Annotated in this window: 36 protein-coding genes, 3 pseudogenes and 1 CRISPR repeat array (1 of these 40 cut by a window edge); of the genes and pseudogenes, 31 read left to right on the forward strand and 8 right to left on the reverse strand. The window is 65.5% G+C overall.

Going from position 1 to position 42,776, the window contains the following annotated elements:
* Positions 1–255 carry the 5' portion of a PHP domain-containing protein gene (locus IPN92_19450; GenBank protein MBK8640351.1) on the reverse strand. It extends 579 nt beyond the left edge of the window, so only the first 255 of its 834 coding nucleotides appear in the window; its start codon is at positions 253–255; its stop codon lies beyond the left edge, outside the window.
* A 289-nt stretch (positions 256–544) separates the two neighbouring features.
* Here IPN92_19450 and IPN92_19455 point away from each other — a divergent pair.
* The 3 genes and pseudogenes from IPN92_19455 to IPN92_19465 all read left to right on the forward strand — a co-directional run bounded on the left by IPN92_19455 (position 545) and on the right by IPN92_19465 (position 2,492).
* Positions 545–1,220: pseudogene (locus IPN92_19455) on the forward strand (septation protein A).
* 4 nt (positions 1,221–1,224) lie between these two features.
* Positions 1,225–1,527 carry a YciI family protein gene (locus IPN92_19460; protein ID MBK8640352.1) on the forward strand — a complete coding sequence of 101 codons (303 nt, stop codon included), beginning with the start codon at positions 1,225–1,227 and terminating at the stop codon, positions 1,525–1,527.
* 50 nt (positions 1,528–1,577) lie between these two features.
* The gene (locus IPN92_19465) at positions 1,578–2,492 is read left to right on the forward strand and encodes a peptidylprolyl isomerase (protein MBK8640353.1); all 915 of its coding nucleotides are present in this window, start codon (positions 1,578–1,580) and stop codon (positions 2,490–2,492) included.
* Between the two features lie 72 nt (positions 2,493–2,564).
* Here the strand turns inward: IPN92_19465 and IPN92_19470 are convergent, their stop codons facing one another.
* A complete protein-coding gene (locus IPN92_19470; GenBank protein ID MBK8640354.1) occupies positions 2,565–3,242 on the reverse strand; it encodes a DUF599 domain-containing protein in 678 nt (225 codons plus the stop codon).
* A gap of 126 nt (positions 3,243–3,368) precedes the next feature.
* On the opposite strand from IPN92_19470, the gene dusA reads away from it, so the two are divergent.
* From dusA to IPN92_19595, 25 genes and pseudogenes are all read left to right on the forward strand, one after another.
* Positions 3,369–4,400 carry a tRNA dihydrouridine(20/20a) synthase DusA gene (gene dusA / locus IPN92_19475; GenBank protein MBK8640355.1) on the forward strand — a complete coding sequence of 344 codons (1,032 nt, stop codon included), beginning with the start codon at positions 3,369–3,371 and terminating at the stop codon, positions 4,398–4,400.
* 132 nt (positions 4,401–4,532) lie between these two features.
* Positions 4,533–5,204: a nucleotidyltransferase family protein gene (locus tag IPN92_19480; GenBank protein MBK8640356.1), complete on the forward strand. Its 672-nt coding sequence runs from the start codon at positions 4,533–4,535 to the stop codon at positions 5,202–5,204.
* The gene (locus tag IPN92_19485; protein ID MBK8640357.1) at positions 5,201–6,619 is read left to right on the forward strand and encodes a glutamate--cysteine ligase; all 1,419 of its coding nucleotides are present in this window, start codon (positions 5,201–5,203) and stop codon (positions 6,617–6,619) included. The genes IPN92_19480 and IPN92_19485 overlap by 4 nt, the downstream gene beginning before the upstream one ends.
* 32 nt (positions 6,620–6,651) lie before the next feature.
* Entirely contained in the window at positions 6,652–7,701 is a 1,050-nt protein-coding gene (locus IPN92_19490) for a succinylglutamate desuccinylase/aspartoacylase family protein (protein ID MBK8640358.1), read from the forward strand.
* Positions 7,698–9,518 carry an AMP-binding protein gene (locus tag IPN92_19495; GenBank protein MBK8640359.1) on the forward strand — a complete coding sequence of 607 codons (1,821 nt, stop codon included), beginning with the start codon at positions 7,698–7,700 and terminating at the stop codon, positions 9,516–9,518. The genes IPN92_19490 and IPN92_19495 overlap by 4 nt, the downstream gene beginning before the upstream one ends.
* Before the next feature lie 215 nt (positions 9,519–9,733).
* Positions 9,734–10,438: pseudogene (locus IPN92_19500) on the forward strand (c-type cytochrome).
* Positions 10,439–10,540: 102 nt separating this feature from the next.
* Positions 10,541–10,846 (forward strand): hypothetical protein, encoded by a 306-nt coding sequence (locus tag IPN92_19505; GenBank protein ID MBK8640360.1) that lies wholly within the window; start codon positions 10,541–10,543, stop codon positions 10,844–10,846.
* A 121-nt stretch (positions 10,847–10,967) separates the two neighbouring features.
* On the forward strand, positions 10,968–11,927 hold the full coding sequence (gene cas6, locus IPN92_19510) for a CRISPR system precrRNA processing endoribonuclease RAMP protein Cas6 (GenBank protein ID MBK8640361.1): 960 nt from the start codon (positions 10,968–10,970) through the stop codon (positions 11,925–11,927).
* Between the two features lie 627 nt (positions 11,928–12,554).
* Positions 12,555–12,986 (forward strand): TIGR02584 family CRISPR-associated protein, encoded by a 432-nt coding sequence (locus IPN92_19515; GenBank protein ID MBK8640362.1) that lies wholly within the window; start codon positions 12,555–12,557, stop codon positions 12,984–12,986.
* Positions 12,890–13,738 (forward strand): TIGR02584 family CRISPR-associated protein, encoded by an 849-nt coding sequence (locus tag IPN92_19520; protein ID MBK8640363.1) that lies wholly within the window; start codon positions 12,890–12,892, stop codon positions 13,736–13,738. Before IPN92_19515 ends, IPN92_19520 begins: the two co-directional genes overlap by 97 nt.
* Positions 13,739–13,916: 178 nt before the next feature.
* Entirely contained in the window at positions 13,917–15,272 is a 1,356-nt protein-coding gene (locus IPN92_19525; protein MBK8640364.1) for a DUF1887 family protein, read from the forward strand.
* A 12-nt stretch (positions 15,273–15,284) separates the two neighbouring features.
* The gene (locus IPN92_19530; GenBank protein MBK8640365.1) at positions 15,285–16,976 is read left to right on the forward strand and encodes a hypothetical protein; all 1,692 of its coding nucleotides are present in this window, start codon (positions 15,285–15,287) and stop codon (positions 16,974–16,976) included.
* Between the two features lie 12 nt (positions 16,977–16,988).
* Positions 16,989–17,663: a hypothetical protein gene (locus IPN92_19535; protein MBK8640366.1), complete on the forward strand. Its 675-nt coding sequence runs from the start codon at positions 16,989–16,991 to the stop codon at positions 17,661–17,663.
* The gene (locus IPN92_19540; GenBank protein ID MBK8640367.1) at positions 17,660–19,309 is read left to right on the forward strand and encodes a hypothetical protein; all 1,650 of its coding nucleotides are present in this window, start codon (positions 17,660–17,662) and stop codon (positions 19,307–19,309) included. Before IPN92_19535 ends, IPN92_19540 begins: the two co-directional genes overlap by 4 nt.
* On the forward strand, positions 19,306–20,817 hold the full coding sequence (locus tag IPN92_19545) for a hypothetical protein (protein ID MBK8640368.1): 1,512 nt from the start codon (positions 19,306–19,308) through the stop codon (positions 20,815–20,817). Before IPN92_19540 ends, IPN92_19545 begins: the two co-directional genes overlap by 4 nt.
* Entirely contained in the window at positions 20,814–21,461 is a 648-nt protein-coding gene (locus tag IPN92_19550; GenBank protein ID MBK8640369.1) for a TIGR03984 family CRISPR-associated protein, read from the forward strand. Before IPN92_19545 ends, IPN92_19550 begins: the two co-directional genes overlap by 4 nt.
* Entirely contained in the window at positions 21,458–24,004 is a 2,547-nt protein-coding gene (locus IPN92_19555; protein ID MBK8640370.1) for a TIGR03986 family CRISPR-associated RAMP protein, read from the forward strand. Before IPN92_19550 ends, IPN92_19555 begins: the two co-directional genes overlap by 4 nt.
* 157 nt (positions 24,005–24,161) lie before the next feature.
* The gene (locus IPN92_19560) at positions 24,162–25,046 is read left to right on the forward strand and encodes a hypothetical protein (protein ID MBK8640371.1); all 885 of its coding nucleotides are present in this window, start codon (positions 24,162–24,164) and stop codon (positions 25,044–25,046) included.
* A gap of 97 nt (positions 25,047–25,143) precedes the next feature.
* A complete protein-coding gene (gene csx16, locus IPN92_19565) occupies positions 25,144–25,464 on the forward strand; it encodes a CRISPR-associated protein Csx16 (protein MBK8640372.1) in 321 nt (106 codons plus the stop codon).
* A gap of 89 nt (positions 25,465–25,553) precedes the next feature.
* The gene (locus IPN92_19570) at positions 25,554–26,687 is read left to right on the forward strand and encodes a hypothetical protein (GenBank protein MBK8640373.1); all 1,134 of its coding nucleotides are present in this window, start codon (positions 25,554–25,556) and stop codon (positions 26,685–26,687) included.
* Between the two features lie 92 nt (positions 26,688–26,779).
* Entirely contained in the window at positions 26,780–27,367 is a 588-nt protein-coding gene (locus IPN92_19575) for a hypothetical protein (GenBank protein MBK8640374.1), read from the forward strand.
* 83 nt (positions 27,368–27,450) lie between these two features.
* Positions 27,451–27,735, forward strand: a complete 285-nt coding sequence (gene cas2, locus IPN92_19580) for a CRISPR-associated endonuclease Cas2 (protein MBK8640375.1) — start codon at positions 27,451–27,453, stop codon at positions 27,733–27,735.
* Between the two features lie 12 nt (positions 27,736–27,747).
* The gene (cas2, locus tag IPN92_19585; protein ID MBK8640376.1) at positions 27,748–28,101 is read left to right on the forward strand and encodes a CRISPR-associated endonuclease Cas2; all 354 of its coding nucleotides are present in this window, start codon (positions 27,748–27,750) and stop codon (positions 28,099–28,101) included.
* Positions 28,098–29,111: a CRISPR-associated endonuclease Cas1 gene (gene cas1 / locus IPN92_19590; protein MBK8640377.1), complete on the forward strand. Its 1,014-nt coding sequence runs from the start codon at positions 28,098–28,100 to the stop codon at positions 29,109–29,111. Before cas2 (IPN92_19585) ends, cas1 begins: the two co-directional genes overlap by 4 nt.
* Positions 29,108–29,947 (forward strand): Retron-type reverse transcriptase, encoded by an 840-nt coding sequence (locus IPN92_19595; protein ID MBK8640378.1) that lies wholly within the window; start codon positions 29,108–29,110, stop codon positions 29,945–29,947. Before cas1 ends, IPN92_19595 begins: the two co-directional genes overlap by 4 nt.
* A 105-nt stretch (positions 29,948–30,052) precedes the next feature.
* A CRISPR array of direct repeats spans positions 30,053–32,969; the repeat unit is 37 nt; unit sequence GGGGCGCCCCCCTACCTGATGAATAAGGTATTGAGAC.
* Between the two features lie 219 nt (positions 32,970–33,188).
* Here IPN92_19595 and IPN92_19600 read toward each other — a convergent pair.
* The 3 genes from IPN92_19600 to recJ form a co-directional block, all read right to left on the reverse strand.
* Positions 33,189–33,794 carry a transposase gene (locus IPN92_19600; protein ID MBK8640379.1) on the reverse strand — a complete coding sequence of 202 codons (606 nt, stop codon included), beginning with the start codon at positions 33,792–33,794 and terminating at the stop codon, positions 33,189–33,191.
* A gap of 169 nt (positions 33,795–33,963) precedes the next feature.
* Complete coding sequence (locus tag IPN92_19605; protein MBK8640380.1) at positions 33,964–34,503, reverse strand: DUF615 domain-containing protein; 540 nt, start codon at positions 34,501–34,503, stop codon at positions 33,964–33,966.
* A complete protein-coding gene (gene recJ, locus IPN92_19610) occupies positions 34,491–36,194 on the reverse strand; it encodes a single-stranded-DNA-specific exonuclease RecJ (GenBank protein ID MBK8640381.1) in 1,704 nt (567 codons plus the stop codon). The genes IPN92_19605 and recJ overlap by 13 nt, the downstream gene beginning before the upstream one ends.
* Positions 36,195–36,465: 271 nt before the next feature.
* On the opposite strand from recJ, the gene IPN92_19615 reads away from it, so the two are divergent.
* The 3 genes from IPN92_19615 to IPN92_19625 all read left to right on the forward strand — a co-directional run bounded on the left by IPN92_19615 (position 36,466) and on the right by IPN92_19625 (position 39,384).
* Positions 36,466–37,608, forward strand: a complete 1,143-nt coding sequence (locus IPN92_19615; GenBank protein ID MBK8640382.1) for an aminotransferase class V-fold PLP-dependent enzyme — start codon at positions 36,466–36,468, stop codon at positions 37,606–37,608.
* Positions 37,609–37,675: 67 nt separating this feature from the next.
* Positions 37,676–38,677, forward strand: coding sequence for an arsenosugar biosynthesis radical SAM protein ArsS (gene arsS, locus IPN92_19620; GenBank protein MBK8640383.1), 1,002 nt, complete (start codon positions 37,676–37,678; stop codon positions 38,675–38,677).
* The gene (locus IPN92_19625) at positions 38,674–39,384 is read left to right on the forward strand and encodes a TIGR04283 family arsenosugar biosynthesis glycosyltransferase (protein MBK8640384.1); all 711 of its coding nucleotides are present in this window, start codon (positions 38,674–38,676) and stop codon (positions 39,382–39,384) included. The genes arsS and IPN92_19625 overlap by 4 nt, the downstream gene beginning before the upstream one ends.
* 345 nt (positions 39,385–39,729) lie before the next feature.
* Here the strand turns inward: IPN92_19625 and bioA are convergent.
* From bioA to IPN92_19640, 3 genes and pseudogenes are all read right to left on the reverse strand, one after another.
* Positions 39,730–41,027: pseudogene (gene bioA / locus IPN92_19630) on the reverse strand (adenosylmethionine--8-amino-7-oxononanoate transaminase).
* 99 nt (positions 41,028–41,126) lie between these two features.
* Complete coding sequence (locus IPN92_19635) at positions 41,127–41,405, reverse strand: segregation and condensation protein A (protein ID MBK8640385.1); 279 nt, start codon at positions 41,403–41,405, stop codon at positions 41,127–41,129.
* A 215-nt stretch (positions 41,406–41,620) separates the two neighbouring features.
* Positions 41,621–42,526: a hypothetical protein gene (locus tag IPN92_19640; protein ID MBK8640386.1), complete on the reverse strand. Its 906-nt coding sequence runs from the start codon at positions 42,524–42,526 to the stop codon at positions 41,621–41,623.
* Between the last annotated feature and the right edge of the window lie 250 nt (positions 42,527–42,776).

Here is a 42,776-nt window from a genome sequence, read left to right on the forward strand (position 1 = left end):
CGAGGGGTCCAGCCCCAGTCCCAGTATATGGATCGTGCGCCCGCTCCAGGTAACCGAGATCTCGACGCCGGGGATCAGGTTCAAACCCCGTTTGGCGGCGGCGGCCTGGGCCTCGGCGATACCATTGAGTGTATCGTGATCGGTCAGTGCCAGCACCTGGATGCCTACCTGGGCCGCACGGGCCACCAACTCCGTTGGCGTCAGGGTGCCATCGGAGGCGGTGGAGTGGGTGTGGAGGTCATAAGGGCTGCCCATGTCCGAATGTTACTCTAATTTTCAGCTACTCCGCGATGCGCTTGGACGCCCCCCGAATGCCATGCCTGAAGACTCAAGCCCCTACGGCTGGTAAACTATTCGCGAGATCATCACCTCAAGGAAGATTCCGAGCAGGGATATCGGGGATTTTTTCGTTAGACCCAGGAACCAAGGGATATCCTCTCCTATCGAAGAAGAGCTTGATAGATCCGACTCGCCCCAGGGACTGCCACCAGGACGGCCGCCGTCGCGAACCCACCCCCACGGGTACCCAAACAATAGCCAAAACATGAAATTACTGATCGACTTCTTCCCTATCCTACTTTTCTTCATCGCCTACAAGCTGGCGGGCATCTATGTCGCCACGGGCGTGGCCATCGCCGCCGCCGCCCTCCAGGTTGGCTGGGCCTGGTGGCGACACCGCAAGGTCGAAAAGATGCATCTTGCGACCCTGGCCCTACTGGTAGTCTTTGGCGGCATGACCCTGGCCTTGCACGACCCCATCTTCGTCATGTGGAAACCGACCCTAGTCAACTGGCTGTTCGCTGCGGTCTTCCTTGGCAGCCACTTCATCGGGGGCAAGACGGTGATCGAGCGCATGATGTCTCACGCCATTGAGCTGTCGGCGGCGATCTGGCCCCGCCTGAACCTGCTCTGGGTGATCTTCTTCTTCCTCTCCGGCGCGGCTAACCTCTATGTGGTCTATGACTACAGCGGGTTTTACGTCGCCCAGCAGGCCCTGATGGCCGCCGCCGGCTTGACGGACATCAACCTGGCCACCTGCGGACCAGTTCCAGTTCCAGGGCAGCCTGCTGGCCCAGTGTCAGGACGCCCAGGCGCGGGAAGACACCTGGGTTAACTTCAAACTCTTTGGCATGTTGGGCATGACAGTCGCCTTTGTCATTGCCCAGGGCTTCTACCTGGCACGCCATATCCGTCAACCAGCGGAAGTCCCCGAGGCCTGATCCCATGCTCTACGCCATTATCGCCACCGATAAGCCCGGCAGCCTGCCGGCCCGCCTGACCGCTCGCCCGGCCCACCTGGAGCGGCTGCATGCCCTCCAGGACCAGGGCCGCCTGATCCTGGCCGGGCCCCACCCCGCCATCGACTGCGCAGACCCCGGCGAGGCCGGCTTCAGCGGGTCTCTGATCGTTGCTGAATTTTCCGACCTTGAAACTGCCCAAGCCTGGGCGGCGGACGACCCCTATGCCCTGGCGGGCATTTATGGGGCGGTCCAGGTCAAACCCTTCCGTAAGGTATTCCCGACCTGAATCGGATTTAGTCACCCTTCATCATCACCTCCAGGAGTTAGAAAAATCGCATGAACAAGCGCCTGCTGCACATTGCCTGCCTGTCCGCCCTGCTGACCACCCAAGTCTTTGCCGCCGAAGAGGTCAAGGTGCCCGCTGCCCCCGCCCAAGAGGCCGCCGCGGCCCAGGCCGAGCCGCCCAGTGACACCACCATCGCCACCGTCAACGGCCAGCAATTCTCCCTCGGCCTCTTCCGCCTCTTCTATGCCGAGCGCCTGCGCGCGTCCAAGGCCGAAAACACCCCCGAGTTCCAGAACCTGGCCTTCAACGAATTCGTGAATATCATCGTCACGGCCCAGGATGCCAAGACCCGGGGCCTGGAGAACAATCCCGAGTTGGGCTATGCCCTGGAACTGCAAAAGATGCAGCTCCTGTCCCGCCTGGTCCTCGAACAGACCGCCTCGACCATTCACCCCTCCGATACGGACATCAAGAAGATCTACGACGAGCAGGTCGCCAAGATGGATCGCCTGGAATACAAGGCGCGTCATATCCTGGTGAAGGAAGAGGATGAGGCCAAGAAGGTCATCAAGGAACTGGACGGCGGCAAAAAATTCGAGGAGCTGGCCAAGGCCCATTCCGATGGTCCCACCGGCAAGAATGGCGGCGATCTGGGCTGGTTTGACGCCAACCAGATGGTGCCGGCCTTCTCTGAAGTGATCGTCACCATGAAGCCCGGCGCCTATACCAAGACGCCGGTCCAGACCCAGTTCGGCTGGCACGTCATCCTACTGGAAGAGACCCGCAAGATGGAGCCCCCGACCCTGGAGAGCGTCAAGCCCGAGATCGTCGCCGCCCTCCAGCGCGAAGGCCTGACCAAGTACATTGGCGAACTGCAGGAAAAGGCTAAGGTTGACCTCAACCCCGAACTCATCAAGCAAACGCCGGTAGAGGCTCAGCCCGAGGCACAGCCAAAAGCCAAATAAGGGGCCTTGAAGTCCTGAACGGCCACTCAGGGCGCCCGCGGGCGCCCTCCTTTTTTTAGCGGTCGCCTGAACTCAGTCCTTGGACCCGAGGATGTAATCAAAACGGCGGAGCGAGAAGAGGGTAATGATGACGCCGAGGAGGAACCAGTCCGGCCCCACCAGCCAGAGGACGAAGGGAATGGTCAGCAAGAAGATCCGGCTGCCACGATTGTAGTGCCCAGCGGCGCTATTGAGGGTCTCGGCGATTTCGTCCTCGGCCACCCCGGTAAAGATGGTCGCGGGCAGATTGATGAGAAACCCCGTCTGATTATAGAAGCGCAGGGCGATGACGAAGCGCAGGAAGGCGCTGAAAAAGAGGGTCGCCAGGATCAGGAGCTTGGTCCGGGCCAGGTCCCCGCCCATGGGAAGAAAGCTGACGGCATTGGATAGATTGGCCATATTGAGCCCCTGGAAAGAGGCGGCGACCAAACCGAGCCCGATCATGATGGTGGTGGAGGCAAAGACCGAGGCCGTCATCACCCAATTGCGCAAGGTCTGGATAGCCAGGATATCGCCATTCTTGGCCCGCACCGCCTCGACCCAGGCCCGGCGCAACCGGTCCGCCCGGCCACGGCTGGTGCGCTCCGGGTGCCGGCGGTACACCCAACCCAGACGCTGATGGTAGGCCAATAACAGCAACATCCCCAACAGGTCGGCGACCAGATACCAGCTAGAGGAGAGAAACAGTTCGGAGGAAAATTCAAAGGCCATGAAGAGTTGGAGCAATGGTGCAGGACATTGGCGAATAAGTATAACGAACAGCGGGGCCATGAGGTGGGTCGCGACAGCCGTTATGCCGCGATATGCAAATAACGATGGGAATAAGGAGACGGCAGCATGTCGTGCGAGGTAACACCCTTGAATCCCGGCATCTGGCGCCTGTCCGTGGCGCCGATGCTGGACTGGACCGATCGCCGCTGTCGGTTCTTCCTCCGTTTGATCAGCCGCCACGTCCGCCTCTACTCGGAGATGGTGACCACCGGCGCCCTCGTCCATGGGGATTGCCACCGCCATCTGGACTTCGATCCCGTCGAGCATCCGGTGGCCCTGCAACTGGGGGGCAGCAATCCAAAAGAGTTGGCGGCCTGCGCGCGGCTGGGGGAGGACTGGGGCTATGACGAAATCAACCTGAATATCGGCTGTCCCTCCGACCGGGTCCAGAACGGGCGTTTTGGGGCCTGCCTGATGGCGGAGCCGGCCCTGGTAGCGGACTGCGTGGCGGCCATGAAGGCGGCGGTGCGGGTGCCCGTAACGGTCAAGACCCGGCTCGGCATCGATGACCGGGACAGTTACCCGGAACTGCACGCCTTCACGGCGGCCCTGGTAGCGGCCGGGGTCGATGCCCTCATCGTCCATGCCCGCAAGGCCTGGCTCAAGGGTCTCAGCCCCAAGGAAAATCGCGAAGTTCCCCCCTTGCGGTATGACTGGGTGCAACAGCTCAAGGCGGATTTCCCAAGCCTGCCCATGATCATCAATGGCGGCATCCGCGACCTGGACCAGGCCCGGGGCTTACTGGACCCGATCGATGGGGTCATGATCGGGCGCGGCGTTTATCAGAACCCCTGGTTGCTGGCAACCGCGGACCGGGACCTCTTCGGCGATCACCACCCCATCCCGGATCGCCACCAGGTATTGGAGGCCTTCATGCCCTATGTGGAGCGCGAAATGCGGTTGGGGGTCCCGCTCCAGGCCATGACGCGCCATATCCTCGACCTCTTCCAAGGCAAGCCCGGCGCCAAACACTGGCGACGGACCCTGAGCGAAAACGTCCATCTCCCGGGCGCCAACCCGGACTTATTGCGCAGGGCGATGCCGCCTTGGCGAGAGACCCTGGCCAGCGAGCCGCCCGCCCGCGGCGCCTCGGCTTGACCCCCGGCGGTCTCATGGTCGCCGGTATCTTTCTGATTCTCGCCTGAAGCGCGCTACAATTCGGGTCAGCCAGCGGGTGACGACCTGCCCCGCGCCCCTCTTCATCCCTACCAATCCGATGTCGCCAACACGATGAAAGCGATGATCCTGGCCGCCGGCCGCGGCGAGCGCATGCGCCCCCTCACGGACTGGGTGCCCAAACCCTTATTGGAAGCCGGCGGCAAACCGCTGATCCTTCACCATATCGAACGGCTGGCCGCCGCCGGTTATCGCGAGCTGGTCATCAATCTTGGCCATTTGGGGGAACAGCTCACCACTGCCCTGGGCGATGGCGCCCGCTGGGGCGTCCACATCCAGTATTCCCCCGAGGTACCGGCCCTGGAGACGGGTGGCGGCATCTTTCGCGCCCTACCCTATCTGGGCCCCCGCCCCTTTCTGGTCGTCAATGGCGACGTTTGGACCGATATGGATTTCGCGCGCCCGCGACTGGAAACCGGCAAGCTCGCGCATCTGGTGCTGGTGGACAACCCAGCCCACCACCCTCTGGGTGACTTCGCCCTCGCCGACGGCCTGGTCCAGGTTCAGGGCGACCCCCGCCTGACCTTCAGCGGCATCGGCCTTTATCACCCCGACCTCTTTCGGGACTGCCAACCGGGTGCCTTCCCCCTGGCGCCCCTGCTGCGCACCGCCATGGCTCGCTCACTCGTGACGGGCGAGCATCATGCCGGCATCTGGCTCGACATCGGCACCCCGGAGCGGTTGATGGCCCTGGATGCCGGCGTGAGAAATCACTGGCGACCATGAGTCAAGAAATCGGGACGGCTCATTTCACCCCCGCCGACCTGATGGAGTTTAGGGCGCGCCTGCGGGCGGAGACGGAGCTGCTGGCGACCTGGATAGCCGAGGGCGTCCTGGCCTCCGGACCCAAGACGGGGGGCTATGAGCTGGAAGGCTGGCTGGTGGGTCCGGACCTACGGCCACGGCCCTGCGCCGGGGAGCTATTGGCGCGCCTCGGCGACCCCCAGGTCATTCACGAAGTGGCCACCTTCAACCTGGAGATCAATGGCCAGCCCCAAGCGCTCCTGGGCCGGTCCCTCAGCCAGATGGCCGCGGAATTGGCGACCACCTGGGCGGGGGCCCAGGCCGTCGGCACTGCCCTGGGGGCGCGCCTGGTGATGATCGGCATCCTCCCGACCCTGCGCGAGGCGGATCTGGTCATGGCCAACATGACGCCCTCCAACCGCTTCCCCATTCTCAATGCCCAGATCATCGCCCAGCATCAGGGCCAGCCACTGCAACTCCAGATCCAGGGCCAGGACCGCCTGGCGATAACCCGCCATGACGTCATGGCCACGGCCACCACGACCTCCTTTCAAATCCACCTCAAGGTTTCGCCCGCGGAGTCCGCGCGGGCCTATAATCTGTCCAGGATCATCTCCGCCCCCCTGGTGGCGGTGAGCGCCAATTCACCCTATCTCTTCGGCCTGGACCTCTGGCGCGAGACCCGGATCCCGGTTTATGAGCAGACCACCTCGGTGACCTGGTCAAGCCGATCGGACCGCACCTCTTTCGGCACTCGTTATGCCGAAGGCTCGATGCTGGAGTGCTTTCAGGCCAACCTGCGTGACTTTCCCGTTTACCTGCCCGAACTCCTTGATGAACCGGTCGAAAGCCTGGCGCATCTGCGGCTGCACAATGGCTCTATCTGGCGCTGGAATCGCCCCGTGGTGGGTTTCGACCCGGACGGCACCCCCCATCTGCGCATCGAGCACCGGCCCCTATCGGCGGGCCCGACCATCCTGGATGTCGTCGCCAACGCCGCCCTCTATTTCGGCGTCATCCAGTCCCTGCTCCAGGAGCCCCAACCCCCGGAAAGGTCCCTGCCCTGCCGGGTGGCCCGCGCCAACTTCTATCGTGCCGCGCAACAGGGCCTCAAGGCCCGGCTCCAGTGGTTGGGTGGCCGCGTCGCCACGGCCCGTGAGATTATCGCCCGCGACCTGCTGCCACGGGCGCGCTGGGGCCTTCGACATCTTGGGTTCGACCCCGAGGAAATAGCCCTCTGGCTCGGCATCCTGGAGGGCCGGGTACGTACCGGCCAGACGGGGGCGGAGTGGCAACGGGCCTACATCGCCCGCCATGGACCGGATATGACCGCCCTCACGGGCGCCTATCTGGAGCGCCAGCAAAGCGGCCTACCCGTCCACGACTGGACCCTGTAGCTTGTTCAATTCAATCGGCGTTATGCCCCATCATGCTTACAGAACGTTATGAACTGCCGGAAGGCCTCCTGGACCAGGACAGCCGCGGTCTGGAGGCCTACCTGGGGGGGCCAACCCTCATCCATCTCCCGGGGAAGCGCCAGCCGGCCCTCTTTATATCGGTCTTGCTGCATGGTAACGAAACCAGCGGCTGGGATGCCCTCCGCGCCCTTTTGCGCCAGCGCCTGGAGCGGTGGGGCGAGCCGCGGCTGCCCCGTGCCCTGAGCCTCTTCATCGGCAATGTCACGGCCGCCGCCCAGGGGCTACGCCACCTGCCCCATCAGCCGGACTACAACCGGGTCTGGCCGGGCAGTGACCTGGACCCCACCCCGGAGCACGGCCTCATGCAACGGGTGGTGGACAGCCTGCGCGACCGGGGCCTCTTTGCCAGCATCGACCTCCACAACACCACCGGCATCAACCCCCACTACGGCTGCGTCACCCAGCTTGACGCTCGCTCCCTGCACCTGGCCGCCCTCTTCAGCCGGACCCTGATTTACATACTCCACACCAAAGGCGTCCAGGCCACCGCCCTGGGCGCCCTCTGCCCAGCGGTAACCCTAGAGTGCGGCAAGGTGGGTGACAAACACGGGGTAAGCCACGCCCGGGAATACATCGATGCCTGCCTGCACCTCTCCGACCTACCCGGGCACCCGGTCGTCCCCCAGGACATCGACCTCTACCACACCGTCGCCCAGGTCCAGGTGCGGGATGACCACAGCTTCACCTATGGGCCAGGGCAAGCCGATCTCATCCTGGCGCCGGATCTGGAAGGCTTGAACTTTTGCGAACTCGCCCCCGGCACGAGCTTTGGCCGGGTGATGACCCAGGGCCGGGAGGTTCCCCTCCGGGTGCGCGATGCCGGGGGGGGCGATGTGACGGCGCGCTATTTCCATATCGAGGACGGCGAATTACGCCTATCCCGGGCGACCATGCCCACCATGCTCACCCGGGACGAAACCATTATCCGCCAGGATTGCCTCTGCTACCTGATGGCACCCTATCACGACCTGGTACCGCACCCCCGGAGGTTATCCCAATGAAAACTTGGTCACTGGATCCGATTCCCGTCGATGAGTGGGCGACGTTAGATAGCATTTTCCGGGAGCGGGTCCGGCGCTCACCCCTGCGCGACGCCTACCGCTGGTTCGATCGCGCCCTGGACGGCTGGCGGCAAATGACCTGGGCCGAGATGGGGCACGAGGTGGCGCGGTGGCGACAGGCCCTCGGGGGCGAGGGGCTGCAGCCCGGCGATCGCGTCGCCCTGCAATTGCGCAACTGCCCTGAATGGGTAATTTTTGACCAGGCCGCCCTGTCCCTGGGCCTGGTCACGGTGCCCCTCTACACCGACGACCGGGCCGACAACGCCGCCGAGATCCTGCGGGACGCCGGCGTCAAACTCCTGCTCATGCAGGATGCCAACCGCTGGAAGCGACTGGCGCCCATGATCGGCACCGCCAGGACACCGGGGCGAGTCTTGCTGCTGGATGGCAGCGAGGAGTCGCGGCGACTCGCGGCGGAGAACCCGCGCCTCGCCAGCGTTCCCGACTGGCTGCCCGGGAGCGGCCCTGACGGGCCATGGCGTCCCGCGGACCCCCAGGGCCTGGCCAGTATCGTTTATACCTCCGGAACCACGGGGCGGTCCAAGGGGGTCATGCTGAGCCACCGCAATATCCTCAGCAATGCCCAGGCCATTCTCGCCCTGGTCAAGGTCTATGAGGAAGACGTCTTCCTGTCCTTCCTCCCCCTGTCGCACATGCTGGAGCGCACCGGCAGCTATATTCTGCCGATGATAGCGGGGAGTACCGTAGCCTATGCCCGCTCGGTGTCACAGTTGGGCGAGGACATGCAGACCATCGCCCCCAGCGTCATCATTGCCGTGCCCCGGGTGTTCGAACGGGTTCATGCCCGTATCGGCGCTCAGCTAAGCCACCGCCCGGCCCTCATTAGACGCCTGTTTGCCTTGACCGTCGCGGCGGGTTGGCGTGATTTCGAGCACCGGCAGGGGCGCGGCCACTGGCACCCCCTGCTCCTGCTGTGGCCACTGCTGAGGCGCGTCTTCAGCCAGCCCGTGCTCGACAAGTTCGGGGGGCGGATGCGCGCCGCGGTCAGTGGTGGCGCCCCCCTGCCCTTCGAGGTCGCCCACCTCCTCGTCGGGCTGGGCCTCCCGCTTATCCAGGGTTATGGACTCACGGAGACGAGCCCGGTCATTGCCGTAAACCCACTCGAAAACAATTATCTGGATAGTGTCGGCGTGCCTCTGCCGGGCATGGAGGTCCGGCTGGGCGCCGACAGCGAACTGCAGGTCAGGGGTCCCGGCGTCATGCTGGGCTACTGGAATAACCCCGAGGCCACCGCCGCGGTGCTGGACGCCGATGGCTGGCTGCACACCGGGGATCAGGCCCGCATCGCCGGCCAGCACCTTTATATCACCGGTCGCATTAAGGACATTATGGTGCTGTCCAATGGCGAGAAGGTGTCGCCGGCGGACATGGAAATGGCGATCGGGCTGGACCCCCTCTTTGAACAGGTCATGATCGTCGGCGAGGGCCACCCCTTCCTGGCCGCCTTGCTCGTCCTGGATGCGCAGGCCTGGCCGCTCCTCGCCCGGGAGTTTGGCCTGGATCCGGACTCCAGGGACAGCCTGGCCAACCCCCTGCTGCACAAGGCCATGCTCAAACGCGTGCGGGACGCCCTCGGCGACTTTCCCAGCTATGCCAAGATCCGCCGCGTCCTGCTCCTGCTCGATCCCTGGACCATCGATAACGGGCTCATGACACCGACCCTGAAATTCAGGCGCAACCGGGTGATCGAACAGTATCGTGCGGAAATTTTGCGCCTTTATGAGTCCGGGACTTGAACTCAGAAGGTCAGAGGTAAAGCTCCCTGGACCAGCTTGAACTGAAGTTGCCCCCTGGCCAATAGATATACCCAACACACCCGGGTTTTCGGTGTTCCGGGCCGGGTAGTGTCTGGCGGGGGACGCCGTGAATACGTCCCTGTAGGCTTGACGACAGCATCCCTGCTGTCGACACCCCCGCCAGCCCCCACCCGGCCCTCCGCGATAGGCCGGGGAGTCTCAACGTGGCCCAGTTCTGGGACAGTCGGGCGGCCGACCTCAAAGCCCAGGCCGGCGGTTCCATCGCCAACCCGGGCGAAATGGCGGCTTCCCACACCCTGACTATCGACGTGCTGCAATCGATTCCCGCCTATGTCACTGAATTCAAGCAGGTCTTCGGCACTGACAAGATCACCATCGACGAGGTCACCCAGGCCATCGCCGAGTTCGAGAAGACCCTGGTCACCCCCAACTCGCGGTTCGACCGCTGGCTGCTGGGCGAGAAGGACGCCCTGACCGCCAGCGAGGCCGAAGGCTATAAACTCTTCAAGAACAGCGGCTGCGTCGCGTGCCACAATGGCGAGGCCGTGGGCGGCAACTCCTTCCAGAAGATGGGTGTCGTGGAGCCCTACCAGACCCAAAGCACCGCCGAGGGCATGGCCGGGGTGACGGGTAAGGATGCCGACCGCTTCAAGTTCAAGGTACCGACCCTGCGCAATGTCGAGATGACCTATCCCTACTTCCATGACGGCGCGGCCCAGACCCTGACCGAAGCGGTGGACATCATGGGCCGACTGCAACTGGGCAAGAAGTTCACAACCGAGGAGAACGCCAAGATCGTCGCCTTCCTCAAAACCCTGACCGGCGATCAGCCGGCGTTCCTGATGCCGATCCTGCCACCGTCCACCGACAAGACCCCGCCGCCCAAGCCCTTCGGCTAGACCCTGGCGGACCTAGGGTCGCCACCGGAACCCGACCGATGCGTCGGTCGGGTTTACCAGCCTGGCGGGGACCCACACACAGTCTGTATGAGGTAAGAACGAATGAAAGCCTTGTTGATCAACCCCGAGACCCAATCCATCGAGGCGGTGGACAACGAGAGCCGTGCAGACATCGCCGGGGTGATTGGCTTCGACACCATCGAGTCCGATGCCATCGGAACCGCCGGGGACCGATTGTATTTCGACGAGGAGTGTTTTCTGCGCGGGGCCAGCGGTCGCTTTCAGGTCGACAAGCTGATCCCTATCTCGGGCAAGACCCTGGTCACCGGCACGGCCGATGACGGCGCCACACTCAGCGACGCGGTGACTGACATCGAGAGCCTGCGTAGCCGCACCCGTTATCTTTGACCGATCGGCAATATGGGCGGTGCGCCGAACCGCGACCCAGTCGCCAGCCGCGGCCGCCGCGACACCAGGGTTCGGCGCGGCGTCACGACGGGTTATAATCCCGCGGGTCAAGGAGGCCACCATGTCCAGAAACCTACCCAATCTCCCCGTCTCGCTTTATCGTTTCAGCTACCTCGCCGGCGAGGATCTGCACCTCCCCGCAGACCCGCGCGAGTTCTGGCATGGCGTCTTCGGCCTGCGCCTGCGCGAGATCGCCTGCGTGCTACCCGGGATCGAATGCCGCGCCTGCCTGCTGTTGCATCACTGCGCCTACAGCCACCTGTTCAGCGGTCCATGCCCACCTGACGCGGAACTGATGCGCCGCTACGACACCATCCCGGTCCCCCACGCCTTCCAGATCGATGGCACCTATCCCGCGACCCTGCGCGCCAACGCGACCCTCGCCGTCTCCATGGCACTGGTGGGGGACGCCAACGACCAGCTCCCGCTGGTCATCCAGACCATGGCGGCGGCCGGACAGGGTGGCCTGGGCAAGGGGCGCGGGCGGGCCTGGTTGCAGGACGTCACCCAGATCCTGCCGGATGGGACCCCGCCCCACCCCGTCGCGACCAAGGGTCGCCTGCTCACCATGCTGCCGCCCCAGGCGCCACCTACTCCGCCGATCCCGGACGCCATCCGCCTGGTATTCCTCAGCCCCTACAAGCCCTCCGGGCAACCGGCCGGTGGCACCAGCCTCGGCCACCTGCTCATGGCCATAGTGCGGCGGATCAGCCTGCTCCAGTACTTCTACACCGGCGTCAGACTCGAAGCCCCCTTCCCGGAGCTGAAGGCGGCCAGCGAAGGGGTCCGGGTGCTGGGCCAGACCCTTCGCCACCAGGACGCCTCCCGCCAAGGCAAACGCCTCGACACCGGCGGGCTGCTCGGCCACATCGACCTGGACCTGACCGGCATCGAACCGCTCTGGCCTTATCTCCACCTGGGTCAATGGCTCAACGTCGGCAAGAAAGCTAGCATGGGGTATGGGCGCTATGGCCTGACCCTGCCGAGCCGCGGTACGCAGACGTACAAGCAGGCAGCTTGAACAGCCCCGCGCCCGCTAGCAAGTGTGTCCCAAAAACCCCTCTCCCGCTTGCGGGAGAGGGGTTGGCGACTCTGGGGAGGCAGGAGGTAGAGCCGCGCCTGGAGCAGTGGCCGAGGAGAGGGAACGACCTGACACACGCCAAGGTTTCGTCCTCCGGCATGTCCCGTTCCTCGCGGCCCAGACCCATTCCAGCAGCCTGTTCGACAGCCTATGATCCGAACCGCCCGGATCGGGCGTCCCCTGGCCACCGAACCATCGGACTCAGGCGCTATCCCGACCCCACCCAGCCGCCGTATCCCAAGACCCGCAGTCGCCTGTTTCCAATCACCCCGCCAGGGGTTACCATCGGCCGAACAAAAACAAGAGGGGCGAATACCCCAGCGAGGACGCACACCATGCCGGCACCAGGCCCAGACCAGATCCCGCCAGCCGCAACGGTGTGCCACATCGGCCCGGCCAGGGTCAAGCCGCCGTCCCGCGCAGCAGCACAAGCTTGTCGAAGGACCCCAGGGCACAGCCCCTGGGGCATAGTGGCGTCGAACCGGAGGCGCCAGGGATATTGAGGCCGCCAAGGAGCTAGGGAAAGCCCGGTTCGCCCGCGCCAACGGATGCCTAAGGACACTCCCCATGACCAACCCCCACCCCAGCACACCGGAGCAATACCCCCATCGCATCCTGCTGATGGTCACGGGACGCACGCCCCAGGTGGTCACAGAGACCCTCTACGCCCTGACCCAGCGCCCCAACCCCTTCGTCCCCACCCAGGTCCACCTGATCACCACTGCCGAGGGGGCTCAGGACGCCAATCTCGCCCTGCTCGACCCCAACGAGGGCTGGTTCCATCGCCTCTGCGCCGACTATGGCCTGACCGGCATCGCCTTCGACGCCAGCCACATCCACACCATCCGCGATGCCGACGGGCAGCCCGTCGCCGACATCCGCACCGAGGACGAACACCGCGCCTGCGCCGACCTGATCACCGACTGGTCCGCGACCTCACCGCCGACGAGGACGGCTCGGCCCTGCACGTCTCGCTGGCCGGTGGGCGCAAGACCATGACCTACTACCTCGGCAATGCCCTCACCCTGTTCGGCCGCGCCCAGGACCGGCTGTCCCATGTCCTGGTCCCGCCCCCCTACGAGACCAACCGCGAGTTTTTCTACCCCAGTCCCAATAGCCGGCGGCTCTACGTCGAGCCCCTCAAGCGCTGGTTCGACGCCAAGGACGCCGTGGTCACACTGGCGGACATCCCCTTTGTGCGGCTACGCAACAGCCTGCCCGGGCGCTTCAAGGGCCTGGAAAACGGCGCGGCACGCTTCACCGAGGTGGTGGAGGCCCTCCAGGGGGCCTTGCAGCCAGCCGCCGTGACCGTGAACTACCGCCGTGGCGGGCTGCTGCTGGGCGAGGGGAGCTTCGTCCCCCTGGGTACCGCCGACCTCGCCTTCTACGGCTGGCTCGCCGCCCGCGCCCGTGCCGGGGCCGGCCCAGTACGCATCCCCGGTAAGGACCCCAAGAGCTGGAAGCCCGGCGAGGGGGACCTTTATGCCGGGTACTACGCCGAGTTCCTGGTCCAGGCGCGGGAGACCGATCTGCGGGAGGGGGTTGGCCAGGACATGAAGGCCCTGGGGGCCATGACCTACCAGTTCTTTCACCAGCGCAAGAGCGCCATCCGCAAGGCGTTGGAGCAGGCCGTCGGGCCTTTGGCGGAGGCTTATGCGGTGCAGAATCTGACGGGAGAGCGGAGACCTGGTGGGTTTGGGTTGCGGGTGGCTCGCGGGCAGATTCGGCTTATCGGGGAGCGGCTTCGATGAGTTCGGGAGCGCTGCGGGGGTTTTTGAAAACGGGTAGCCCAGGGCTGTGTGCAATCTTGACAAACCTTGAACGAGGACTGAGCAAATGACGACCTATCTATCTACAGGTTCCCAGTCGCCCGCCGCCAAGCCCACTCCCACCAGCTACTCTAGGACAACAAGTTAAGGAGCACACCCGATGCCAGAGATCACCCCTGTTCCCCACCTAGTCTTGCTGATCGGGAGCAACCCAGTCCCAAATGCGATCGCCGCGCTTTGCTTGTCCGACGACCAGACGCACCTCAGCCTGCTGAATTCCTGGGACTCCGGGGAGGTTGCCGGGCGCCTGAAGAACTGGCTGGTAGATCACCATAACCGCGACCCGGCACGCCTTGAGCTCGTCGCACTGCGCACTAAGGGGGATGAATATCGACCCGCCGCGATCCACGAGAAGGTGAACGACCATTGCAACAAGGTTTGGGCCGTTACGGCGTTCTGGAGCGGCAGGCAACGCGTCGTCCATCTACACTACACCGGGGGTACCAAGACCATGACGGTCCATGCCCACAGCGCGGTCCAGGCGAGCGCCGAACGGCATCAGGTGGCGTTTCATGCCTCTTACCTGAACCCGGATGCGCTGTGCTTGGTCGCGGACCCCCAACCAACCCTCGGTTTGGCCCAGACCGAACGGCCAATTCCCCAAGATATCCGGCTCTCCCTTGAAGATCTGCTCAAGCTGCACGGTCTGAAGGTAGCGAAACCACCGGTGCTTGAGCCAATCTGCCCCGATCTGGCGTTAGCCCTGCTGCAAGACCACGCGGAACTGGGCCATACGGACTGGGAAAGTTGGATCAACGAAAAGCTGAAGCCGACCACGCGCCGCCCTAAGTTCATCCCATACCCCGGTCAACTCGCGGACGACCCGGATAAGGGCTGGCACCGAATCAAGGTGCCCATTGGCAAGCACCTAAATTCCACACAGCTTGCTGCTGCCCAGCTCGATCAGCCGCCGCCGGGTTTCACTCATTTCACCACATCCCAATCCGCCCTGCTCACTGCCGCCAATTGCCTGCCTGTCGCGAACCTTGGTGGCATCGCGACCGGGCTCGGGTTCCCGTCGGCAAAGGGGTATTGCGAATGGCTGGAGGGGCTATGGTTAGAGTCCGCCGTGTTTAAACTGCTCCAAGACCAGGCGGCGCACCTTAGGCTGCATGACCTGGTGATGAACCTAGAGCCCATTCGGTTGGAGCAGTCGAAGGAATTCGAGATCGACGTGATCGCCATCCGCGGCTACCGGCTCTTCGCCATCTCCTGCACCACCGATAGCACGGGCGAGGGGATTCTGAAGCAAAAGTTGTTCGAGGCATCCATCCGCGCCCGACAGATGGGCGGTGACGAAGCGCGCACCGCGCTGGTCTGCTGCGCCGAAAAGCCCGAGCGCATCCAGGCGGAACTGGAGGGTGAATTCGACCTGAAGGGCAAGATCCGGGTCTTCGGACAACCGCAACTCGCTCAACTGAAAGGCTCTTTGGCCGATTGGATCCAGCACGCCTGAGGTATTGACCCTATGGAACTGCTCATCGCCGACATCACCGGCATCCAGCCCTACATCTTCGGCAGCAACCGACTGCGTGAGAACATTGGCGCGTCCTATTTGGTCGATCAGGCCACCGGCCCCTGGGCCCGGCAGGCGGTACTGGCCCTTACGGGGGCGCACTGCAACGTCCGTGCGGGCCAGGGCCAGTTCGAACTCGACCCGGACTGGTCCCTGCGCGACCAGGGGGCAGCGTGTGCCCAGGGTATCGAGGTCATCTACAACGGCGGCGGGAATTTTCTGGGGCTCTTTGGCAACACGGACCTAGCCCGGCGGTTTGAACGCACCCTGTCACTGCGGCTGCTGACCGAAGCCCCCGGCCTCGAACTAGTCTGTGCCGTCCACCCCTTTTCGCCCTCCGCTAGTGGTTTCGCGGTCGCCCTCGATGAACTCTTCGCAGCGCTTGCGAAAACCAAGCAGGGCAGACCCCGCCGGGCGCCCTTGGGCGGGCTCGGTGTGACCCAGGCCTGCCGCTCCACCGGCAATCCAGCCGTTGCCGAGCATGTGTTGCACGCCCAGGACGGCAGCGCGGACCGCCGGCCGGTCTCGGCCGAGATTCTCGCCAAGCTCGCCGTGGTCGAGGACAAACCCAGTCCGGTCGAGGCTCGCCTGGCGTCGGCCATCGGCATTGACATGGGCGAGTTCACATTCCCACGGGACTTCGCCGACCTCGGGGCCACCAAGGGTGAGCACAGCTATCTGGCCGTCGTCCATGCAGACGGCGACGGCATGGGCCGACGGCTGCGCACCGTCGCAAAGACAGCCGCGGACGCCTGGGCCGGCATCCGCGCCCTGCGGGACTTCTCGGTGGCGGTCAACCAGGCCGGCGAACGCACACTGCGGGACATCGTCGCTCGGGTTAAGGGCGCCGTGATCTGGGACAAAGGCGTGCCCTGGATCCGCCACCCGGACCCCGAGCTATCGGAACTGGGATTCCGGCTGGCGGCGGAGACCGGCAGCGATGACGATCGCACTGGACGCTGGTTCCTGCCCCTGCGCCCGCTGGTCTATGGCGGGGATGACATCACGCTGGTCGCAGACGGGCGTATTGGCCTTGACCTCGCCGCCTATGGACTCGATGCCTTCGCTGGCCATACCGACAACCTGCCGGGTCGCGGCGGGCCCATCAGCGCCAGCGCCGGGGTGGCCATCGGCAAGTCTTCTCGGCCCTTCGCGCGCGCCTACGGGCTGGCGGAAGAGCTCTGCATCTCGGCCAAGGCCTACCGGCGGGAACGGGAACTCATCACCGGCTGTCTGGACTGGCACTTTGCATCATCCAGCCCCGGCGGCACGCTCGCCGAACTGCGCGAACGGGAATATGGCGTGACCTTCAGTCAGGGTCGGGAGACGCTCCTGCTGCGACCGGTCACCGTTCGACCCAACCCGCGCGACACCGGGCGCGGCTGGCCCACCGTGCGCAGCGCCATCGATGTCTTTCAGGGCGAGAGCTGGATGGACCGCCGCAACAAGGTCAAGGCCATGCGCGACGCGCTGCGTGGCGGGCCGGAGGCCGTGCAATGGTTGCGCGCCCGCTACCTGGACGGTGCCGAATTGCCCGCGCTGATCGATGCCCGTGGTAATTGGGCCAGGGACGGCTGGGACAGCAGGCGTTGCGGCTATTTCGACGCCATCGAACTCTTTGACCGCTTCATCCCTCTGGCCTAAGGAGCGCCCCCGATGGAACTTCAACTCACACTCCTGAGCGACGCTGCCTTCGCCACCGGCGAGGGCGTGGCCGGCCTGCTCGACAGCGAACTCCAGCACGACGCACTGGGCCTACCCTATCTGCGCGGGCGCTCCCTCAAGGGGCTGCTCGCGGAGGAATGCGCCAACCTGCGCCATAGCATCCAGCAGCATGGTAATACCAGCGCCCAGGACTGGCTGGAGCGGACCGCCGTCCAGGTCTTCGGCAATCCGGGCCAGGGCGCCGCCGGGCAGGGAGGCCTGGCCATGGACGACGCCCGAGTACCCGATGATCTGCGTGCGGCGGTCCGCTTCGAGGTCACCGCCGGACGGTGGAGCCCGGCGGCGGTGCTCGAATCCCTGAGCGCCATCCGCCGACAGACCGCCATCAACGCACAGGGCGCTCCGTTGCACGGCAGCCTGCGCGCAACGCGCGTGCTATTGCGCGAGACCTGCCTGGAGGCGCGACTCGCCCTCGCCGGGCCCCCCGAGCATGCCACCGACGCCTGGGCGCTGGTGGCCGCCTGTGCAATGACCCTGCGCCGCGCTGGCAGTAGCCGCAACCGAGGGCTGGGTCGTGTACGCGCCCGCCTGTGGCAGGACGGTGCCGACGCCACCGACTTGCACTGGCAAGCCTTCCGTACTCGGCTTGAGGAGATCGCCCCATGAAGGTCCTGCGTTATCGCATCGCACTCCGCCAGCCCCTCCTTGCCCCAGGCATCGGCGGCGACCCCAATAACATATTGGGCCTGCCCTACCTGCCAGGCTCGGCCCTGCGCGGAGCACTGATCGCCCGCTACATCGACGCTCAGCAACCCGGCAGGACGTTCGACCCAACCGATCCTCAGATCCGCCGCCTGTTCTTCGACGGTAACTGTCGGTTCTTGAATGGCTATCCGGTCGATCACCGGGATCGCCGCATGCTGCCGACTCCCAATGCCTGGCACTGCGAGAAGGGGCGGACCTCGCCAATCCGGGACTTCGCCGTCGCACCACCGCCGGCTGACGATCATCGAGACTGGCGCGGCGTGCGGGCACCATTCCACTCCATTAGCGCCGAAGAGGCCACCATCTGGCTCAATACCCCGGCGCGCCAAGTCAATCTTCACACCACCCGTGACCGCACCCTGGGCCGAGCGCGGGCCGATGCGGGCGACATCTACAGCTATGATGCCCTGGCGCCCGAACAGACGTTCGCCGCGGCGATCCTCTGCGACCGGGACGATGATGCTGACCTCCTCCGGCCGTTGTTGGCCGGCGAGTTTCGCCTCGGCCGGGCCACCAGCACCTATGGTGCCGTCACCTTCACGCCAGGGACCGACGCGGATTCCGACTGGTGCGAGCAGCCGGCCGGGTCCGAGGATGCGGACGACGATGACAGGGAAGGCGCGGACTCCGAGACGGGCTTGAGGGCCACACTGCTCGCCGACGCCTTGCTGCGCGACAACTGGGGTCGCGCCCGCGCCGACAGCGAAGCCGTTGCAACGGCCGTCGCACAGGCGCTTACGGCGGCGGGGGCCAAGGTTCAGCTCCGGCCCAAAGCGGCCTTTTTCGGTGAGACCCGCCGGCGAGGCTTCAACCGCGTCTGGGGCCTGCCGGTGCCCGAAGACGCCCTGTTGCACATGGGCGGGGTCTTCGTGTTCGACCTCCTGGGCACGGTCTCGGCTGACCAGTTACGCCAGGTCGAATGGACTGGGATCGGCTCCCTGCGTGCCGAAGGGTTCGGGCGCGTGCTGCTAACTGGGCAACAACTCGACGAATGGACGCTACGTGAGTCCCCTCGCGCCAGTTCCACGCTCCCCGGGCCAATTACATCCACTGCTGGCAAGGCCCTGGCTGAACGAATGGTGGCCCGCATGCAAGAGCAGCGCATCCAGAACGCCATCGTGGCGCGCGTGCTGGGGGCGCGGCCGGAGATCAGGCTCACCGGTACAGTGCCCGTCTCGCAACTGGCCCAGCTGCGTAGCGTCATCCATGCCGAACTGCTCCGGGACGCGCCTGGTCTGATCTGCCTGGAGGACTTTGCCGCCGGGCTAAGTGCCCCGGCCAGGCGGCACTTCGAACGAACGCGGATCGAGGGCCAATCGCTGTTCGACTGGTTGCGGTCACTACCTGCTACCACCGGGGAGAAGCGCCGCGAACTGCTGTTCGGACCTCGCGGGACGACGGCACCGAGTATCGGTGACGTCAGCGCCAACCTCGACGACGCCACGCTTGCCCGCCACACCCTGCGGCTGGTGGATGCCATCGTCGCCCGTGCCGCAAAGCAACAGCGAGGAAGGCAAGTGGATCAACCAGCGGAGAAGGCGCAATGAACGCACCAACCTGGATCACCAATGCGTCCCGCCGAATCCGTCAGCGCATTGTCGTCGAGGGCGAGTTGGTCCTAGAAACACCTGCCTGTCTCGGCAATGGCGAAGACGACACCAGCATCGATATACCTCTACTGCAAGATCCTCTGGAGGGGCGACCGTTGCTGACTGGCACCTCCATCGCGGGTGCCTTGCGTGCCTACCTCGGCGAGTGGGAGGGCGGTTACGGGGCTACAGCCGCGAAACAACCCCTCACCACAGCACTCTTCGGTGGCCATCAGGGCGACCCGGACGGTGCTCAGAGCGCGCTGATCCTGGACGACGCCTTGGGCAGGGCCAACAGCGTCGAGCGTCGGCAGGAGGTGGCGCTGGACCCGCGCAGCCGGACCAGTTCCGAGGATCGCCTGTTCGACCGCGAGCTCTGGGCTGCCGGCACCCGTTTTCCGCTGCGGCTGGAACTTCTGATCTGCGATGACGATGACGAGGCCGCCTTGCGCCAGACCCTGGCGACCGCCCTGCTCGGGTTCGAGCTTGGCGAGATCGGGCTTGGCGCCCGCAAGCGCCGCGGCTACGGCTTCTGTCAGATCGCGCAATGGTGGGTGCGCATCTTCGACCTCACCACAGCCCCGGGCCTGATCGCCTGGGTTGAGGCGGGGGCAGACCAGCTCGCTACGGGCACAGCCACTGCCACGGGAGCATCGATTCTGGCTACCCTTGGCGTGACCGACACGCTGCCAGACCAGCGTTCCTATTGCGCCATCACCGCGGCCTTCGCCATCAACGGCACCCTGCTGATGGGCGGCGGGGAAGGTACCGCCGATGGCCCGGATCGCGTCCACCAGCACGCCCGCCGGCCCGGCGTGGCGGACCTGCAGCCAGTTGTCCCTGGCACAGGTGCCGCGGGCGCTCTTCGGGCACGGGCAATGGCGATCGCCCACCTGCTGGCACCGCCCGCAGATGCGGACAGACTGGCGAAGCGACTAGTCAACGACCTGTTTGGTCCTGATGAGATCAAGCGCGGCAGCGCGGCCGTCGCCTCGCCCCTTAGCGTCGCCGAGGCGGTGATCGAAGACACCGCCGGAGACTGGGTGCAGTTTCGCATCCGTCTGGACCGTTGGACCGCCGCCGTGCTGCCCGGGGCCCTGTTCAATGCGCAGCCCGCCACCGGGGGGCACTTTGCGCTGCGGCTTTGGTTGCGCAATCCCAAGCCGCACCAGGTCGGTCTGCTGCTGTTGTTGCTAAAGGACCTCTGGGATGGCGACCTGCCGTTCGGCGCCGAGGTCGGGGGCGGGCGTGGCCGGCTGCTTGGGGAGAGCGCCTGCATCCAGTGGCAGGCCCCTGGGCAGTTGAACCACGGTCCTTGGACCCTGGCTCGCAGCGGCACCAACGGGCTTCGCATCGACGGCGACGCGGATACCCTCAATGATTGCGTAGGCAAGCAGCTACCCAACTGGTTTGAGGCCGAGATGAAACAACTGAGAAGACAGCCCGCCGAGGGCGACCAGCGATGAGTGCCAGCACATACCAGCGCCAGATCCGCTCCTGCCCGGCCATTGCCGCGCCCATACCGGTCACGGCGGCCGACCATGCCAATGCGGATCGCCTCGCCGCCTGGCTCGCCGCCGCCGCCAAGACACACCGACTGCGCTGGCTTCTCGCACACTTGGACGACGGCGTGGTCTGGGGCCGCTGGGAGGCTGATCAGGGCCTGCTTACTTCGCGTCGGGCGGCCGCGGGCGACCTGCAGGCCGCACCCTGGTGCCCAGAACTGCGCCCTGCCACATTGCAGCAGGCACGGCTCTTTGCCGCCCACGCGGAACTCATGCTGTGGAGGGACGACAGCGGTGGCTGGTGCGCCCGCCTGATCCGCGACCTTGCGCCCGGCGAGGCTGTCCCCGAAGGCACGGCGAGCTGGGATCATGCCTTTGACGAGCCCCAACTGCTCTGGGGCACCGGGGCCCGACCGCTGGCCGACGGCTTCAGCCTCCTCACCCACGGGCAACAGGGCCTACGCCACGCGCTGCCCTACCCGCTGAAGCAGGGCAAGTGCAAAGCCCAGACCCTCACCATCCGCCACTATTTGACCCGCGACGGCCTGGCTCAGGTCGACGCCAGTCGTCTCGTCAACCTGCCAGCCGCGGAGGCCAAGGCATGAACGCCGGTCCTTTTGTCTACCAGATGCCCGTCCAGGCCACGCCTGGCGATGACCGCAAGTCCACGGCACCCTACAACTTCGTACCCCTACCCGAGCGGGTGGTGCTGGCCGCCACCAGAGCCGACGAGTTGCCGCGGCACGACCGGTTCGTCCCCGATGGCTACCCGCACAGCGGCTGGTTCGATGTAACCCTGACCACCGAAACGCCGCTCTACATCCGCGCACCGCAAAGGCGGGACGTGTTCGCAAACCCAGTGAAATCGGCAGCGGACTATCGCCACCTGACCAAGAATATCCCGGACTTCTTCCACCGCGGCGACGCCGCCCATCCGGTCATCCCCGGCCACAGCCTGCGCGGCATGCTCCGTGCGATCATCGAAATCGCCGGCTACGGCAAGGTCACCCAAGTCCTCGACCGCGCCCTGGTCTACCGAGCGGTCGGCGATACGAGCAGCCTCGGCGCCTGGTACCGCCACCAGACTCTGGGTGACAACAAGGCGCACATGCCACAGATGCGGTTCGACTATCCCTCGCCTCGGCTGCGGGGTGGCTTTCTGAGGCAGAATCCTGCGGGCGGTTGGCGGATCGAGCCGGGGCGGTGTGATGCGGACACCGAAGGCGAAACCTTGATCCATGTGGAGCGGTCCGCTTTGCCCCACGCCGTGCTGACACAACTCAGCCAGCAAACCCCGGTGCGGGTGTTTGTCTCCCCCGCCCCGCGAACATCACCCCATCGCACCAATCCCAACCTGACGCTCAACCTGGCGATCACCTCTGGCGTTCGTCCGAGGAATCCCGGCGACCCGACGCCTGCCAGCATGCTACCTGCCATGCTGGTCGAGTCCGGGCGTATGCCAAACAAGCACATGGCCTGCGCGATCTATGAGCCGGCCACCGTGGGGCCTCGAACGCTGATCGACATCCCGCCCGAGACGTGGGACCAATACGTCGAGGATCGGGATTTGCACCGGGGCCAGAACACACCCACCCGCCCGCTGCATAACGACGGTGACCCGCTGTTCTATCTGGTGGATGCACGGGATCGACTGGTCTTCTTCGGGCCTTGCCAGATGTTCCGGCTGCCCTATTCCCATGCGCCGATAGACCTGGTGCCCGAGGCGCTGCGCTGCCCGCTGGACATCGACTTCGCCGAGGCCCTGTTTGGCTTCGTGCGGAGCCCGGACGATTTTCCCGTCGGTGAGCGCCCGAAGCAGGGCGACCCGAACTGGGCCCTCGCCGGTCGTGTGCACGTAACGGATGCGGTGCTCGCCGCGGACCAGAATCCGGCGGGTGTCTTGATGGCGCCGCTGACTCCACATATCCTGTCCGCGCCAAAGCCCACAAGCTTCCAGCACTACCTGGTACAGGGCGCCGACCCCACGGCACCGGCGGCCAACGCGCAGGCCCTTCTGGCGCAGACCTCGCAGTCGGTGGAGGTGGTCAACCTGAGCCACTACGACTCGCCACAGGCGGATATGCAAGGCGAGAGGAGAGGCCAGCGCACCGTGCTGCGCGGACACAAACGCTATTGGCATCAGGGGCCGAGAACCGCCCAGCAACTCAGCGCACCACCGGAAGCGGTCCCTGGTAACTCCAAACAGCACACTCGGGTGCGCCTGGTCGCCCCCCAGCGGACCTTTACCTTCCGCGTCCACTTCCAGAACCTCTCCGATGCAGAACTCGGTGCCCTTTGCTGGGCGCTGCACCCGCACGGGCACCAGGGCCGCGTGTATCGGCACAGCCTCGGCATGGGCAAACCGCTGGGTATGGGGGCGATAAGACTCGAAGCCAGATTGACCCGCATCGACCGCAAGGCCCGCTATCAGGGTCTGTTCAATGCCGACCACAGCGGCTGGCAGACCGGCGTCATCAGCACCGAAAACTTGTCCACTGCCGCAACAAGGGATCGCCTGACCCAACCTTTCGAGACCTATATGGCTGCCTCCCTGGGCGTCGCCGGCGCGAACGCTAGGCTTGCCGACATGCGCCGCGTTGGCAACCTGCTCAAACTCATGGAATGGCCAGGCCAGCAGCCGACGGGGGTTCGCTACGAAAGCAATTTGCAGGTTTGGCGGGACCGTCCCGTGCTGCCACCGCCAACGGCCTTCGGCAGCATCGTCTCCCAGTCAGGTCCGGTCAGACCCACTGATCCCGGTCAGATCGAAGCCTGGCCGCCCGCGCTGGCACCCGAAGCTGATCCCGGCGATCAACAACCCCAACCGCCTGCCCCCGATTCGACATCTACTCCGGCAGACCAGAGCGCCGCGCCGGTCAACTTAGGGGACTATATGGACACTCAGCGGCGACAAGATGCCGAGCGCTTGATCGCCGCAGTGCCTCATTGGACCGATGTCGCGAATGAACTCGGCGATCCCAAGCAGGCCCCCGCGCACCTGAAACTTGTCCAGGAGCAGGGGCTGGCGTCTGAGTTCATCGCCGCTATCGCTTTACATCACGGGGCATTGTTGCGTAGGTGGGCCACATACGGGGGAAAGAAAGGGCGGGCGTGCAAGACCTTCGACGATTGGCATCAGCTAGGTTGATTGGACCAAAGCCAGCGCCGACGGCCCTGATTCGATGGGGCGGTCCACCTATGACGCTGCCAAGGCGGCGGAAGTGGCAACGGTGTTGCCCCAGTTCGCTGTGTCGGCGTTGTAATAATCCCTGCGATAGGCGCATCGCCACCGCGGAGCCCCAAGCATGACCAGCCGTGACACCTGCGCCCGTAAGGCCCTGCGCCTCCTGACGATCTTCATCGCTCTCCTGCTGCCCCTGGCCATTGTCCCCATCCTCGCTGGTTGGGTGGGGGACATCATCAAGGACTGGATCAGCGGCGCTTCCCCCTTCCCCTCTCACCTCGGCTTACTGATCGCAAGTTTCACCCTCCTGTTGGCCGCCGCCGCCTGGGTGGTCTGGAAGGGCCGCCGCCTGCTGCCGACCCGGGTCCTGGTGCAATCCCCGTCCTTCGAGCAACGCCAAGTGGTGATTGCCCTGTTATCGCCCTGCGACGACCTGCAACGCGGGGATGATGGTAACTGGGAGGTCAAGGGGCAGGACCGGGCCTGGGTCTCGCTCAAGGACAAGGACCTCGATCAACTGGTCAGCAAGAACCTCGGCCTCCAATGGAAATGGCAGCAGACCCTGAGGGCGGCCCATTACCACGCCACCCGTTTGCAACTGCTGGTCCTGGTCGGGTCTGCCGGCGCCAGGGGCTCCGGCACCCAGGACCAGCTCAACCTTGCCAAGGTGTTCTTAAGTACCTGGTTCCCCGGCAAGGTCATGGTCTACGGCGAACCCCAGACCCCCGACGGCGCCTACGACACCCGCTGGCAAGCGGACTTCGAGGACCTGGAGGGCCTGGAGCGGTTGCTGCGCAACATACTGCGCGAGTTGCACCGCGACACCGCGAGCTTTACCGATGCCGACATCGTTATCGACTGCACCGGCGGCTTCAAGGTGGCCAGCATCGCCGCGGCCATGGTCACCCTGGATCGACCCCAGTTGATGTTCCAGTACGTCGGCACCGGCGAGCACGCCGGTCAGGTCATCGGCTTCGATGTCTCTACAGAGCATTACGGAACCTAGCGCCTGTGCTGATCCGCCCGGCAACCTGGGTGGATGTCGTCGCGACCGCGCGCCTGCTGAACCCCGCATTCGACCCCCAAGGCAATCCGGAGTCCCCATGACCACTTATTTCGTCACCCGCCACCCGGGGGCCCGCGACTGGGCCGCCGCCGAGGGGCTCAGGGTGGACCGGGTCATCGACCACCTGGAGCCGGCCAGCCTTACTACCGGGGACATCGTCATCGGCTCCCTGCCGGTCAATCTGGCCGGCGAGGTCTGCGCCCGAGGCGGGGCCTATCTGCACCTGTCCATCGACCTGCCGGCGGAACTGCGCGGGCGGGAACTCACGGCCGAGCAGATGCGCGCCTGCGGCGCTCGGCTGGAGCGCTATGTGGTGACGAGCGCTGCGCTGCCGGTGACCGGCAGACACGTGGCATAGCCCAACCCAAACCACAAGCTTGCCGTTCGCCCACAAGCGCCCACCCGCGGGTTGTAATGTCCCCAACGACAACCGTTGGAGACATCGCCATGCCCCTTTCCGGCTTCTTCCGCATCACCTGGACCGTCCAGCTCCTGGTCGGTCTGGCCCTGTTCCTGGTCGCCTCCCTGATCGAGTACCAGGTCCTGCGCGATTTCTTCGCCGCCCCAGCCATCGCGATCATCCTGACCGCCGGCCTGGAGCTCGGCAAGGCCGCGGCCGTGGTCTGGCACCGCTACCTCGCGAGCTCAGGGGCCGCGAGCTACCCCGCCAGCACCCGTGCCTTCTCCATCGCCTTTCGCCTGGGCCTGGTCGGCTTCTCAGTGCTGTGCTCCCTGCTCTACCTGGGCGTTCACCTGGACCGCCCGAACCTGGACGCCATCCGCACCGCGGAGCTGGCGGCCGTCGATGCCCGTCTCAATGATGACCTGACCCGGCTGGCCGCCGACCGCGATGCCCACGTCCTCGCGGATCAGGCCCGCCGCGAGGCCGAGTATGCCGACGCCCGCCGCGACCATCAGGGCCAGGTGGACGCCTTGGAGACCCTGCTGCGCGCCGAGATGGACAACGTGGTCGGCAAGACATTCAAAGGACCGCGTTACCAGGAGTTGGCCGAGCGCCTGGAGCGCGCCCGGGCCGAGCGCGACATGGCCCTGACCGCCCTGTCCGAGCGCCACCGCCAGGAGGCCGCGCAACTGGCCGCCGGGGTCGCCCGCGACTTCGACTCCCGCCGCGAGGCCCGCATCGCCGCCGCCGAGGCCGCCCGCCACGCCGCCCACAACGCCAGTTTCGACGGCGACGACCGCACCCACGACCCGCGCGTTGTCACCCTTATGCGCATGACCGAGTCGGTGTTCGGCCTGCGCATCACCCCGCCCCAGTTCGTCTTCGTCTTCGCCCTGTTTCTAAGCCTACTCATGGAATTGGGCATCCTGCTCGCCTTCGACACCGTGACCCTGGCGGTCATCCCGGCCCTGGCCGCCCAACACCGCGAGGCCATCCAGAGTGAGGCCCTGATGGCTGAGGTCACCGGCAGCGCCGGGCGCGACGCCATCCGCCACCGCGAGGCCCTGGACCGGGTGCGCAAGGGGGCCGACCGCCTGGTCGAGCGCGCCCGGGCCCAGACCGGCGCCCCCGCTTCGGTCCAAGCCGATCCGCAGCCGCGGCCCGCCCGCGCCGCCTGAGGCCCGCAACCACAAGCTTGTCGTACGGCCTGCCTCGGACCGCCCTCCGTTACCCTGACCATCGACCCACAGCCCAACCCGGAGAACGCCAAATGATCGCCAACAGCATCCCCACGGACACCGGCCCCGACACCGACGCCGACCTCCGCCAAAGCCTCGACAAGCTCCCCGCCGAGGCGACCCGCCGCGGCAACGAGCTGGAACATCAGGTGGGTACGGCCCTGCGCCGCCACACCGAGGCCCTGCTCCCCGCCCTGCTCAACCGCGCCGAGCATCGCCAGGTGCGCGAGCACGTCGCCCGCGAGCTGGCCCTGGGCTTCGAGCATCGCCGCGCGGCCTTGGGGATGGCCATGGAGAGCCGCCTCCAGTCCATCCGCGAGGCCTGCAACCACGTCCTGGTCACCGGCAAGACCCATCTGCGCCAGCAGCGCATCACCTACTTCGGCGAGGTCTATCGGGATCTGGAAGGGCGCATGCAGCAACTTGCCGATACCTACCTGACCGAGGCCGACGCCCGCTACCAGCGCCTCGCCGAGATCCACAGCGAACACCTGCGCAACCGCGAGGCGGCCCGCCAGGAAAAGTCCGCCGCTGACTTCCTCGACACCCTCGACCGGCTCATGGACGAGTTCCGCAGCATCATCAGCGAGAACATCGACCGGCCCGATCGCCCCCTGTAGGTCGGGCTTCAGCCCAACCGGCGTCGGCCACCCCCCGGTCGGGCTAAAGCCCGATCTACACGGAGATCTACACGGAGTTCCCCATGTCCCGCAAGCCCGTCGTCATCGCCTACGACATCGCCAGCAACAAGCGCCGTCGCCGTGTCGCCCGCTGCCTCAAGACCTGGCGCCTCGACGGTCAGTTCTCCCTGTTCGAGTGCCGCCTCACCGACGCCGAGGCGCAGGAGCTGTTCCTCCAGCTCATCGACCTCATTGACACCGACGAGGACCACCTGCTGCTCGCCTGGATGGACAACACCCGCGACTCGCGCCCCATCACCCAGTGCGCCCGCATCGGGTTCCGCGCCCCCAGCCTCTACATCGACTGAAGCACCGCCACCATGACCGAACCTCGTAAACACTGGTACCTGATCGCCTACGACGTGCGCGACCCCAAGCGCCTCAACCGCGTCCACCGCTACCTGCGCAAGCGCGCCTTCGCCGCCCAGGAGTCGGTTTTTGTCGTCCACACCAATGCCGCCGCCATGGCCGAAATCGAGCTGGGCCTGCGCACCCTGGCCGACCAACGCGAGGACGACCTGCGCCTCTATGCCATCCCCGGTCCCGCCGCCGTCTGGGCCGCCGGTCGTCAGGCCGAGCGCCTTACCGGCCTGCACAGCGGCGACACCGGCGCCCCCCAGGGGTCGCGCGTGCGCCGCTGGTTCAAGGGCCTGTTCGGGCGGGAGGCGGCATGATTCTGGTCATCGACCGCCGCGCCAGCCTGCTGCGCCACGACGCCGGTACCCTGCGCATCGACACCGAAGGGGAGGGACCACGCCGCGCCCCCATCGCCCAGCTCGAATTGGTAGTGGTTTACGGCAATCCGCTCGCCGAGACCGCCGTTTGGCGCGCCCTGGCCAATGCCGCAGTCCCCGTGGTAATGCTCCCCAGCCGCGGCCCGGACGGCCCGGCGGTGCTGGCCGGCGGCCTGGCCACCCAACTGCCGCTGCGCCGGATGCAACATCGCTGCGCCAACCGGTCCGACCAGGCTCTGGCCCTGGCCCGCTGGGCCCTGCGCCACAAGCTTGCCGGCTACGACCTGCCCCTGACCGTATTGCGTGAGCGCCACCAGGCTGACCCAGACCTGTGCGCCTCCTTCACCCGCCGGCGCGACCAGGCGATCGCCGCCCTCGACGGCGTCGCGAGCAACGACGCCGCCATGGGTGTGGAGGGCCAGGTCGCTCATGCCTGGTTCGGGCTCCTCGCCCAAAGCCTCAACCCCGACTGGAGGTTCACCGGGCGTAACCGCCGCCCGCCCCTAGACCCGGTGAACTCCCTGCTGTCCCTCGGTTACACCCTGGTCGGCACCGAGGTCCACCAGGGGGTCATGGCCGCCGGGCTCGACCCGTCATTGGGTTTCCTGCACCAACCAAGCCCCGGGCGCGAGTCCATGGTTCTGGACCTCACCGAGGTCTTTCGCGGCGGGGTGGATCACTTCGTCCTCAGCCACATCGACCCCACCGGCCCCGACCAGGCCGACTACTACTACCGCGAGGCCGAGGGCTGTCGCCTGAGCAAGGCGGCCCGGCCGGCGTACTTCGGGGCCTGGGCCGAACGCCGCGACGCCTGGCCCTACCCGCTGGGTGGGAGCGATGGTGCCGACTGGCCGATGGGCGGCCTGCGCGAACAGATCAATGGCTGGATTGAACGCCTGCGCGCCGAGATGAAGCGCCTGGGCCCCTACTTATCGGAAATCGCCCCATGAAGATCAGCCTCCTCGAACAGGCCATGGCCCCTGACGCCCTCGACGCCGCCTGGCGCCGCCTCAAGACCGAGCACACCCCTTGGTCCCCGGACATCAGTCGCGACGAGTTGCAATACCACCTCATGCGCCACCTTCTGGAATGTCGCTTGGAGGTCTTAAGTGGGGGCTACCGGCCCCTGCCGCTCCGCCAATTCCCCATGCGCAAGCCCGACGGGCGCATCCGTGTCATCAGTGCCCAGTACCTCAAGGACAAGCTTGTGCAACGCGCCATCCTCACCATCCTCGAACCCCATGCCGAGCGCCTCTTCCACGACGATAGCTACGCCTACCGCCCCAACCGCAACGTCGAAAAGGCCCTGGACCGCGTCCGCGAGCGCATCCGCATCGGCACTGACTGGCTGGTCGACGCCGACATCGAACAATTTTTCGACTCGATCCCACACCGCCCCCTGGTCAAGGTCCTCGACGCCTTTGTCGCCGACGCGCCCACCATGCGCCTGATCAGCCGCTGGCTCGACCAGGGCGCCCATGTCAAGAGCCTGCTCAGCACCACCCGCGGTATCTCCCAGGGGGCCATCCTCTCACCCCTCTTCTGCAACCTCTACCTCCACCGTTTTGACACAGCCCTGGCCAAGGCCAAGATCCCCTTCGTGCGTTTCGCCGATGACTTTCTCCTCTTCGCCCCGGCGCAGGACCTGGCCGAGAAGGCACTGGACTACGCCACCCGCGAGTTGGATCGCCTCGACCTGAACATCCACCCCGAAAAAACCCGTGTCGTGCGGGCCAGTCGTGAGGTAACCTTCCTAGGCCAGAGCCTCCCCAACCCCAGCCGCTGAGGCCCCCGACCCTGTGCCGAACCCTAAGTTTCTCCTATCCCATTTGATATATTCCGGCGACCACCGTAACATCCTGTTCGGGGCCTGGAATCCGCAATTGCCAGGGGGGCGCCCCCCTACCTGATGAATAAGGTATTGAGACGTGCCAACAAGATGTAAAAGAAGAACCTTTTCGGGGCGCCCCCCTACCTGATGAATAAGGTATTGAGACAAGTTGGCGCTGACCAGCGCCGCCCGGTCCGCAGGGGCGCCCCCCTACCTGATGAATAAGGTATTGAGACGGTCTCCGGGGGTTGCTCATGGGGCTGGTGTTCATGGGGCGCCCCCCTACCTGATGAATAAGGTATTGAGACCTCCTCGAAAACCACCAGGCACTGGTTCTCCTCGGGGGCGCCCCCCTACCTGATGAATAAGGTATTGAGACCTTCCAATCTGGCCTGACCCTCTGCGTGGGCAGGGGCGCCCCCCTACCTGATGAATAAGGTATTGAGACTGGGCTGCGGCACGACGAGGCCGCACAAGCGCAGGGGGCGCCCCCCTACCTGATGAATAAGGTATTGAGACTAGTAGATGACGACTCCATACACCTGACCGGTGGGGCGCCCCCCTACCTGATGAATAAGGTATTGAGACCTCCGAACTCCTCCGAATCCTCGGCGAGTCGGGGGCGCCCCCCTACCTGATGAATAAGGTATTGAGACGATGCCCTGATATTGATAAGGAACGGCTCCTCGGGGGCGCCGGGGCGCCCCCCTACCTGATGAATAAGGTATTGAGACGTAGTACTTGCGGGCGCGGGACCACGCCGAGTCGTGGGGCGCCCCCCTACCTGATGAATAAGGTATTGAGACGATGCCCTGATATTGATAAGGAACGGCTCCTCGGGGGCGCCGGGGCGCCCCCCTACCTGATGAATAAGGTATTGAGACGTAGTACTTGCGGGCGCGGGACCACGCCGAGTCGTGGGGCGCCCCCCTACCTGATGAATAAGGTATTGAGACGGTGTAGCGGCGATGCCAGCAGACCATGGTACCGGGGCGCCCCCCTACCTGATGAATAAGGTATTGAGACCCAGTAGATCACGTCCGCCTCCACCAGTAGGCCCGGGGCGCCCCCCTACCTGATGAATAAGGTATTGAGACTAGTGACGGTCCAAGGTACGCTCGATCGCCTTGGGGGCGCCCCCCTACCTGATGAATAAGGTATTGAGACGCTCCGCCGGGCTGGCCGGTGCCAGCCGGGGTGCTGGGGCGCCCCCCTACCTGATGAATAAGGTATTGAGACTCCGGGACGTAGTAGACGAGGACCCCGTACACCGGGGCGCCCCCCTACCTGATGAATAAGGTATTGAGACCACCCCGCAAGGCACTGACCCTGTTTCCAGGCGGGGCGCCCCCCTACCTGATGAATAAGGTATTGAGACAAGCAGATCCAGCTGATGACATAGGGTCAAGGCGGGGCGCCCCCCTACCTGATGAATAAGGTATTGAGACGCCACGATGAGTGATCCATCCTCACCGAGGAACGGGGCGCCCCCCTACCTGATGAATAAGGTATTAAGACTCATGTTTTTCAGCCGGTTTGTTGAGGGCTTGCGGGGCGCCCCCCTACCTGATGAATAAGGTATTGAGACTGCTTGCCCGCGATCGGTCCGTTGTCCTTGCGGGGGCGCCCCCCTACCTGATGAATAAGGTATTGAGACCTACATTTATGGAGTGTGGGGATAGGATGCCAGGGGCGCCCCCCTACCTGATGAATAAGGTATTGAGACACGCGCGGTTTGACTCACGGGCCCCATGGCTCCCGGGGCGCCCCCCTACCTGATGAATAAGGTATTGAAAGGGCCCGCATCGTTTCCTTTGCGGGGGGCGCCCCCCTACCTGATGAATAAGGTATTGAGACCGACGAGGGCAGCGACGAGGGCAACAATGAGGGGGGCGCCCCCCTACCTGATGAATAAGGTATTGAGACTTTCCGGAGACTATCGCCTCCGGTCGCCTGTGGGGGGCGCCCCCCTACCTGATGAATAAGGTATTGAGACCCACCGTGGTAGCGAGCAGTCGACGCAGGTGTGGGGCGCCCCCCTACCTGATGAATAAGGTATTGAGACCCTCGCGCGACCGCGGGCTTGTGTTCCTCACAGGGGCGCCCCCCTACCTGATGAATAAGGTATTGAGACCCACCAGCATGGGTGGTCGTCTGTGTGAAGGCGGGGCGCCCCCCTACCTGATGAATAAGGTATTGAGACCATCCAGATAGGTCATGACCTTCTCGGTATTGGGGGCGCCCCCCTACCTGATGAATAAGGTATTGAGACTCACGAGCGTGTCCGGAATGATGCCGGTCGGTGGGGGCGCCCCCCTACCTGATGAATAAGGTATTGAGACGATCGCTGATCGGGGCGTCTACCGGGTGGTCGTCGGGGGCGCCCCCCTACCTGATGAATAAGGTATTGAGACAGTCTCGGAAAGTGTTGAGGAACCCGTTCGTACTGGGGCGCCCCCCTACCTGATGAATAAGGTATTGAGACAGCTTGAAGCCCAGGTTTACGGAATTCACATCGGGGCGCCCCCCTACCTGATGAATAAGGTATTGAGACCAAGTTTGCAGGTCCGCCACTTGCGTTCATTGCGGGGCGCCCCCCTACCTGATGAATAAGGTATTGAGACCTTCAGCAGCCGCTCGGCATGGTGCTCCTGGTACCGGGGGCGCCCCCCTACCTGATGAATAAGGTATTGAGACACGAAGCAGTGAGTCACTGCTGTTTTGGAATTGGGGCGCCCCCCTACCTGATGAATAAGGTATTGAGACCTTCACGGAAATGCTTCGAACATTGGCGAACGGAGGGGCGCCCCCCTACCTGATGAATAAGGTATTGAGACCTCCTCTTCGCTAAGCCAACCCCGCACATCTCGGGGGCGCCCCCCTACCTGATGAATAAGGTATTGAGACCTGCAAGGACCGGTATCCCAATCAATGGGTATTGGGGCGCCCCCCTACCTGATGAATAAGGTATTGAGACATCAACATCTTAGTCACGTGGGCCTTGATCATAAATCCGCCCACATTGTTCAGCCCCTGGGCTACAGACCCCTTGTAGAACATGGTCTTGCGTGTGTTAACCCACATCAACTGAACGGTCTTGGGCGGATTTATGATCAAGGCCGTCACGTGAGTCATTCCGGCGGGGCGCCCCCCTACCTGATGAATAAGGGTAACTATTCAGCTCACTTGGCCTGACTCAATCCAGGCGCGGCATCGGCGGCTGGCCTTGGAAGGTTAAGACCAAGGCTTGGTACACATTGATGGATTGCTTCTGCAAGGTCGCGAGAGGTAGGAACGGATGGTGGCAAAGGCCTGGGCACCCGCCACGGCGCGGAAGCCACCGGAGAACTGGTGCTTGAGCTTCGGCATGCGGATATCGCGCTTCGGCGAGATGGTTGTCGAAGGGGACCTGGAGGTCGGTGATGAAGCGCAGCACCTCGTCGCGGTGCGCTTGCAGGCGGGTGATCAGGTTATAGGCGGGGGTCTGTTTGACGCGGCGCCGTTGGCCTGGCGGGCGGACGGCGCGCGGATGCTGGCTGGCCGCAGTGATAAGAAGATCGTCATAGCGGGTGAAAAAGTCCTCGACCATGAGGCTGGGTAAGGCGGCGAAGCCCGCCGCCCGGGCCAGTTTGGTCGCCGCGTTGGCCTCACACAGCAGGTCGATCAGGGCTTGCGGCCAGCGGCGGCGCGGGTAGGTCTCCGCCATGGCGATGAGCTCGCGCAGATGATGGGCATTGCCGTACGCATGGGTGCAGTCATAGCTGGCGTAGGCCGACCAATGATCATGGGTTGGCGCCGGGATCGGTAAGTGTCAAGGTAGTTGTCGCTTCAGTCATGCCGGGCCCGGGTCACGGCAGGGGGCCGGCAGGTGGCCCTCCGGTGCGGCGACGCGGGGGCGCGAGAGGTTGCAGGCTTGTCACGTCCTTCGGGCCCCGGGGGCAGACCCCGTTCTCCATCTAACCCCGCCCTCCTCAAGCCAATGCCTCCCGCAGAAATCGGAACAGGCGGCGATCGCCCTCGGGCTTGCCTTGCTCGCGGTCCTTGCGGGCGGCGCGGATCAGGGTCCGCAGTTGATGGCGATCCACTTGGGGGAATTCCTCCAGCAACTTGCCCAGGGCCTCGTCCCCCGCCACGATGAGGCGCTCCCGCCAGCCCTCCAGCAGATGGAGACGGGTAGCCTCCTCCTGTCGGTGGTGCTCCTGGCCCTGCAACAGGTCCGTGACGGCGGCCATGTCATCCCGGGCCAGCAGGTTGGCGATGCGCTTGTAGTGTCGTCCCAGGACGCGGATGTCCTTGATGCGCGCCGTTTCATCGATAGCGGCCCAGGTGGCGGCGCTCAGTTCCAGACGTTCCAGCTCATGCCGGGGCAGGGACAGGAGGCGTTTCGCCAGATCCTGGAGGACATGGTGATCACGCTTGACCTGGCTCTTGCTCGGGCCATCGTAGCGGGGCTCGTCGTCGTGGGCCTCGGGGTGCTCTTGCCGCGGGTGGGCATGCTTCACGCGATCCATTCCAGGTGCTCCAGGATCAATTGGGGCTTGAATACGCCCCGGAATTCGTTGACATCCAGGCGGTAGGCGAGACGAACGCGGTCGCCGGGGCCATCCATCTGATCGCCCAGCCGAAAACCGATGCCGTCGATAGCCAGGCCAACACCGCCCTCGGCGCGCAGGCGCAGGCGCAGGTGTTCCCCATCCCCCACCTGCTTGCGGCTCAGGACCTGGAAGACCCCGTCGAAGAGGGGCTCGGGGAAGCCCTTCCCCCAAGGGCCCGCGTGACGCAGGGTCTGGGCGGTGGCCAAGTCGAGGGCCTGGGGTGGCAGTTCACCGTCGGAGAGAATCTCGCGCACCGGTGGGGTATCGCCGATCTCGGCCCGCACGGCCTGACAAAAGGCCTCGCGGAAGGGCGGGAAGGCGGCCTCCTCCAGGGTTAGGCCGGCGGCCATGGCGTGACCACCAAAGCGCATGATCAGGCCCGGCTGGCGTTTGTCTACGGCATCGATGAGGTCGCGCATGTGCAGGCCCTCGACGGAACGGGCGGAGCCGCGCAGCCGGCCATCCTCGCCGGGGGCGAAGGCGATGGCGGGTCGTTGCCAGCGCTCGCGGATGCGGGAGGCGAGGATGCCGACGACACCCTGATGCCAGCCCGGATCGAAGAGACAAAGCGCCGGCGGCAGCCCGCCGGATTCCAGATTCAAGGCCGCCAGGGCGGCATCCGCCTCGAGCTTCATGCCATTCTCGATCTCCCGCCGGCGCTTGTTGAGGTCGTCCAGCTCCCGCGCCATGGCGGCGGCCTGGGCCGGGTCGTCCGTCAGCAGGCATTCGACGCCCAGGGCCATGTCCTCGAGCCGGCCAGCGGCATTGAGGCGCGGCGCCGCCAGGAACCCCAGGTCGCGGGCCACGGCCCGGTTCGGGTCACAGCCAGCCACCATCAACAGGGCCCGCACCCCCGGGTTGCCATTGCCCGCGCGGATGCGGCGCAGGCCCCGTTCCACCAGGATGCGGTTGTTCTGATCGAGGGTGACGACGTCCGCCACGGTCCCCAGGGCCACCAGATCCAGGAGGTCCGCCAGCCTGGGGGCTACGCGGTCGGGTCCAAACCAGCCCAGATCGCGCAGCCGGGCCCGCAGGGCGGCGAGCAGGTAGAAGACTACGCCGACCCCGGCCAGGTGCTTGCTGGGAAAGGGGTCTCCCGGCTGGTTGGGGTTGACGATGGCCGCTGCCTCCGGTAGGAGCTCCCCTGCCAGGTGGTGGTCGGTGACGATGACCTGGATGCCCAGTTCGTTGGCCCGGGCCACGCCCGCGACGGCGGCGATGCCGTTATCGACGGTCAGGATCAGATCGGGACGCCACTCCAGGGCCGCGTCCACCACCGCCGGGCTCAGGCCATAGCCATAGGCAAAGCGGCTCGGCACCAGGTAGGAGACCCGCCCCGCGCCCATGGCGCGCAGGCCCCGCACGGCCAGGGCGCTGCCGGTGGCGCCGTCGGCGTCATAATCGCCCACCACCAGAATGGAGCCCCCGCCCGTCACCCATTCCGCCAACCGCTCCGCCGCCCGGCCGATGTCGAGCAGGGTCCCGGACGGGTGCAGGGCACCCAGGGGGAGCTGACAGCCGGACTCATCCCGCACCCCGCGCGCCAGGTAGATGCGGCGCAGAAAGGGTGACAGGTTGTGAGGCATGAGGACCGAGGCCGCCGGCATGGGGCGGCGGCGGATCACCACCCGCACGGCCGCGGGGCTAGCCTCCACCGGGGCGGAAGAGCCCGGGGCCGCCACGACAGGGGTTTGGGGTTTGGAGCGTATGGCCATGCGCGGGGAGCTTACCACGGACAGGGCGGAGAGGGCGGCGGCGTACTTGGGATTGCCGCACTCAATCGGCCAGCGCACCCTGAATCCTCTTCCGCACTCCCGACGAGGCCCCGGATGCAGGGTAAACTAGCGGCAAACCCGCGCCCCCCTACCGGAGCCCTTCATGCACCCTGAATTCGATCTCTCGCCAGACCTCTGCTACCTCAACCACGCCGCCGTGGCCCCCTGGCCGCGACGGGCGGTGACGGCGGTGACCCGCTTCGCCGAGGCCAATGGCCGCCGGGGCTCGGCGGACTATGCGACCTGGCTCGCTACCGAACAGCGGCTGCGCGAACGCTTGGCGGACCTCATCCAGGCCCCCTCCACCGACGACATCGCCCTGGTCAAGAACACCTCGGAGGGCCTGTCCATCCTGGCGCAGGGGCTGGACTGGCAAGCGGGGGACAATATCGTGGGCATCGCCCAGGAATTCCCCTCCAACCGCCTGCCCTGGGAGGCCCTGCAGGATCAGGGGGTCGCCTACCGCGTCCTGGACCTCGACACCACGGATGACCCCGAGACCGCCCTCGACGAGCTCTGCGACGCCCGCACCCGGCTGGTCGCCGTGAGTTCGGTTCAGTACGCGCGCGGCTTGCGTCTAGATCTGGAGCGTCTTAGCGCCACCTGCCTCCGCCGGGGCATCCTGCTCTGCGTGGACGCCATCCAGAGCCTGGGCGCCCTGCCCTTCGACCTCCAGCGGATCCCCGTGGATGTGGTCGTGGCCGATGGTCATAAATGGATGCTGGGACCGGAGGGCATCGCCCTCCTCTATGTCGCGCCAGCCCTGAGGCCCAGGCTCAGGCTGCGCCAGTTCGGCTGGCACATGATCGCCCACCCCGGCGACTACGACCGCCATGACTGGACCCCCTCCCCCACCGCCACCCGCTTCGAGTGCGGCAGCCCCAACCTCTTGGGCATCCACGCCCTGGAGGCCAGCCTCTCCCTCCTGCAAGAGGTGGGCATGGCGTCCGTGGCATCCGCCATCGAGCAGCGAATCAGCCGGCTCATGAGCCTCATGGATCAGGCCGGCTTTGAGGTCCTGACCCCCCGCGCCCCCGAGCGCCACGCGGGTATCCTGACCTTCCGCGTCCCCGGGGCCGATCACCCGCGTCTGTGGCGCGAACTCCAGACCCGGGGCGTCAGTTGCGCCCTGCGGGGCGGGGGCATTCGCTTTTCACCGCACTTTTACACGGATGAGGCTTTGCTCGACCGGGCTGTAACGCTGGTCAAGGAAGTATTGGCGGATGGCTATACCCAACACACCTGAGTTTTGGGTTGCCCGGGCCGGGTATAACTCGGAAAATCAACATTTGAATCGCGAGGCTCGTCGCCCAATGCTTGATACCCTGCCCCTGCTAAGCGCCACCGACTTTCCGCCCCTGCGCCGCCGTAGCCTGACGACCCTCCAGGTGAATTTGGGCTACCGCTGTAACCAAACTTGCGTCCATTGCCACGTCAACGCCGGTCCCCAGCGGACCGAGCAGATGGATGACGCCACTCTCGCGCTGATCCCTCGCGTACTCGCCGCCCGGGGGTTGCGGGCTCTGGACCTCACCGGCGGCGCCCCCGAGCTGCATCCGCGCTTTCGCTGGCTAGTGGCGACCGCGCGCGGGCTCGGGGCCAGGGTAATCGACCGCTGCAACCTGACCATCCTCTCCGAGCCGGGGTTCGAGGACCTGGCGGACTTCCTTGCCGCCCAGGGGGTGGAGGTACTGGCCTCGCTGCCCTGTTATCTGGAGGACAACGTGGATACCCAGCGCGGCCAGGGGGTTTACCAGCGCAGCATCGAGGGACTCAAGCGATTGAATGACCTGGGTTACGGTCGGCCCGGCAGCGGCCTCGACCTGAATCTCATCTACAACCCCGGTGGACCCCGCCTGCCGCCGGAACAAACCGGCTTGGAGGCGGACTACCAGCGGGAGTTGCAGGCCCGCCACGGCATCGGCTTCAACCGGCTCTACACCCTGACCAACATGCCCATCAAGCGCTTTGGCAGCACCCTTATCTCCCGGGGCCAGTTTGGCGATTACATGACCCTGCTCAAGGACAGCTTCCACCCCGCCAACCTGGAGCAGGTCATGTGCCGCGATTTGATCAGCGTGGACTGGCGGGGCCGGTTGTTCGACTGCGACTTCAATCAGCAACTGGGGCTGGGGCTGGCCCCGGTCGGCCCAAGTGACGAGGGGCGCCATGAGCCCTGCCTGCGCGACCTGCTAGAGACCGATTTTGCCTGGGGCCCCATTGTCATCGCCGATCACTGTTATGGCTGTACCGCGGGCCAGGGCAGTAGTTGCGGCGGGGCCCTGGCCGCTCCCGGTCCGATTCCCGCCCCATGAGGCTGTCGCTCATCCTGCCCGCCCTCGATGAGGCGGCGGATATCCCGGCCACCCTGGCCGCCCTCCAACCGCTGCGCGCCCTGGGCCACGAGGTCATCCTGGTGGATGGCGGCAGCACCGATGGCACCCCCCTCTTGGCCGCCCCCAAGGTGGACCGGGTCATCACCGCCCCCCGGGGCCGGGCCCGCCAGATGAACGCCGGGGCGGCCCAGGCCCAGGGCGAGGCCCTGGTGTTTGTACATGCCGACACCCGCCTGCCGGAGGGGGCTGGCGCCCTCGTTAGCGATGCCCTCCAACAGCGGCTATGGGGGCGCTTCGATGTTCGCATTGCCGGCAGGCCCTGGATGCTGCGAGTCGTCGCCACCCTCATGAATGAGCGCTCCCGGCTCTCCGGCATCGCCACCGGCGACCAGGCCATCTTCGTGCGGCGCGACACCTTCACCGCCCTGGGGGGCTTTCCTGATCTGCCGCTCATGGAAGACATCGCCCTCTCCAGGCGCCTCAAGCACCTTAGCCCGCCTGCCTGTCTGCGCCAGCGGGTCATCACCTCCGGCCGGCGCTGGGAATCCCAGGGGCCCTGGCGCACCATCCTGCTCATGTGGCGATTGCGCTTTGATTATTGGCGCGGGGTGCCGGCGGAGTCCCTGGCAGGTCGCTATCGCCTCCCCACCCAGCCGCCAGCCCCGCCTGTAGGCGATGGGCGCTAGGGGTGAGCCCGGTCCGCATCCTGATGTTTTGCCAAGGCCCCGGTCCCGGGTCACGTTAAGACCCTGCTCATCCCCACCTTGGGGCCGGCTGGCGCGGCGCGGCTCGCAAGCCGGCTGTTGCGGCACACCCTGACCCAGGCGCTAGCGGCGGCCCTGGGATGGGGGCTATGTGGTTGGGCTCGCGGACCTCTGATCCCAGCCTGTTTACGGACCTGCCCTGGAGCATGGCGCTGGTCACCCGCCTAACCCTAAGGCGCATCCAGGCCCTGATCTGGCGGGGCTGGATTGGAGAAGAACGGGTGGATATCGACAAACCGGCGGATCTCGTGGGCGCTTCCCGGGACTCTAGCTGCTATTTTCACGAATGATATCAACCGTCACGGCGCAGAGCCACTCCAGCTCCCGATCGCTGACGATATAGGGTGGCATCAGATAGACCAGCCGCCCAAAAGGGCGGACCCAGACGCCACGATCGACAAAACGGCGCTGAATGTCGCGCATGATCACGGGCCTCGCCATTTCCACCACGCCAATGGCCCCCAGCACCCGTACCTCGGTGACGCCGGCGAGCCCCTGACAAGGTGCCAGTCCGGAAGTCAGGCCAGCCTCGATGCGCTGCACATCGCCTTGCCAACCGCGCTCCAGCAGGAGATCAATGCTGGCGTTGGCCAAGGCACAGGCGAGGGGATTGCCCATAAAGGTGGGACCGTGCATGAAGACGCCCGGCTCGCCGGAAGAAATGGTCGTGGCGACCTGGGTGCTGGCCAGGGTGGCCGCCAAAGTCATATAGCCGCCGGTCAGGGCCTTGCCAACCGTCATGATGTCGGGGGCTATGCCAGCGTGTTCGCAGGCAAAGAGGCGGCCGCTACGGCCAAAACCGGTGGCAATCTCGTCCGCGATGAGCAGCACACCCTCCTGGTCGCAAAGCTCGCGCACCCGCCGCAGATAATCGGCGGCATAGAAGCGCATGCCACCGGCGCCCTGGACGATGGGCTCCAGGATGACCGCCGCCAACTCCTGGCGGTACCCCCGCAACAGGGCCTCGAACTCCGCGATATCGGCGTCCCGGCAGGGCTCGCCGAAACGGCACGCCGGGGCGGGGGCGAACAGTTGGCGGGGCAAGAGGTGGGAGAAGAGATGATGCATGCCGGTGACGGGGTCACACACCGACATGGCGGCAAGGGTATCTCCGTGATAGCCGCATCGGAGGGTCAGCAAGCGGTGGCGACCGGGCTCTCCCCGGGCTTGATGATATTGGATGGCCATCTTGATGGCCACCTCCACCGCCACCGAGCCGGAATCACAGAGAAAGACATGCTGGAGGGGCTCGGGCGTCAGGGCCACCAGCCGTGCCACCAGGGACACCGCCGGCTCGTGGGTGAGGCCCCCGAACATAACGTGGGCCATCTGATCGAGCTGGTCCCGGATGGCCTGGTTGAGGACCGGGTGGTTATAGCCGTGGACGGCGCACCACCAGGAAGACATGCCATCGATGAGGACCCGGCCATCCATGAGTTTAATACGGCAGCCGTGGGCGGCGCGCACCGCATAGACCGGGTCCTGATTCAAGGTCGAGGTGTAGGATGCCAGACATGGGCCCGATCGATGGCCAGTAATTCCTCGGCGCTGGGCACCCGGAGCATCCCCTTATCCGCACCTGGGGCTGCGGGGGCCTTGGGTGTCCAAGCCCCGGCCAGATATACCCAAAATAGCTAGCCAGGCGCTTTCCGGGGCCGGGTACATCAATTCGGTTTGCGGCTTTTGCCCAGACCGGCCATTGAGACCACTTGCGCCGCCTGGGGCTCATCCGTGTAGTAGGGCCGCTCGGTGACGCGCCCCTGCTGATCCGCCCATTCCCGTTCCCGCGCCGAGATCAGGGCCAGGCACTGGCGCACGTCCTCGATGGTCCCCGCCGACAATGGATGCTTCATCCCCGGCGGCGGGGTAACGTCCCGGATGATCGCGGTCAGCGTCTTGCGCATGGCCACCAGAATTTGTTGCTCTTTCGTCAGGTCTTGCATCTAGGCCTCTGGGAGCAAATTGATAAATTGGGTCCGACCAAACCGGAGCCAAGGGTTGCCTAAAGGTGACCCTTGGCAAACAGGACTTCAAGTTCCGCCTCGGAGATGACTCCGAACACCCAGCTCCAAGGCTTTGTCTATTTGACCCGGCCGCTTCGCCCGCTAGCAGAAAGTCGGTCTTGGCGAAACGCTGCCGCTCATCTTGGCCCACGGACTCAGGAGCCGGTCCATGATTTCATCCGGGGCCGGCTCAGGGTACCGGTGATGACGAAGGTGCGGCCCACGAGGGACTGCTCCCGATTGGCCTTGAAACCGGAGCCTCCCCCGGTCCCGGGCCATTGGATGCCGGCGGCCAGGAGCTTGCGGATGACCTCCTGATTATGGGGCTGAGCGAAGAAGCGCACGATCTGATCCGCCACCTTGTCGCCGATCCCCGCTACCAATACCTGCTTGCGGTTCTCCAAGTCTTCGGGGCCGGCCCGACGCAGGGCCTCCAGGGTCGGGAAACGGGCCACGATGGCCTCGGCCAGGCGCGGGGAGATGCCCGGAATCGACTGGCTCGCCAGCCAGTCCGTCAGACCCTCCCCGGCGTCCGGCGCCAACTCGGGATGGCGGGCGAGGAAACCGGTGATAGCCTGGGCCTTGGCCGGTCCCAGACCGGGGACACCGCGCTGGGGGACCAGATCCTCCAGGCCTACCGCCATCAGGGGTTCCAGGTCACCGAAGTGATCCGCCAAGGCCAGGGCCGTGGCCTCCCCCACCTCGCGGATGCCGAGGGCGAAAATAAAACGTGCCAGGCTGGTGGAGCGACTGCGCTCCAGGGCTGCAAGCAGATTTTGGGCGGACTTGTCGCCCATGAGCTCCAGGCTGGCCAGATCTTCATGGCGCAGGGCATAGAGGTCCGCGGGGTCCCGCGCCAAATCCCGCTCGACCAACTGGTCCACCATTTCCTCGCCCAAGCCCTCGATGTCCATGGCCCGACGGGAGGCGAAGTGGAGTATGGCCCGCTTGCGTTGGGCAGGGCAGTGGAGCCGCCGACACAGCGGGCCACTCGCCCTCCCGGGCTCGATGACCGCCGAGCCGCAGACCGGGCAGGCAGCAGGGAGGGCTACCGGCGGCACCACCGGCGGCATCCAGGAGCACGCGCACGATCTCCGGAATGACATCCCCAGCGCGACGGACAACCACGGTGTCGCCGGGGCGGACATCCCTTGCGCCGCACCTCGTCGATATTATGTAGGGTGGCATTGGCAGCAGGAGACGCCCCTGACCGAACGGGGTTGAGACGCGCCACCGGGGGCCACGGCGCCGGTGCGGCCACGCTGAATTCCACGGCCTCGACGATCGTTAACGCCTCCATGGCCGGGAACT

The organism is Chromatiaceae bacterium (genome assembly GCA_016714645.1).
In the GTDB taxonomy this organism is placed as follows: domain Bacteria; phylum Pseudomonadota; class Gammaproteobacteria; order Chromatiales; family Chromatiaceae; genus M0108.

Coding starts and splice junctions, on each gene's coding strand:
- IPN92_19460 (MBK8640352.1), top strand. CDS start 1,225: ATGCTCTACGCCATTATCGCCACCGATAAGCCCGGCAGCCTGCCGGCC.
- IPN92_19465 (MBK8640353.1), top strand. CDS start 1,578: ATGAACAAGCGCCTGCTGCACATTGCCTGCCTGTCCGCCCTGCTGACC.
- IPN92_19470 (MBK8640354.1), bottom strand. CDS start 3,242: ATGGCCTTTGAATTTTCCTCCGAACTGTTTCTCTCCTCTAGCTGGTAT.
- dusA (MBK8640355.1), top strand. CDS start 3,369: ATGTCGTGCGAGGTAACACCCTTGAATCCCGGCATCTGGCGCCTGTCC.
- IPN92_19480 (MBK8640356.1), top strand. CDS start 4,533: ATGAAAGCGATGATCCTGGCCGCCGGCCGCGGCGAGCGCATGCGCCCC.
- IPN92_19485 (MBK8640357.1), top strand. CDS start 5,201: ATGAGTCAAGAAATCGGGACGGCTCATTTCACCCCCGCCGACCTGATG.
- IPN92_19490 (MBK8640358.1), top strand. CDS start 6,652: ATGCTTACAGAACGTTATGAACTGCCGGAAGGCCTCCTGGACCAGGAC.
- IPN92_19495 (MBK8640359.1), top strand. CDS start 7,698: ATGAAAACTTGGTCACTGGATCCGATTCCCGTCGATGAGTGGGCGACG.
- IPN92_19505 (MBK8640360.1), top strand. CDS start 10,541: ATGAAAGCCTTGTTGATCAACCCCGAGACCCAATCCATCGAGGCGGTG.
- cas6 (MBK8640361.1), top strand. CDS start 10,968: ATGTCCAGAAACCTACCCAATCTCCCCGTCTCGCTTTATCGTTTCAGC.
- IPN92_19515 (MBK8640362.1), top strand. CDS start 12,555: ATGACCAACCCCCACCCCAGCACACCGGAGCAATACCCCCATCGCATC.
- IPN92_19525 (MBK8640364.1), top strand. CDS start 13,917: ATGCCAGAGATCACCCCTGTTCCCCACCTAGTCTTGCTGATCGGGAGC.
- IPN92_19530 (MBK8640365.1), top strand. CDS start 15,285: ATGGAACTGCTCATCGCCGACATCACCGGCATCCAGCCCTACATCTTC.
- IPN92_19535 (MBK8640366.1), top strand. CDS start 16,989: ATGGAACTTCAACTCACACTCCTGAGCGACGCTGCCTTCGCCACCGGC.
- IPN92_19540 (MBK8640367.1), top strand. CDS start 17,660: ATGAAGGTCCTGCGTTATCGCATCGCACTCCGCCAGCCCCTCCTTGCC.
- IPN92_19545 (MBK8640368.1), top strand. CDS start 19,306: ATGAACGCACCAACCTGGATCACCAATGCGTCCCGCCGAATCCGTCAG.
- IPN92_19550 (MBK8640369.1), top strand. CDS start 20,814: ATGAGTGCCAGCACATACCAGCGCCAGATCCGCTCCTGCCCGGCCATT.
- IPN92_19555 (MBK8640370.1), top strand. CDS start 21,458: ATGAACGCCGGTCCTTTTGTCTACCAGATGCCCGTCCAGGCCACGCCT.
- IPN92_19560 (MBK8640371.1), top strand. CDS start 24,162: ATGACCAGCCGTGACACCTGCGCCCGTAAGGCCCTGCGCCTCCTGACG.
- csx16 (MBK8640372.1), top strand. CDS start 25,144: ATGACCACTTATTTCGTCACCCGCCACCCGGGGGCCCGCGACTGGGCC.
- IPN92_19570 (MBK8640373.1), top strand. CDS start 25,554: ATGCCCCTTTCCGGCTTCTTCCGCATCACCTGGACCGTCCAGCTCCTG.
- IPN92_19575 (MBK8640374.1), top strand. CDS start 26,780: ATGATCGCCAACAGCATCCCCACGGACACCGGCCCCGACACCGACGCC.
- cas2 (MBK8640375.1), top strand. CDS start 27,451: ATGTCCCGCAAGCCCGTCGTCATCGCCTACGACATCGCCAGCAACAAG.
- cas2 (MBK8640376.1), top strand. CDS start 27,748: ATGACCGAACCTCGTAAACACTGGTACCTGATCGCCTACGACGTGCGC.
- cas1 (MBK8640377.1), top strand. CDS start 28,098: ATGATTCTGGTCATCGACCGCCGCGCCAGCCTGCTGCGCCACGACGCC.
- IPN92_19595 (MBK8640378.1), top strand. CDS start 29,108: ATGAAGATCAGCCTCCTCGAACAGGCCATGGCCCCTGACGCCCTCGAC.
- IPN92_19605 (MBK8640380.1), bottom strand. CDS start 34,503: ATGGATCGCGTGAAGCATGCCCACCCGCGGCAAGAGCACCCCGAGGCC.
- recJ (MBK8640381.1), bottom strand. CDS start 36,194: ATGCCGGCGGCCTCGGTCCTCATGCCTCACAACCTGTCACCCTTTCTG.
- IPN92_19615 (MBK8640382.1), top strand. CDS start 36,466: ATGCACCCTGAATTCGATCTCTCGCCAGACCTCTGCTACCTCAACCAC.
- arsS (MBK8640383.1), top strand. CDS start 37,676: ATGCTTGATACCCTGCCCCTGCTAAGCGCCACCGACTTTCCGCCCCTG.
- IPN92_19625 (MBK8640384.1), top strand. CDS start 38,674: ATGAGGCTGTCGCTCATCCTGCCCGCCCTCGATGAGGCGGCGGATATC.
- IPN92_19635 (MBK8640385.1), bottom strand. CDS start 41,405: ATGCAAGACCTGACGAAAGAGCAACAAATTCTGGTGGCCATGCGCAAG.